The sequence below is a fragment of the Crocosphaera chwakensis CCY0110 genome (genome assembly GCF_000169335.1).
Taxonomy (GTDB): Bacteria; Cyanobacteriota; Cyanobacteriia; order Cyanobacteriales; family Microcystaceae; genus Crocosphaera; species Crocosphaera chwakensis.
Window position 1 is genome coordinate 132,843 of sequence record NZ_AAXW01000006.1, and the last position, 41,343, is coordinate 174,185.

At 35.9% G+C, this 41,343-nt stretch carries 44 protein-coding genes and 1 pseudogene (1 of these 45 cut by a window edge); 17 read left to right on the forward strand and 28 right to left on the reverse strand.

What is annotated here, in order from left to right:
- The 4 genes from CY0110_RS06000 to CY0110_RS06015 all read right to left on the reverse strand — a co-directional run.
- Window positions 1–410, reverse strand: the start of a protein-coding gene (locus CY0110_RS06000; protein ID WP_008274436.1) for a glycosyltransferase family 2 protein. 559 nt of this gene lie to the left of the window's left edge; only the first 410 of its 969 coding nucleotides appear in the window; it begins with the start codon at window positions 408–410; its stop codon lies off the left edge, out of view.
- Window positions 411–432: 22 nt separating this feature from the next.
- Window positions 433–1,653 (reverse strand): hypothetical protein, encoded by a 1,221-nt coding sequence (locus CY0110_RS06005; RefSeq protein ID WP_008274437.1) that lies wholly within the window; start codon window positions 1,651–1,653, stop codon window positions 433–435.
- 14 nt (window positions 1,654–1,667) lie between these two features.
- Window positions 1,668–3,179, reverse strand: a complete 1,512-nt coding sequence (locus CY0110_RS06010; RefSeq protein ID WP_008274438.1) for an MBOAT family O-acyltransferase — start codon at window positions 3,177–3,179, stop codon at window positions 1,668–1,670.
- A 94-nt stretch (window positions 3,180–3,273) separates the two neighbouring features.
- Window positions 3,274–3,975 carry a hypothetical protein gene (locus CY0110_RS06015; RefSeq protein WP_008274439.1) on the reverse strand — a complete coding sequence of 234 codons (702 nt, stop codon included), beginning with the start codon at window positions 3,973–3,975 and terminating at the stop codon, window positions 3,274–3,276.
- 139 nt (window positions 3,976–4,114) lie between these two features.
- Between CY0110_RS06015 and CY0110_RS06020 the strand changes: the two genes are divergently transcribed.
- Window positions 4,115–4,390, forward strand: coding sequence for a hypothetical protein (locus CY0110_RS06020; protein ID WP_008274440.1), 276 nt, complete (start codon window positions 4,115–4,117; stop codon window positions 4,388–4,390).
- 188 nt (window positions 4,391–4,578) lie between these two features.
- A pseudogene (locus CY0110_RS30795) lies at window positions 4,579–4,680 on the forward strand (tyrosine-type recombinase/integrase); the annotation flags it as partial.
- A 33-nt stretch (window positions 4,681–4,713) separates the two neighbouring features.
- Here CY0110_RS30795 and CY0110_RS06025 read toward each other — a convergent pair.
- From CY0110_RS06025 to CY0110_RS06045, 5 genes are all read right to left on the reverse strand, one after another.
- Window positions 4,714–5,016 carry an immunity 53 family protein gene (locus tag CY0110_RS06025; protein WP_008274441.1) on the reverse strand — a complete coding sequence of 101 codons (303 nt, stop codon included), beginning with the start codon at window positions 5,014–5,016 and terminating at the stop codon, window positions 4,714–4,716.
- 113 nt (window positions 5,017–5,129) lie between these two features.
- Complete coding sequence (locus tag CY0110_RS06030) at window positions 5,130–6,539, reverse strand: B12-binding domain-containing radical SAM protein (protein ID WP_008274443.1); 1,410 nt, start codon at window positions 6,537–6,539, stop codon at window positions 5,130–5,132.
- A 206-nt stretch (window positions 6,540–6,745) separates the two neighbouring features.
- The gene (gene accD / locus CY0110_RS06035) at window positions 6,746–7,693 is read right to left on the reverse strand and encodes an acetyl-CoA carboxylase, carboxyltransferase subunit beta (RefSeq protein ID WP_008274444.1); all 948 of its coding nucleotides are present in this window, start codon (window positions 7,691–7,693) and stop codon (window positions 6,746–6,748) included.
- Between the two features lie 32 nt (window positions 7,694–7,725).
- The gene (locus CY0110_RS06040) at window positions 7,726–7,953 is read right to left on the reverse strand and encodes a hypothetical protein (RefSeq protein ID WP_035798644.1); all 228 of its coding nucleotides are present in this window, start codon (window positions 7,951–7,953) and stop codon (window positions 7,726–7,728) included.
- A gap of 206 nt (window positions 7,954–8,159) precedes the next feature.
- Window positions 8,160–8,378: a hypothetical protein gene (locus CY0110_RS06045; RefSeq protein WP_008274446.1), complete on the reverse strand. Its 219-nt coding sequence runs from the start codon at window positions 8,376–8,378 to the stop codon at window positions 8,160–8,162.
- A gap of 196 nt (window positions 8,379–8,574) precedes the next feature.
- Between CY0110_RS06045 and CY0110_RS06050 the strand changes: the two genes are divergently transcribed.
- Window positions 8,575–10,503, forward strand: a complete 1,929-nt coding sequence (locus CY0110_RS06050) for a hypothetical protein (protein ID WP_008274447.1) — start codon at window positions 8,575–8,577, stop codon at window positions 10,501–10,503.
- 18 nt (window positions 10,504–10,521) lie between these two features.
- Window positions 10,522–11,295 carry a DUF1350 family protein gene (locus CY0110_RS06055; RefSeq protein ID WP_008274448.1) on the forward strand — a complete coding sequence of 258 codons (774 nt, stop codon included), beginning with the start codon at window positions 10,522–10,524 and terminating at the stop codon, window positions 11,293–11,295.
- Here CY0110_RS06055 and CY0110_RS06060 read toward each other — a convergent pair.
- Window positions 11,292–11,618, reverse strand: coding sequence for a cupin domain-containing protein (locus tag CY0110_RS06060; RefSeq protein WP_008274449.1), 327 nt, complete (start codon window positions 11,616–11,618; stop codon window positions 11,292–11,294). The genes CY0110_RS06055 and CY0110_RS06060 overlap by 4 nt on opposite strands.
- Window positions 11,619–11,719: 101 nt before the next feature.
- On the opposite strand from CY0110_RS06060, the gene glmU reads away from it, so the two are divergent.
- Together glmU and CY0110_RS06070 are read left to right on the forward strand one after the other, a co-directional pair.
- Window positions 11,720–13,084, forward strand: a complete 1,365-nt coding sequence (gene glmU, locus CY0110_RS06065) for a bifunctional UDP-N-acetylglucosamine diphosphorylase/glucosamine-1-phosphate N-acetyltransferase GlmU (protein WP_035798647.1) — start codon at window positions 11,720–11,722, stop codon at window positions 13,082–13,084.
- Window positions 13,085–13,090: 6 nt separating this feature from the next.
- On the forward strand, window positions 13,091–13,888 hold the full coding sequence (locus CY0110_RS06070; RefSeq protein ID WP_008274451.1) for an Rpn family recombination-promoting nuclease/putative transposase: 798 nt from the start codon (window positions 13,091–13,093) through the stop codon (window positions 13,886–13,888).
- A gap of 89 nt (window positions 13,889–13,977) precedes the next feature.
- Here the strand turns inward: CY0110_RS06070 and CY0110_RS06075 are convergent, their stop codons facing one another.
- From CY0110_RS06075 to CY0110_RS06095, 5 genes are all read right to left on the reverse strand, one after another.
- A complete protein-coding gene (locus CY0110_RS06075; protein WP_008274452.1) occupies window positions 13,978–14,193 on the reverse strand; it encodes a hypothetical protein in 216 nt (71 codons plus the stop codon).
- Between the two features lie 1,183 nt (window positions 14,194–15,376).
- On the reverse strand, window positions 15,377–15,745 hold the full coding sequence (locus tag CY0110_RS06080; protein WP_008274453.1) for a coiled-coil domain-containing protein: 369 nt from the start codon (window positions 15,743–15,745) through the stop codon (window positions 15,377–15,379).
- A gap of 193 nt (window positions 15,746–15,938) precedes the next feature.
- Window positions 15,939–16,847 (reverse strand): ParB/RepB/Spo0J family partition protein, encoded by a 909-nt coding sequence (locus tag CY0110_RS06085; protein WP_008274454.1) that lies wholly within the window; start codon window positions 16,845–16,847, stop codon window positions 15,939–15,941.
- Window positions 16,848–17,105: 258 nt separating this feature from the next.
- A complete protein-coding gene (locus CY0110_RS06090; RefSeq protein ID WP_008274455.1) occupies window positions 17,106–18,425 on the reverse strand; it encodes a sensor histidine kinase in 1,320 nt (439 codons plus the stop codon).
- A gap of 49 nt (window positions 18,426–18,474) precedes the next feature.
- Window positions 18,475–19,764, reverse strand: a complete 1,290-nt coding sequence (locus CY0110_RS06095) for a hypothetical protein (protein ID WP_008274456.1) — start codon at window positions 19,762–19,764, stop codon at window positions 18,475–18,477.
- A 411-nt stretch (window positions 19,765–20,175) separates the two neighbouring features.
- On the opposite strand from CY0110_RS06095, the gene CY0110_RS06105 reads away from it, so the two are divergent.
- The 3 genes from CY0110_RS06105 to CY0110_RS06115 all read left to right on the forward strand — a co-directional run bounded on the left by CY0110_RS06105 (window position 20,176) and on the right by CY0110_RS06115 (window position 24,469).
- On the forward strand, window positions 20,176–21,531 hold the full coding sequence (locus tag CY0110_RS06105; RefSeq protein WP_008274458.1) for a UDP-N-acetylmuramoyl-tripeptide--D-alanyl-D-alanine ligase: 1,356 nt from the start codon (window positions 20,176–20,178) through the stop codon (window positions 21,529–21,531).
- A 12-nt stretch (window positions 21,532–21,543) separates the two neighbouring features.
- Window positions 21,544–22,512, forward strand: coding sequence for a 3'(2'),5'-bisphosphate nucleotidase (locus CY0110_RS06110; protein ID WP_008274459.1), 969 nt, complete (start codon window positions 21,544–21,546; stop codon window positions 22,510–22,512).
- Between the two features lie 307 nt (window positions 22,513–22,819).
- On the forward strand, window positions 22,820–24,469 hold the full coding sequence (locus CY0110_RS06115) for a DUF3352 domain-containing protein (protein ID WP_008274460.1): 1,650 nt from the start codon (window positions 22,820–22,822) through the stop codon (window positions 24,467–24,469).
- A 26-nt stretch (window positions 24,470–24,495) separates the two neighbouring features.
- On the opposite strand, the gene CY0110_RS06120 is transcribed toward CY0110_RS06115, so the two are convergent.
- A complete protein-coding gene (locus CY0110_RS06120) occupies window positions 24,496–25,086 on the reverse strand; it encodes a rhomboid family intramembrane serine protease (RefSeq protein WP_008274461.1) in 591 nt (196 codons plus the stop codon).
- Window positions 25,087–25,173: 87 nt separating this feature from the next.
- On the opposite strand from CY0110_RS06120, the gene folB reads away from it, so the two are divergent.
- From folB to CY0110_RS06135, 3 genes are all read left to right on the forward strand, one after another.
- A complete protein-coding gene (gene folB, locus CY0110_RS06125; RefSeq protein WP_008274462.1) occupies window positions 25,174–25,533 on the forward strand; it encodes a dihydroneopterin aldolase in 360 nt (119 codons plus the stop codon).
- Window positions 25,534–25,925: 392 nt separating this feature from the next.
- Window positions 25,926–26,120, forward strand: coding sequence for a hypothetical protein (locus CY0110_RS06130; RefSeq protein WP_008274463.1), 195 nt, complete (start codon window positions 25,926–25,928; stop codon window positions 26,118–26,120).
- A 26-nt stretch (window positions 26,121–26,146) separates the two neighbouring features.
- A complete protein-coding gene (locus CY0110_RS06135; RefSeq protein WP_008274464.1) occupies window positions 26,147–26,752 on the forward strand; it encodes a DUF3318 domain-containing protein in 606 nt (201 codons plus the stop codon).
- Here the strand turns inward: CY0110_RS06135 and CY0110_RS06140 are convergent.
- Window positions 26,745–28,226, reverse strand: a complete 1,482-nt coding sequence (locus CY0110_RS06140) for an aminotransferase class I/II-fold pyridoxal phosphate-dependent enzyme (protein WP_008274465.1) — start codon at window positions 28,224–28,226, stop codon at window positions 26,745–26,747. The genes CY0110_RS06135 and CY0110_RS06140 overlap by 8 nt on opposite strands.
- A gap of 274 nt (window positions 28,227–28,500) precedes the next feature.
- On the opposite strand from CY0110_RS06140, the gene CY0110_RS06145 reads away from it, so the two are divergent.
- Window positions 28,501–29,247 carry a response regulator transcription factor gene (locus CY0110_RS06145; RefSeq protein WP_035798651.1) on the forward strand — a complete coding sequence of 249 codons (747 nt, stop codon included), beginning with the start codon at window positions 28,501–28,503 and terminating at the stop codon, window positions 29,245–29,247.
- Between the two features lie 22 nt (window positions 29,248–29,269).
- Here CY0110_RS06145 and CY0110_RS06150 read toward each other — a convergent pair whose 3' ends face one another.
- From CY0110_RS06150 to CY0110_RS06165, 5 genes are all read right to left on the reverse strand, one after another.
- Window positions 29,270–30,682 carry an MFS transporter gene (locus tag CY0110_RS06150; protein WP_008274467.1) on the reverse strand — a complete coding sequence of 471 codons (1,413 nt, stop codon included), beginning with the start codon at window positions 30,680–30,682 and terminating at the stop codon, window positions 29,270–29,272.
- A gap of 332 nt (window positions 30,683–31,014) precedes the next feature.
- Window positions 31,015–31,551, reverse strand: a complete 537-nt coding sequence (locus tag CY0110_RS06155) for a transposase (protein ID WP_008274468.1) — start codon at window positions 31,549–31,551, stop codon at window positions 31,015–31,017.
- Between the two features lie 61 nt (window positions 31,552–31,612).
- Complete coding sequence (locus tag CY0110_RS31340; RefSeq protein WP_008274469.1) at window positions 31,613–31,747, reverse strand: hypothetical protein; 135 nt, start codon at window positions 31,745–31,747, stop codon at window positions 31,613–31,615.
- A 50-nt stretch (window positions 31,748–31,797) separates the two neighbouring features.
- Window positions 31,798–32,043, reverse strand: a complete 246-nt coding sequence (locus tag CY0110_RS06160; protein ID WP_008274470.1) for a Calx-beta domain-containing protein — start codon at window positions 32,041–32,043, stop codon at window positions 31,798–31,800.
- 157 nt (window positions 32,044–32,200) lie between these two features.
- Window positions 32,201–32,605 (reverse strand): DUF4114 domain-containing protein, encoded by a 405-nt coding sequence (locus tag CY0110_RS06165; RefSeq protein WP_157464541.1) that lies wholly within the window; start codon window positions 32,603–32,605, stop codon window positions 32,201–32,203.
- Window positions 32,606–33,032: 427 nt separating this feature from the next.
- On the opposite strand from CY0110_RS06165, the gene CY0110_RS06170 reads away from it, so the two are divergent.
- Together CY0110_RS06170 and CY0110_RS06175 are read left to right on the forward strand one after the other, a co-directional pair.
- Complete coding sequence (locus CY0110_RS06170; RefSeq protein ID WP_008274472.1) at window positions 33,033–33,878, forward strand: prohibitin family protein; 846 nt, start codon at window positions 33,033–33,035, stop codon at window positions 33,876–33,878.
- A gap of 101 nt (window positions 33,879–33,979) precedes the next feature.
- On the forward strand, window positions 33,980–34,639 hold the full coding sequence (locus tag CY0110_RS06175; RefSeq protein ID WP_008274473.1) for an energy-coupling factor ABC transporter ATP-binding protein: 660 nt from the start codon (window positions 33,980–33,982) through the stop codon (window positions 34,637–34,639).
- A 40-nt stretch (window positions 34,640–34,679) separates the two neighbouring features.
- Here CY0110_RS06175 and CY0110_RS06180 read toward each other — a convergent pair whose 3' ends face one another.
- From CY0110_RS06180 to CY0110_RS06190, 3 genes are all read right to left on the reverse strand, one after another.
- Window positions 34,680–35,033: a hypothetical protein gene (locus tag CY0110_RS06180; protein ID WP_008274474.1), complete on the reverse strand. Its 354-nt coding sequence runs from the start codon at window positions 35,031–35,033 to the stop codon at window positions 34,680–34,682.
- Between the two features lie 262 nt (window positions 35,034–35,295).
- Entirely contained in the window at window positions 35,296–36,645 is a 1,350-nt protein-coding gene (locus tag CY0110_RS06185) for a CmpA/NrtA family ABC transporter substrate-binding protein (RefSeq protein WP_008274475.1), read from the reverse strand.
- An 8-nt stretch (window positions 36,646–36,653) separates the two neighbouring features.
- A complete protein-coding gene (locus CY0110_RS06190) occupies window positions 36,654–37,031 on the reverse strand; it encodes a hypothetical protein (RefSeq protein WP_008274476.1) in 378 nt (125 codons plus the stop codon).
- Between the two features lie 83 nt (window positions 37,032–37,114).
- Between CY0110_RS06190 and CY0110_RS06195 the strand changes: the two genes are divergently transcribed.
- On the forward strand, window positions 37,115–37,330 hold the full coding sequence (locus CY0110_RS06195) for a hypothetical protein (protein WP_008274477.1): 216 nt from the start codon (window positions 37,115–37,117) through the stop codon (window positions 37,328–37,330).
- Between the two features lie 97 nt (window positions 37,331–37,427).
- Here the strand turns inward: CY0110_RS06195 and CY0110_RS06200 are convergent, their stop codons facing one another.
- Window positions 37,428–37,826 carry a hypothetical protein gene (locus tag CY0110_RS06200; protein WP_008274478.1) on the reverse strand — a complete coding sequence of 133 codons (399 nt, stop codon included), beginning with the start codon at window positions 37,824–37,826 and terminating at the stop codon, window positions 37,428–37,430.
- A gap of 87 nt (window positions 37,827–37,913) precedes the next feature.
- Window positions 37,914–38,977 (reverse strand): ISKra4-like element ISCysp26 family transposase gene (locus CY0110_RS06205; RefSeq protein WP_085961789.1). Its coding sequence is split into 2 segments (ribosomal slippage): window positions 37,914–38,821 and window positions 38,821–38,977, totalling 1,065 coding nucleotides; the frame shifts between segments, so codons are not numbered across the junction.
- 120 nt (window positions 38,978–39,097) lie between these two features.
- On the opposite strand from CY0110_RS06205, the gene CY0110_RS06215 reads away from it, so the two are divergent.
- Window positions 39,098–39,340 (forward strand): type II toxin-antitoxin system RelE family toxin, encoded by a 243-nt coding sequence (locus tag CY0110_RS06215; protein ID WP_035798657.1) that lies wholly within the window; start codon window positions 39,098–39,100, stop codon window positions 39,338–39,340.
- A 42-nt stretch (window positions 39,341–39,382) separates the two neighbouring features.
- Here CY0110_RS06215 and CY0110_RS06220 read toward each other — a convergent pair.
- Window positions 39,383–41,343, reverse strand: a 1,961-nt coding sequence (locus tag CY0110_RS06220) for an SbcC/MukB-like Walker B domain-containing protein (RefSeq protein WP_035798659.1), incomplete at its 5' end; no start/stop codon positions are given.

Sequence of the window (41,343 nt, forward strand, 5' to 3'; positions counted from 1 at the left end):
CGATAAGCTTGTTTATCATGGGCTGCAGAACGACGGGCCCCAACAACCATATCTAGATTATTATTTAACAGTTTATCAACTAGATGGCCGATAACATCAACTTCATAGGTATTATCCCCATCCACTAAAATATAAATATCTGCGTCAATATCAGCAAACATTCGTCGCACCACATTACCTTTTCCCGGTTGCGGTTCGTAGCGAACAATAGCCCCTGCATTTTTGGCTTGATCAAAAGTATCATCAGTCGAACGGTTATCATAAACATAAATATCAGCTTGGGGAAGTTTCGCACGAAATTGTTTAACTACCTGAGCGATAGTTAAGCCTTCATTACGACAAGGAACTAACACCGCCAAACGATAATTTGTACGATTGATAGTTGAAGATGCAGGTTGATGGTCTAACATTTTATATAAAAAAATCTTATGTTTATTTTGACTTTTGTTGTGGTTTAAAGTTCCGTTTTAAGGTTTCGACTAACTCAACTTCATTAGGACGAATTTTAGCCCATTTTCCTCGGTCAGAACGAATCTTAATTAAATGTTTATCTATATTTTCTGGAGTCATTAAAACGCCGAAATCTTGGGGAACTTGGTCAACATTATGGGATAAAATGCGATTTAACACAAAATCACCAACTTTAGGACTGTAGTGAGAGTTATCGACATAATTACTCATAACTTCTTGGATGGGTTCAGTTGTTATGGAATTATAGCCAGAAAAATCCCAAACAGGGGTAACTTCTACCATTTTTCGTTTCCATTGTTCGTAGGTATCCCATCTATCGGTAACTCGTAAGGCTTCCCATTGGGTTGCATGAGCCGGAGAAATAAAGACAATTAATTTAATATTATGCTGACGGCAAAATTCAACGATTTTCTTGAAATCATTTAAGCGATCGCTCGATAGTTTATATTGAGAATGAAAACTAAAATATTGTTCAATGGTATTTCTAAATCTCCAAGGAGCATTACCATCATTGGGATTATGATAAGGGTAAGGAAAAAAACCATTATCTCCATAGGTTAAGGCTTTCTGATTTTCTGTTTCTGTTAAATTTTCTGTGATGGTGTTTTTACTCGCAATGATAGCATCTTGAGAAAACAAAGTATTAATTAAGTCAGTGGGGATAATATGGGTTTTACTTAAACGTTTTTCTACAAAAGAATCTTGCAGTTTATAGAAATCATTAAACATATAATGATCAAGTCCTACAATCACTGTTTTTAAGTTAGGCTGATTAACATAGGTATGCTCTAGATACTGTAAAATTTCATAGGTATTAGACCCATCAATCCCTAAATTATAAGTGGTCATTTCTTTAGGTAAAGCTGGATGATTTGGGTTTAATCCTTGTTTAACTCTTGAAGAACCAATCAAAATTATTTCGGGTTTAATGTTAATAACATCAATGGTTTTATACAGGCGATCTTGTTCTATTTTTTCTGGTTTCCTTAAATTTAACTCAACAGGATTATGATGACGAAAAATATCATAGGGATCAACTAAAAAATTACCGAAACTAATTCCCGTAATTCCTAATAATAGAGTACCCAAAAATAAGTAATTAAAAGAAACAGCTTTCTGCACAGTATTAGTCGGTTTTGATTGTTTTTTATGAAAGATTATTTCTCGATTAAAGTTAAGCATAATTTAAACTCACATTAAAATTGAAAATAAAGGAATTCAGAAACACGATTTAAAGATAATAAACAATAGGTTGCTAACAAACCTAATAAAAATGCACCGAAAGGATTAAACTTAATTTTTTCAGCAATTTCTTGACTATTTGGTAATTTTAACGCTCCTAATGTTAATACAAATAAAACCACAAAACTTAAGAACTTACTATTATAAAAACTAGGTAAATAAGTGAAATTATCCCAAGAATTAAGTTGAAATCCAAACATCGTTAAAAAACCTAATTTACCTCGAATGGTTCCTGGTAAAACAATGCCTTTCATCCCTATCATAGCTTGAGTCATTTCCATTGCATCCGATAAACTTTGAGCGCGAAACATTACCCAACCCAAAATAACAGCTAAAAAAGTTATCATCCAACCCAACCATGAAGGAAGAGAAATATTTAATTTTCGCCAACCATGATTAATGGATAAATATAAGCCATGTAACCCTCCCCAAATAACAAAAGTCCATCCTGCGCCGTGCCATAATCCTCCTAATAACATAGTCATAATTAGATTAGCATATCGTCGAATTTCACCGCGACGACTTCCCCCCAAGGGAATATATAAATAGTCTCTTAAAAAGTTAGATAAGGTAATGTGCCAACGTCTCCAAAAATCACTAATTGATGTCGCTTTATAAGGAGAATTAAAGTTAATCGGTAGGACAATATTAAACATATAACCTAAACCAATGGCCATATCAGAATAACCTGAAAAATCAAAATATAATTGTAAGGTGTAACTAATCGCACCTACCCAAGCATCCAGAAAAGTTAAAGAACTTGTATTATTAAATATGGTAGTTACCCAAGGAGATAAAGTATCAGCAATGATAACTTTTTTAGAGAGTCCAAGGGTAAAAAAGATTAATCCTAATGAGAGCGTGTTAGAAGAGAAAACCTTATTTTTGAGCGACCGAAGTTGTGGAATTAACTCATCGTGACGAAGAATCGGTCCTGCAATTAATTGGGGAAAGAAGAGAATAAATAAACCATAGGTCGGTAAATTATAATTTTCTTTTTTTAATTCTCCTCGATAAGCATCAACTAAATAAGCAATTTGAGTAAACGTATAAAACGAAATTCCTAAAGGAAGAATCAACCCTTCTATTCTAAAGTTAGTAGAAAATAGATGATTGATAGAATTAAGAAAAAAATTGACATATTTATAGTAAGCGATAACACTTAAGTTTAAAATAGTTCCTATAATCAAGAAACACTTTGCCCGTTTACTAAATTGTTTTGAGTTAGATATTTCTGTTCCTACACTATAATTAATTACAACAGAAAGAATAATCAAAAAAATGTATTGAATGGTTTGTCCTTGTCCAGCAGGAGAAAAAATATTCCAGTAAGAATAGAAAAATAAGGAACTCAGCAAAAGCCAAACTGTAGCACCTCTAGTTAAACGAAACTTACTTAACCCCCAAAAACCCAATAAGGTTAAAGGCAAAAACCCTAAAATAAAGATTGTCGAATTAAATAACATCTAGGTAGACTTCTTTCAAAATAACTATCAATTAATTCAAAACCCTATCATAAAAAATCTATAATTAGTTAACTCTAATAGTTTAAAAGTCAGTTTAACGTCTGCGTCGTCGAACTATAGGGGAGTTTCCTCTTTTTGGGGTACGATAACCCGAATATCCCCCTAACTCTTCGCTAATTTGTTTAAAGATATCACGACGTAGATAAGGATACTCTCCTATCCATAAATTGTGTTGAGGAAAATAAACATCTGTAATCTTGTCAATACGGCTTAACTCTGGGGTTTTGGACAAAATTAACATTTCTGCTATTTGTCCTGGTTTAATGACCCGATAAAGACGGTTTATAGGGGCTTTTGTGATGGCGGTGAACCCGTCTTCGTCTCCCACTTCGATATTAATTTGTCGCTCTCTATTTTCAATTACCACCAACTCACCCCATTTATTCACCGTTTGTTCTTCTCCGACTAATTCTTCGGTGATAAACACATCTAATACTTGTCCTTGCCAAAACCCACAATAAGGATAGCGACGGTATTTCCCATTACGAACACTGGCCCATAAAACAGGACCCCACAGCCAATATAATCCGGCAATGATATCAAAAATCAGTTTAATGGTTTCGCCACCAGAACCGGCTAATTTTCCTAACAACCAGGTGACGACTAAAGCTATTAATGAAATAAATAAACGCTGTAATAAATCTCGCCATTTACCCCAATAAAAAGAATATTGGTTTCCTGTGGCAATGGGGGGGATAATTTCTTCTAATGCGTCACGAGTTAAGGGGACTAACATACTTTAAAGGTTAAATCAGCTTATAAACCTAATTACCATCAAAGCACAAATTTAGTAATCAACGTCTAACGGCATCTAATATGATAGGTGTGTTCTACACTAAGATTACGATCAAAATAGTTACACAAAAGGTAGTCCCATGACTCCAAACTTAATGGTTAATCCCTCATCCCTAATGACCAATGGGGTAGAAATGAAGGAATTTGGGAATATTTATTTGTTCAAATTTACTGACCAGCTACAGTCTCGTTTTGAAGAACTCTTGTCCAAAAAAAAGACAGATGACCTATCTTTAGAGGAGGAAGCAGAATATAGAGGTATTTCTGACTTACAACGAATCTTTACCCTAATTAATGCTCAAATTGCTACTAAAAGCCAATGGTGTACCTCCCAACTAGAAGACTTGAATGGTTAGACCATTTTCTTTGGACTTCAGATGGGATAAGGATTCTAGGGAAAACTACTATAGGGAGGGGAACTTGTAACCGCTTGGACCTTAACGATGAACGGCGTGATGAGCCTTCTATTCAAACTGCCCGTAGGTTTTGGGTGTTAGCAGGGTGGCATCCCCCATCCTCAGATCCGCGTCAGACTAGGGATTAGAAGTTGGTGGGTCATAGTTATCTGGTGAAGACGGCGAAGTATGATAGAAGGGGTGAGGAGACGAAACGACGGGCGGTTCAGTGTTTGAAAATAAACAGATAACTCAATATTATCTTACCTTAAGTAGCTATAATCTCACTCTCTTACTGAGATAGCCCAAGCTTTAAAAGTATCTAATATGTCTACTAAGTTAAGCACACCTCCTCCTCCTTGAAACTTATTATTTTCTACTTTGCAAAAAAACCAATTTTCTTCTGAACGCTCTATTTCAATCATTTCAAAAGAAAAGTCTTCAAGCTCAGTTTCTGAAATGTCTATAGAAACCCACCAACCTGGATTATCAACAGTTTCTATTTTAATACCGTAACTATGTTCCCATTCGCTATCACATTGGGAACGATACCAATTTAAAAGCCAAATAAAAGAGTTATCTATCATGACTATTTTGGAATTTCATTAGGTTGTGCTGAACGTACCCCACCAGGTATATTTTGTCCTTGATCTTGTAGCGACTGTTGGGTAAAGGCAACGAAACCCAACAACATTAATAACTATACTTTATTAAACCTTGGTATTATTTCATTTTCAGGTAAACTTTTATTAGAATTAAACCCCATCAAAACCTGTTCTAAAGCAGGAATTAAATGATTAACTTGTTTGAGACGAATTAACATATCCCAGATAGGTTCACATTTTTTCCATGCACCCGCATAAACTAAATGCCGTAGGCGACTATTCCAGTCAGACTTAACCCAGGCTCCTTGAAAAATTGACCCCCAACGATAAAAATCTTGATAAGCTTGCCAATAGCCTGATTCTAACGCTTCAGGGCTTATTTTTGCAGGACGATAGACAACGTGACGAGTATCATACAAGTCCCAATTATCAGTAATAAGGCGATTTTCTGCCACCATTCGATCATAAAGCGGTGTACCTGGATAGGGGGTCAAAATATGAAAAGTTGCGGTTTCTAACCCTTGAGAAATTGCCCAATCTACTGTACGTTGAAATACTGTTTCATCATCATTATCCATACCAAAAACAAAACTAGAATTAACCATAACATTATGGTCATGAAGTCGTTTAATAGCTAAAGAATAATCTCGATTAAGATTATGATATTTGTGTTGTTCTTTAAGGTTATTAAAATCTAAGGTTTCAAAGCCAACAAACAAACTTCTTAAACCAGATTCTACCGCTTTTTCTAATAATCCTGGTTTTAAAATGGATTCAACTGTAGCAGCAGCTTGCCAAACTCTACCCATCCCTTTCATTCCTTCAAATAAAGCTGAGGAAAACACTTCATTACCGAATAAATGGTCATCCAAGAAATATAAATGTTTCCCTGGTAAACGCTCAATTTCTGCTAAAGCATCATCCACTTTTTGAGTGTAAAAAGACTTACCAGGACGATAAAAAGCATCTTTATAACAAAAATCACAATGATGGGGACAACCACGAGAAACAACTATAGAATTAGGCACTAAATATAAATTCCGCTTAATTAAATCTCGACGAACTGGGGGAACATCCTCTAAAGAACGCTGTTTTGATTGATAAATTTTTTGAGGATTTCCTGTTTTAAAATCTTGCAAAAATAATGGCCAAGTATCTTCTCCTGGACCAAGAAAAATAGTATCAGCATGATGAGCAGCTTCTTGGGGTAAAGCAGTAACGTGCAACCCTCCTAAGACTACATAAGACCCTTTTTGACGATAATAATCCGCTAATTGATAAGCACGATAAGCTGATGTAATATAGACTTGAATGATTACTAAATCGGGGTCATCATTTAAGTTTAATGTTTCAACGTGTTCGTCTTGTAAATCAATCTCATCCGACTCATCAAAAAAAGCAGCAATAGAAGCCAAACCAAGAGGGGGAAATAAATGATATTTTATTGGTCGCCAGAAAGGACTTAACGCTTCGGTCAAAGCAGGTAAAATCATTTTCACTTTCATAACTTTCTGACTCCTAATGATGCGATATTTTTATATTAGGAGATAGAAAAACTATAAAGCAATAACTGTTAACTATCTTTGGATAATTTATAATAATATGACAAACCTTTACTTATCGATAAGATTCAGGAATAGTAGAAAATTAATTATCGAGGTCAACGATTGTTGACCCTTACGACTAGATAAGGTTAGTTAAATGGGAATATTTATTCTTCTTTTCCATCCATTTTTAACATAACCTCTTCTTGATGATGATGCTTTTCACGGACATTTAGAGGCGGTAATACAGGAAAAAACGGCTGATGAATACTGATTAATTGAGCAAGGGTTTTTTTCAGTTGAGTACGGGAAACAATGGCATCAACAAAGCCATGTTTTAATAAATATTCTGAGGTTTGAAAGCCATCGGGTAATTTTTCTCTTAAGGTTTGTTCAATGACTCGTCGTCCAGCAAAACCAATGGTAGCCTTAGGTTCAGCAATAATTAAATCTCCTAACATAGCAAAACTAGCAGTGACTCCCCCAGTGGTGGGATGAGTTAAAACAGGAATATAGAGTAATTTGGCTTTGCGATGATGTTCTAAAGCCCCAGAAATTTTAGCCATCTGCATTAAGCTTAACATTCCCTCTTGCATCCGCGCTCCGCCAGAAGCACAGACGATGACCACTGGAAAGCGTTCTTGTGTAGCGTGTTCAATGAGACGACAGAGTTTTTCACCAACAACAGATCCCATACTACCCCCCATAAAGCGGAAATCCATCACACCTAGGGCTAAAGGAAGACCATCAATTAATCCAGTTCCTGTTTGTACTGCATCAACTAACCCAGTTTTGTCTTGAGTGTCTTTGATACGATCGCTGTAAGGTTTGCGATCGCAGAATTTTAGAGGATCAGTAGGGGTAAGATGGTCGTTGAGGGGTTTCCAGGTATTTTTGTCCATTAATTGGGCAATCCTTTCGGAACTTTCCACCCGAAAATGATGGCCACATTCGGTACAAACCAGTTGATTAGCTTGTAAGTCCTTCGTATAGGTTAACGCTGTACAAGCTTCGCACTTAGTCCATAACCCGTCAGCAATTTCCCGTTCTTTCTGTTGTTGTTGAATGGGGGGTTCTGACTTTTCTTGTTTGGCAAACCAATCAAATATAGACATAGATAGAATATAAATTTAATAATTATTCTATTTTACTCGTCTTCGGGAGGACTTAATAATAAAAGGGCTGTCCATTGGTCTGGGGAACACACCTGTAAAGCTGCTTGAGACCCTTGACCACAATAAATTCCCAGGCCAATATCAAGGACACGACTAGGAATATCATGGGCAGCTAAGAGTTGCTGCATTAATTCAGCTTCCCACCGCGCTTTTGTTGTTTTAATAGTAATCCAGGATATGGTATTTATCTTATCAGCCATAATCAACGATTAAAAAATTACACTATTTGACTTGACAACTCAGGGCAAAACTTCCCTGTTTCTTTTTTACCTTTTTATCTTAAGGCTGACAGAAAAAACAATCCATCCAACATATTAAATTGCCAAGATCCAGTAATCATTCAACATACTTTAGACTGATACGGGTAACCCCATGCAGGAATCAAGAAAACAAAACAGAGCAATTTTTAACTAATCTCTTCAATAGAGCGTTCTAACATTGATTCTTTTTTAGTTTCTTCGTGTTTACGTTCTTGGGCTAAGGACTCCCTAGCTTTTTCATCAATATTTTCTTCATGATGAGTTTGCTCTACTTCCGCAGCCCGATTAACCATTGTTTGATGGCGTTGTTCATTCTTGAGATGTTGTTGAGCCATCAATTCCCGTGCTTTTTCGTCACTATTCATAATTGAATTTCTCCACGGCTGACATTACTTATATTTTATCATCACCGATCACAAACCTAAAACTTTGCGTTACATTATCATTAAACCCAGTTGTGCCTAAATATCTTCAAGTAAAGATTAGGCATAATCCCTTAAGCAAGGCATAATAGAATGGGTTGAGGAGGAGGAATCGGGACTTATTAAAGTCTCTATCATTATGGAACAATCGACAAATCAAGGGACTACCGCGAATCACCAAGCTTTATTAGAGCGCATTGCCCTGCGAACTGGTCAGATACCTTGGCAATTATGGGCAATTGTATTGATTATCGTCTCTGGAACCATCGGTTTTACCGCAACGTCCATGTTGTTAAGGTTGCCAAAATCCCCTCAATGTGTGCGTATTTTTTGGCCGGTTGCCTCAGCCTCAATGCGTATCTATTGCGCCCAAATCGAAGCAGAACAAGGAACCGTCGATAGTTTCCTACGGGCTATTAAATTAGTTGAAGCTCTACCCGATGATCATCCCCTACGGCACGAGATTAACCGTAACGTCGAAGAATGGGCGGTGGCTATTCTCGATATTGCCGAAAAAGAATTCCAACAGGGTAAATTAGAAGCAGCGATTAAAACAGCCCGTCGCGTCCCTGATAACGTTCAAGTGTACGAAGTGGTGGAAGAACGGATCGAAAAGTGGCGCAGTATTTGGCGAGAAGGAGAAGAAATTTTTGCCCAAGTTGAAGAAGAGTTACGGGAGTCTAACTGGAATCTGGCGTTTAGAGAAGCAGTCAAACTCTTGAGTGTTCCCAATAAATACTGGGCAACCACCCGATACGATGATACTGTCCAGAAAATTCAATTAGCCCAAGAAGAAAGCAGTCGCTTGGATAAGGCTTATGCTGTGTTACGTCGCGGAGGGATCGATAACTGGTTAACAGCGATCGCCGATGCTGAAAAAATTTCTCCCGAAAGTTACGCTTATCGAGAAGCTCAAAACCTCATCGCTGATGCTAAAGAAAAAATTCTTGACTATGTTGATGATCTCATTGATGAGCGTCGTTGGTCAGCCCTGTCTGATGTAGTTAATCAACTTCCAGATAGTTTAGCCTTATCTGAAGAAATTGCAGACTGGAGAACCATGGCCAGTGCCGGCTTAGATGCTCAAACCGGAACCGTCGAAAACATAGAAATTGCGATTTTAGCCCTAGAAGAAATTGACGAAAATCGCCCTCTTTATCAAGAAGCTCAAGATTTAATTAGTCGTTTTGAGTTAGAAAAACAAGATGTCATTCATCTACAAGAAGCCCGTGATCTAGCGACAGGGGGTAGTGTAGATGATTTGAATGCGGCGATCGCTGCTGCTGAACAGGTTCCCTCTAGTAACCCCCGTTATCAAGAAGCTAGAGAAGAAATTAGTCAATGGACTAACACCATTCAACTGCGCGAAGATCAACCGATTTTGGATAATGCCCGCAGTGTAGCAGCTAGTGGTAATATTTCTGATTTAAGAGAAGCGATCGCTCAAGCTCAAAGGATCGGGTCTGGCCGAGCTTTATCCAATGAAGCTCAACAAGAAATTAATCAATGGCGTGGGAGTATCCAACGTCAAGAAGATCAACCCATTTTGAATCAGGCCATGGCCTTAGCAGCCGGGAACGACTATCAAGCAGCCATTAATACCGCTCAGCAAATTGGTTCAGGCCGAGTTCTCTATTCAGAAGCTCAAAGTAATATTAACCAATGGCAACGGGAAATTCGGGCTGATCGAAATTTACAAGAAGCATATTTAATTGCCCAACCCCAAACCCCTCAAGCTTTAATTTCAGCGATCGCTGTAGTTCGTAAAATTCCTTCTTCAACGGATGTAGGATCTCAAGCAAAACAAGCCCTTGATCGCTGGAGTTTTCAGTTGCTCTCTATGGCTCAAAAATTAGCTAATCGTTCTTTATTACCAGAAGCCGTAAAATTAGCTAAAATGGTTCCTGGGGACAGTGCTGCTTATAGTTCGGCTCAAGCACAAATCACGGTTTGGAATAAGCTAATACAACCACCAAAACCAGAAATTCCTCCTTCATTGGCTCCACAAAACGAATTTGTACCCATTCTTGACACTGAAACTTCTGAGAGTGAACCTGAAAGAAGATAAAATTAAGTTGATTAGATTATGGAATGGCAAGAAATCTCAGGAAGTTCCGTTTTAGTTCCTCGATACCCCATCGCGATTATTCATTTTTTAGGGGGTGCTTTTGTGGGAACTGCACCTAATGTTACTTATCGTTGGCTACTCGAAGAACTGGCTAAGGAAGGCTATGCTATCATCGCGACTCCTTTTGTGAATACCTTTGATCATTTAGCGATCGCTCGCAGTGTTCTTAACCGTTTCGAGAACATTTTAGACCGCTTACAAACGAATACATCTCTGGGACAAGGTTATTTACCTATTTATGGCATTGGTCATAGTATGGGGTGTAAACTCCATTTACTAATTGGTAGCCTTTTTTCGGTTGAAAGAGCGGGTAATATCCTCATTTCTTTTAATAATTATCCTGTTAAGAAAGCAATCCCTTTTTTAGAACAAATTGATGTCGAAAAATACTTAAGTTTAGAGTTTACTCCTTCTCCTGATGAAACTAAAATTATTATCGCAAAAGATTATCAAATTAGACGCAATTTGTTAGTAAAATTTACTAACGATAACATTGATGAAACACTGGTTTTAAGTCCTATTTTAGACGATAAATATCCTAATTTAATCGCCTTACAAAATTTATCAGGTAATCATTTAACGCCATTATCTCAAGAAATTAAGTGGCAAATGGGCGAGATTTTTACTCCTTTTGATGCTGTAGGACAATGGGTAAAGCAAACGCTTTCACGTGATTTGTATCGCCTTAAATATGAAATTTTACGATGGTTAAACCCTGGCAAACTTATTTAATGATCGGTGAAATTGCCATGAATCGCTAACCAAATACAAAGAGGATTAATACTGGTAAATGTCACCCGATGTTTTTGATGAGCATTAATCAATAAATAATCTCCCGCTTTGAGATCAATTGAAGAATTATCTGAATATAATAAAGTTGCTTTTCCTTGTAGTAAAATCACCCACTCATCTTGGTCTTGATCATACCAAGTTCCTTCAGGAGTCGTTTGTCCTGTAGAAATAATGCGCTCAATTTTGACATTTTTACTATTGATAATCGTCTCAAAAATTTCTCGATTTCCCAAATTATTACTTAACTGAAAAATATTGTCCATAACTCACAAATCTGCCAATTATTAATTATTAATTCTCAAACCCCTATCCAAAAAACACAGGACACGATATACTCCTTTCGAGACTGTTGATGGATAGAAACATGGTAGCCGTAGCAATTCTTGCAGCAGGAAAAGGAACACGGATGAAATCTGATTTACCTAAAGTATTACACACTTTAGGGGGGCGATCGCTAGTACAAAGGGTACTTGATAGTTGTGATCTTATTGCCCCATCTCGAAAATTGATTATCATTGGCTATGAAGGGGAACAAGTCAAACAGTCTTTTGAAAATCCCTCATCCCTAGAATTCGTAGAACAAAAGGAACAATTAGGGACAGGCCATGCAATACAGCAATTATTACCGCATTTACAAGGTTTTGATGGAGATTTACTCGTTTTAAACGGCGATGCGCCCTTATTACGCCCTGAAACGTTAGAAAAATTATTGCAGATTCATCAAACAAATAATAACGCAGCCACTCTATTAACCGCTAATTTACCCAACCCTAAAGGGTACGGACGAGTTTTCTGTGATGGGAACAACCATGTTAGTCAAATTGTAGAAGATCGCGACTGTAATGCTGCACAAAAGAAAAACCATCGGGTTAACGGGGGAATTTATTGTTTTAACTGGCCAAAGTTAGCGCAAGTTTTACCTAAACTTTCTACTAATAATGATCAACAAGAATATTATTTAACCGAGGTTGTTGATTATCTGAACCCTGTTATGGCCGTTGATGTGGAAGATTATTATGAGATTAATGGGATAAATGATCGCTATCAACTGTCGGAAGCTAATGATATTTTACAAGATCGCATCAAAAAGCGTTGGATGAATGCAGGAGTGACGATGATCGATCCTGACAGCATTACTATCGATGATACTGTTATCTTAGAACCTGATGTTATTCTCGAACCTCAAACCCATTTACGAGGGAAAACCCTTATTGGTGCAAAAAGTCGTATCGGTCCGGGTAGTCTCATCGAAAATAGTACCATCGGTGAACAAGTAACGGTACTGTATTCAGTAATTACTGACTCAGAAGTTGCTGATAACTGTCGGGTTGGTCCTTACACTCATCTACGGGGAGAGGCGAAAATTGAAGCATCTTGTCGTATTGGTAATTTTGTAGAGATTAAAAAGACTCAGGTGGGAAATAAGAGCAATGTTGCTCATTTATCCTATCTTGGAGATGCTCAACTTGGCCAACAGGTGAATGTCGGTGCAGGAACCATTACTGCTAATTATGATGGTTATCAGAAACATCAGACGATTATTGGCGATCGCACTAAAACGGGAGCAAATAGTGTATTTGTTGCACCGGTGACGTTGGGTGAAGAGGTAACAGTGGCCGCTGGATCGGTTGTAACAAACGATGTTCCCGATCATGCTTTAGTTATTGCTAGACAACGACAACGTATTATTGAAGATTGGAAGGCGAAAATAGCTCAAAAACAAAAATAATAAGCGATGAAAACAGATACTATTTTTTATCGTCTTTTTCAATCTTTTCCCAGCATATTCTTTGAATTAATTGGACATCCTGTTGATGAAGCGGATCACTATCGTTTTGACTCAGTGGAGATAAAACAATTATCGTTTCGTATTGATGGCGTATTCCTTCCTAAAAATGCTGATCCTGACAGTCCCATTTATTTTTGTGAGGTACAATTTCAAAAAGATGAACAATTTTATGGACGTTTCTTTGCTGAAATCTTCCTTTATCTTAGTAAAACAGAGTTAACCAATGATTGGCGAGGGATTATTATTTATCCCAACCCTCAAGTAGAAACCAATAATATTCAACGTTATCAAGATTTACTCAATTCAAGCAAAGTAACCCGTGTTTATTTGGATCAATTAGAAAATTTTGAACAAACATCAATCGGTTTAGCAACGGTACAATTAATTACTTTACCCACAGCACAAACCATTGATACCACCCAAAAATTGATTGAAAGAGTCAAAGAAGAATTAACCCCTGACCAAAACCGTCAAGAACTTTTACAATTAATAGAGACAATCCTAGTGTATAAATTACCCCGTTTGAGTCGTAGGGAGGTAGAAGCAATGTTTAGCATAGATGAATTAAAGCAAACCCAATATTTTCAGGATGTGCGACAGGAAGCGCGTGAAGAAGGGAAACTTGACAAAGCATTAGAAACTGTCCCCCGTCTTTTAGCATTAGGCTTAACTGTAGAACAAATTGCTGAAGCTTTACAGTTAGACGTTAAACAAGTAAAAAAAATACAAAATAATCAACAATGATCAGTCGTAATAATAATGATGGTGGGCAATAATAGAAAATATCTTGATTAAGCTATCAATCATCCTTTTTTGCCCACTCTACGCTTTTTCTACAACCGAGTAATTAACATTCCTGTTAAGGTTGCAAACGAACTTTGAGCAAGATTAGTGACGAGATCAGGGGTTGGTTTATCTTGGATACTTAAGACGATTGAACCAACCACACAGACAATTAACGTTAACGAGAGAACTTTAGCAATATTCACGCTTAAAGAATGCTGATTATTGTCTGGTTTGTCGTGTTTATTAGATTTTTTCAAGAACATGATACATTTTTGAATTCAATAAGAGGGTGCATTTAGCCTGGCAGCTTGAAACTCACCCATATTGATCAGGATAACTTATAAAAACGTTTTTTTGCAATATCGAAAATCAAAAATTATATGATAATCAACCAATTGACAATCAATGATATTGCAGAGGTAAGTCATTTGCCTTCTAGTAATAAGTTGTTAGTGTAGCAGTAGTAAATCCTTAGTAGTTTTGTAGAAGTTGTTGGTGTAGTAGTAGTAAGTCTTTAGTAGTTTTGTAGAAGTTGTTGGTGTAGTAGTAGTAAGTCTTTAGTAGTTTTGTAGAAGTTGTTGGTGTAGCAGTAGTAAGTCCTTAGTTTTGTAGAAGTTGTTGGTGTAGTAGTAGTAAGTCTTTAGTAGTTTTGTAGAAGTTGTTGGTGTAGCAGTAGTAAGTCCTTAGTTTTGTAGAAGTTGTTGGTGTAGTAGTAGTAAGTCTTTAGTAGTTTTGTAGAAGTTGTTGGTGTAGAAGGTTATTATTCTCCACATAGAGTAAAGGTAGAAAGACACAATGACGTAAATATAAAACATCATAGTCTTGAATGAATTCGTTGACTTTCCCGAACAAACTATCAAATTAAAACTTCTTTGTTGTAGAGGTTCGAGTATGAGTATAGGTTCGAGTATAAGTATAGGTAGAGGTATGAGTATGAGTATAAGTATAGGTAGAGGTATGAGTATGAGTATAAGTAGAGGTATGAGTATGAGTATGAGTAGAGGTTCGAGTATAAGTATGAGTAGAGGTTCGAGTATAAGTATGAGTTAATGTAAGCGTTAGTGTTATTTTTTTATTTCTGGTGCTTCAAACGATCATATTTACGTATTTCAGTATTTAAGTGTATAAGCTTGACGGATAACGTTATCCGTCAACGAGAAAGAAGAATAACGTAGGAGTCAACTTAACGGTAAATCGTTATTTTCTAATTGTCATTGCGAGGGGGTGAAGGAATACTATAGCTTGATTTTTAGTCATTATTCCCCCGAAGCAATCCCGAATAACATCCAGCAGAAACATAGAGATTGCTTCGGAGACAGAAAATAAGTCTCACACTAATGTTCAGCAAAGATTTTGCCTCCTCGCAATGACAGTTAATGTTTAGTTAAAATAACGGCCATTGACCCCTACAAGCAATAAAAATATTCATCTAAATTCGGTGATGGATTAATGAGGCAGTAAATTGGGAAAAAATAACTTGATAAAGCCTGAAACAAAAGCCAAGATAAAACCAACGGCAACAGAACGATTGAGAAATTCTTGAGAATCTAAGCGTTTATTGATTCCTTTAAGTTCTGTTTTTACTTCTGTTAGTTCCACTTCAACCGTATTAAGTTTTTCCAGTTTAGTATTTATTTCTTGAATTTCTTGTTTGATTTCTTGCTTAACATCTTTAATTTCTTGTCTAATATCTTTAACATCTTGCCGAACGTCCTTAATTTCTTGTTTAATCTCTTTTTGATTGGTATCTATTTTATCCTCAATACGTTTGAGAATTTCTTGTAGGGAATAAGGAACTGTGATAGGTTCATTCATGGGTTAAACTGGTAATAGTATTTGTTTGATTTAGTCTCTTGGTCTTCTCCGAGAGACTATTTTTATTGTATCCTGGCTTTCAACCTTATCCTACCAGAAAGCAGATCCTATAATAATCACCTTGACGGATAACGTTATCCGTCAACAAGATAAAAATCTTCACCTAATATCTGCCATTTTAGACCAAGATAAATTATTCTAAAATATCTCTAAGTTGCATCAATAAAGTTTCCAGTTGAGCTTTTTTACTTTCATCCTTCCAAGCATCAGATTTAATTTTTGTCATTGCTTTAAACTCTGAATATAAATCCCTAGAAGTATTAACCCTGGTTACTGTTTGGGTTTCTTCTAAAATCTCTTGCATTTTTTCCTTAATTTGCCTCAAAGTTAACTGCTCAGTGATAGCTAACTCCATCAAATTTCTACGGTCAATTTCATTATCTAGTTTAGCGATCGCCTTAGCTTTTGTATAATCTAATTCTCCTTGTCTCAATACTTGTAAGACATCATCAGGTAAATTTAACAACGGTAGACGATTAGTGCGAAAACTCTCTCGATTCAAGCGTCCTATTTTCACAAACAGATCATCAATCATCTCTATTTGACGTTTAACGTTATCCGTCAAAGGTTGATTCCGTCTTTGAGCATTGGCTGCTTTATTAAGAACTTGAATAACTTCTTGATTAGAAGATATTTCCAAAGTTTGACGAATTAACTCTAACATTCCTTCTGTTTCATCAATAGCATTAAGGTCATCCCGTTGCATATTCTCCAACAAAGCCAACTCAAACGCTTGTTGTTCATCAATATCCTTAACAATGACAGGAATTTGTGTTTTTTGAGCATTTTTCGCTGCACGGTAACGACGTTCCCCGGCTACCAACTCATAGAGATGATCATTAAGCGGTCGAACAATTAAAGGTTCTAAGATCCCATATTCTTCAATCGATGCTGTCAACTCGTCTAATTTTTCTTGATTAAAAGAGCGTCGCGGTTGCCGTTGGGGGAGTTGAATTTGTTCAATATCAAGCCATTGACCAATCGGTGCAATCGGTTGTTTATCCATCTTTTTAGAAGAGTCTCGCTTCTGAGATTGGTCCATAAAATTCACTCATATAGATTAATCATTCATCTCAATTTTAAACGATTGTCTATAATGCTTTGCCCTAATCTTTGCTATATTGATAGTAGGGAGATAAAATAAATCCCAAGATACATTTTCCAACCCAATCATAGGGGGTTAGCAGAATAGCCTGGCAGCTTCGTTAAGCTTACCCTAGATTGGGTTTTATAATCCTTTCAAATAAATTGAAAACAGAGTAATGTGAGCATCTTGCTCACTACGACAAGTATATAATCCCTAAATCGGTAAAACGACTGTAAAGATCGTTCCTTTATCTAACTCGCTTTCTACTTTAATGTGTCCATGATGATTGTCTACAATAGCTTTAGCGATCGCCAATCCTAACCCCGAACCCCCTGCACTTTTACGAGAAGGATCAACTTGATAAAACCGATCAAATAAATGACTTAACGCTGTCTCAGGAACCCCTTTTCCGGTATCTTTGACTTTAACCTGTAACTGATATAAGCGATCGCGTTTAATTCTTTGTAATTCTACCTCCACCGAAGCGACTTGATTGTTCTTTTCTGAAACAGTTTCCTCAGAAAAACTATGTTCTAATCCATTACTAATTAAATTAGTAAATAAACGAGCGAGTTGATCCCAATCTCCCAATAAACTAAAATTATCCTCATCATTGTTATCAGGTTCTACAATACGTAATGACAAAAAAATATTCTTTTGTTGGGCCAAGATTCTTTGTTCTTCTATCACTTCAATTAATAAAGCATCTAAAGGAATTTTTTGCTGTCTAGCTTGTAACACTCCACTATCAGATCGAGCCAAAAATAATAAATCATTGACCAAGTTTCCCAAACGTTTAGTCAATCTTTCGACTACTTTTAACTGTCTTTGTTGCACTTGTGGATCAGTATTTCCATAGGTTAAAGCCATTTGTACATTGGTTTGAATCGTAGCAATGGGGTTTCTTAACTCATGGGAAGCATCCGCCGTAAATTGCTTTAAACTTTGATAAGAATCTCGGATCGGTTGAATGGCCAAACCCGATAAAAACCAACCAATAAAACCAACAATAATAATCGTAATTGACGTTCCTAAAGCCAAATCAAAACTCAATTGACGAATGGGTTTTGTTACCTCAAACCAGGGATGACTAACCCTTAAATACCCTAAAATATAACGCTCTAAATTGATTTTTGCTGTTACTTGTCTAAGAATGCGATCCCCATTAAGATGCACCGTCTCTGCTCGTCGGTTAAGATGAAGAGGGATCACAGGAGGTTCACTAAACGTTGACCAAACTAACTCCCCTTGAGGGTTAAACCATTCAATATCAATATGATCATCTTCCACTGCTTCTGCATTATCCCTAAAACTAGCCTCGACATTGACCTGATAACGCCCCTGAGACACAGAAACCGACTCAATGACCAAAGAACGGTTAACCACCTCGACAACGTGCTTTAAGGTATCATCAACTCGTTCGACTAAGGTACTACGAACATAAAAAAAGACTCCTGTCGCAAACAGAAGGAGTAGAATAGCTGTGACCGAAGTGTACCACAGAGCTAAACGACGGCGTGTCGCTTGAAACATAGAAATATAGACTTGAAACCCAACTGAAGACTATGAAATCTTTTTAAACTTATCTCATTTTAACTTGTTTTAAACAAGATAAATCTACCTTGCCAAAATGAACGCTAAAGGCTAATTGTAAATTTTCTAAGGATTTAACTAACCAGGGAACACCTTCTTTAGTAAAAGATTCGTAGTGATTAAATAAGATAGAAAAACGCTTTTCTAAATAGGGTTTAACCTTACTAGAAACTAAAACAACCTTCAATAGTAAACCCATCGTTCGAGTGACTCCCATATTAGAAATCATATCTACAAAAACGTAGTGATCAGGTTTCTTTCCATTTTCAACCACAAGGAAATTCATTAATTGACTTGCAGTTCTCAGCATCAAGAATTCACTAGGTTTTTGATGATTACATTCAGGTAGGGTATTTTGAAGTAATTGATAGAGATTTTTATTAAATTGTCCTTTGGAATATTTAGGATCTAAAGAGGTAAGAATATACTCATAGAGGTCATCTTTGTAACGTCCAAAGGTTTGGGTATGAACAGTATGGCTCAAAAAGTTTTGCGATAAACTCTTATAGGTATAACTCCCATCAACAGTGCCGACATAATGCTTTAATGCTTGATTTAATTCTTTATCTTTAAGAAGAGTAGGATTTTTTACCGGACGAATGATGCGGCCTTTTTCCGGAACCGCTAATTCAGGAGAACGGGAGATTTGCGCTAATCTCACTTTATAGGTCACATAACGAGATAAATTCACCTCGAAACGTTTTTCCGTTTGATTTTTAATTTTTCTAACGGTTTGTTGATGTTCTTTGCTACTTTCATCTCCCAAAAGACAATGATTGTATAAATAGGGATAACGGTGTATCAAGTTACCCACTGTGTTAGATTTATCGGGGGTTAGTTTATTGCTAATTACCCGTGCTAATCGTTGAAGCTTAAGATATTGATCAGACTGGGTGAAATTTTTGACTAGATATCTAACCCGATTGGCAGTGCCATGATAACCGCTACGAGGAGGAGCCAGATTCTCTAATAGACTAACTAACTCAGGAATAGCACTATGGGACTGAACATCCATTTGCCAATGGTTGATAAGAATATGGCAACAACGGTTGAAGAAGTAGTTAAATTGATATTCACCATTCTTCCTTTTGGCGATTTGTTCTAACGCTGTATAAAGTTGGGGATCACGAAATCCTCGCGCTTCGATAAATAAGCGACGGAAATCTTCAACTAACTGACCAGGTGTGTCAGTGCGTATGTGCTGTAATAAGTAGTCATAGAAGAGTTGCTCTTCTTGAGATCCTTGTTGTCTTGAGTAAGTTTGGGATAGGTTATTCATGGCCGTCAGCCCATTCCAATTGATTAATTCAACCCGGGGCTGTAAAATTCCGTTTAGGTTTTAGGTAAATTTATCGCCCGCTTTTGGTTTAATGATAAAAGTTGATCAAGCATTTTTAGCTGTTTGGTTTTTGGCAATGATTTTTATTCTATTGCTTAACTATAATAACAATCTTAGAAAAAATTTTGAAAGTTTTTATCTTTCTTATTTTTTTCTTGACTGTTCAGCTAAAGCTATTTTGATGAAGTTTACAGCTAAACATACTTTAGTTAATGTTCTTTGTTGTGTAAAGACATTTCTTAAAGTAACGGAAAAAAACACCTTGTGTATGTGATCTTGATCACTAAAATCGATTTTCTTGTATTCAGTAATTTTTCTATATTTTTCTCAGTAGTCATCCTAATAAGCAATATGATTCTAAGTGAAATCCCAAATATTTTGTCCAAAAATTTAAAATACTTGTCTAAACCTTTATCAAATCAATTGATAAACAAAATTAATACAGATACTCGTTTTATAGACAAAAATGATATTTTTATTGCTTTAAAAGGAGAAAAATTTGATGGTCACTCGTTTATTGAAAATGCAATTGCGAAGGGTGCCATTGGTGTAATTGTTGACCATGAAGTCTCTGTAATTTCTAGTAAGAGAATTACGCAAATTATTGTTAAAGATACATTAATTGCATATCAAGAAATTGCAAATTGGTGGCGGAATAAGCTTACAATTCCTATCATTGGCATCACAGGGTCTGTGGGCAAAACCACCACGAAAGAATTAATCGCTGCAGTATTAGGGGTTTACGGAAAGGTTCATAAAACTCAAGCTAACTACAATAACGAAATCGGTGTACCGAAAACCCTATTATCATTAACAACCAATCATGATTACGCTGTCATTGAAATGGCCATGCGAGCAAGAGGAGAAATTGCCCTATTAAGTCAAATTGCTCGTCCTACCATTGGCATCATTACAAACGTCGGAACGGCACATATTGGACGACTGGGGTCACGAGAGGCGATCGCTGAGGCAAAATGTGAATTATTGGCCGAAATGCCTAAAGATAGTATTGCTATACTCAATCATGATGATCAACGGCTCATGGAAACAGCAGCAAGAATATGGCAGGGTAAAACTATTACCTATGGATTAGAAGGGGGCGATATTACAGGAGAATTGCTCGATAATCAAATATTAAGAGTCGAAGGGATAGATTTTCCTCTACCCTTGCCCGGTCGTCACAATGCTTTGAATTATTTAGCTGCTTTGGCAGTGACGAAACAATTAAACTTAGACTGGAATCTGTTGACCCAGGGAGTAACCGTTGACCTTCCCAAAGGGCGATCGCAACAATATTCTTTAAGTAACAATATCGTTCTTTTAGACGAAACTTATAACGCTGGTTTAGAGTCCATGAAAGCAGCTTTACAACTGCTTAAAGATACTCCAGGTAAGCGACATTTAGCTGTTCTAGGCACCATGAAAGAACTAGGAGAAGCATCAGCCCAGTTACATCAGGAAGTGGGCGCAATGGCTGAAAAATTGGGCATTGACGGTCTTTATATATTAGTGGATGATCCAGAAGCCCAAGCCATTACTCAAGGAGTTAAAACCATTGAAACCGAATGTTTTCCTACCCATGAACACTTAATAGAACGGTTAACCCAAGTTATTCAACCTGGCGATCGCATTTTATTCAAAGCGTCTAATTCTGTTGGCTTAAATCGTGTCGTCGAAGCAGTCCGTGATTTAATAGATAAGAAATGATTTGGCTAAAAAATGAGTTATCAACAAGAAAAAGAATTAGCCTTGAGGATAGTCGCAGAAGCAGCTAAACTTTGTCAACGAGTCCAAAAAACTGAAGGGGGAAAAGCGGTTAAAAAGGCTGATACCAGTCCCGTAACTGTGGCAGATTTTGGGGCGCAAGCTATCTTATGTCAAGGGTTAATTAAGGAATTTCCTGATGATCCTGTTATTGGTGAAGAAGATGCAACACTTCTACAAAAACCCCAGTTAGAAGGAGTCCGCCAGCAAATTATTGAACAGGTACAGCAAAGTATTCCCAGTGCAACCTCCGACAATGTTATTGATTGGATCAACTGGGGGAACGGAAAAGTGGCACCCCGTTACTGGACTTTAGACCCCATTGATGGCACAAAAGGATTTATTCGAGGCGATCAATATGCTGTGGCCTTGGCGTTAGTGGAAGCAGGAGAGGTGAAATTAGGGGTGTTAGCTTGTCCTGCTTTTCCAAGAGAAAATGGTAATAAAGGAGTTATTTTCTTGGCTATTCGCGGTCAAGGTGCCGTAGAAATTCCCTTAGAAGGGGGAACTGCTACACCGATAAAAGTTGATTCTTCATCTAATTTTGAACAATTATATCGGATCGAAAGTGTCGAATCGGTTCATAGCGATCGCAAAGTACAAACTGCGATCGATCAGCGTTTGGGGTTAACTTACGCAGCGAAACAGATGGATTCTTTGGCCAAATATGGGGCGATCGCCAGAGGAGATGCTCATCTTTATACTAGGGTTCCTTTACCTCAATTTAAAGGCAAAAAAGAAAATATTTGGGATCATGCAGCCGGAGTTATTTTGGTAGAAGAAGCCGGTGGTAAGGTAACAGATTTAGACGGTAAGCCTTTAGATTTTTCCGTAGGGGCAAAATTAAGCAATAATCATGGTGTTTTAGCTACTAATGGGGTAATTCATTCCCAAGTTTTAACGGCAATTCAACAAGAAAAATAATCAGTAAGGTAGTAATTTTACTTTTTTAAAATTAAGAATTATTACAAAAGAGCTTGATTAAGTAATTTTTAATTTAAGTACCTTTCTTGTTTTTTAAAAGCAAAGAAAATATGAGGAAAATGAAAAAGAACAAATAAAAATAAATAATCTATTAATTTTACTTAAATTTGCATTATATTTATAATTTCAAAAAATAAATTCAATAAGAAATTTATAGTTCATTAAAGTTGATTAATTAGCTTAGAATGGTATTTTAAAGTAACTCAGAGATTGATTATAATAAAGATAATGATTATGGATAAATGTTATGTCAACTAATAATAAATCTGGTTTAGGTTGTCTTCCTATTCTTGGATTGACAGCTATTATAGCAGCAGGGAGTGCAGGTACTTATTATTATTTTCAAGGAGAATTACCATTCTTTCCTACTCAAAAGACAACCCCTTTAGTAGCAGCAGAAGTAATTCCTGAATCAGCGTTTGCCAGTGCTTATTTATCTATTAATAAGAATACATTTCAACAGTTATCTCAGTATGGAAACGCTCAAGCAAAACAAGAGATGCAAACCCGTCTTGAGCAATGGAATGACAAAACCCTTGCTAAGAAAAATATTTCTTTTGAAAAGGATATTCAACCTTGGGTAGATGGAGTTAGCATCGCTTTTATTACCCCTAGAGAAACATCGACAATTCCTGAAGATGTACAAAATTTAATTGTTATTGGAGTTAAGAATAAAATAAAAGCAAAGCAATTCTTTGATAAATTAAAAGGAAAAGAAAACTTAACGATAGAAACGAAAGAATATCAAAAGATTAAAATTCAAAATATACAAGATTCTGCTGGTCAAAATTATAGCTTTGCTCTTTTAGATAATCGTTTAGTTATCGCTGAGCAAGATTATATAGTTGAAACGGCAATTGATAGTTTTCAAGGTGCTTCTTCTTATGCTGATAAACCCGAAGTAAAAGAATTATTAAAACAATCTCTATCTATTAAAAATCCCGTTGTGAGTATTTATATCCCTGATTATGAGATAACGATAAAACAATTTTTAGAAAATACCGATCAACCTATTCCAGAAACGAGCTTAAAACAGTTAGATGAAGTTGAATCGATTTTAATTGGAATAGGTGCAGAAAAACAGGGGTTACACTTACAAGCGATCGCTAATCTTAATCCGAATAAAGTTGATACAATTCCTAATATAGTACCTAATAAAATTTTATCAGAGTTTCCCGGAAAAACATTTCTATTAGCTAATGGTCAAGGAATCGATCAAGGGTGGAATCAATTAGTAGAAACTGCTCAAGAAGACGAAGAAGTTAATAGTTTTGTTAGAGAAATTCGTAACGGATTTCGTGAGATTAATTTAGATGCAGATCAAGAAATTTTCAACTGGATGGATGGGGAATTTGGATTAGGAATTATTGAATTAGAAAGAGGAGGAATTGCGAATTTAGGAGTGGGAGGAATGGTACTGTTAGAAACGAGCGATCGCTCAACAGCAAGTAATGCTCTGAATAAGTTAACTCAATTCGCTAGAAGTAATTATAATTTGCAGATACAAGAAACAAGCACGGATGGAATTGATGTAGTTGAATGGATGTTTCCCTTACAAGGGGTTATCTTATCTTATGGATGGTTAGATAACCAGAATGTAATGGTAACATTGGGAACCTCTTTTGAAATAATACAAGGTTCCAAACAACAAGAAACTTTACTAAAAAATCCCAATTTTCAAGAAATAAAATCTCTTTTACCTTCTAAGAACTTAGGTTATTTTTACGTTGATTTTTCCCAAATTTACGAACAATTGAATCAATTTCCTGGTGAGACAATACCTCCAGAAAGTAAACCTATTTTAGCGTCTATGAAAGGTCTAGGAATGACTATTAGTTTTCCTGATAATTCTACCAGTCAAATTGATGCAGTTTTGTCCATTCCATCCCAAGAATAAACTAAGTTTCTTTTTTGCTGTTTTGACTAACGATAATATCGTTTTTCACTAGCGATTAATTTAGCTGCTAAAATCCCACCTAAAAAGCCAAATAAGTGACCTTGCCAAGAAATTCCTTGTGCTGTGGGTAACACTCCTAAGACTAATCCCCCATAAAGAAAAGCAACTAAAACAGACAGAAAAACAGAGATAAAATTACGCTGAAAATAACCCCGTAATAATAAGAATCCTAAGTAACCAAAAATTAAAATACTGGCACCAATATGGATAGAACTTGGTGCAGCAAATAACCATACCCCTAAACCACCTACTATCATCGTTAAAATAGTAACAATCCAGAAATCGCTAGTTTCTTGTAACATAACTAACCATCCTAACACCAGAAAAGGGATAGTATTACTGATTAAATGGGGTAAATCTCCATGCAAAAAAGGAGCAAAAAGAATTCCTCGTAAACCAATTAAACTATGGGGTTGAATTCCATATTGATTTAGTCTACCTTTTAAAAAGAAAACGTCAATCAGTTCAGTTATCCAGAAAATACTGACAAAACTTCCTAAAATAGTAATCTGGGTTTTGACTTCACGGGAAAGATTATTATTCGGTGAGTGACTCATAAGATTTATAGTAGAATTATCCTATTCACAATCATAACGATTGAACCTATATTTTGTCTAAACATTTCGATTCAAACAATAACTGAAATGGACTTTATTGAAGTGACTGGCATTCGTTGTTACGGTTATACAGGTTATTTACCTGAAGAACAAGTCTTAGGACAATGGTTTGAAGTAGACTTAATCTTAGGGGTAGAATTAAAAAATGCTGGTATCAGTGATAATCTTGAGGATACCTCAGACTATCGACAAGCGATCGCTATTGTTAAAGATTATATTCAAACAACAAAAGTGGCTCTTATTGAAAAGCTAACAGAAATGATTGCCCAAGAGATTTTAACTTTACCTAAAATTAATCAAGTTAGGATAAGATTAACTAAATTAGCACCGCCTATTCCCGATTTTGGCGGTCAAATTACTATTGATATTACTCGTACAAATTATTAGTTACATCTTACTGATTTTTTAGTGTTAAAAAAGATTAATCAATGGTATTGATTAGATTAATGTTGGGAGAAATGAGTGTATTTACTAATTAAAAATATTGTTAAGATCGATATTTGATAAAACGTAACGGTAACAAGTTTAGGAACTGTTAAGAGCTACGATGGAGTAAAACTAAGGATTTTAGCTATTTTTAAAAGTCGTTTTTCTTACCAATCCCAGAAAATACGGACTATCAGTAAATTTTAGCAAAATATTCCGTGTTTGTCACCAAGCATAATCGATAGCTAATCTGTCACATTAATAGTAGAAAGGTTATCTAACGATGATAACTAATAATTCTTAAACAGCACTTAATGGTTTTGCTTTAAAAATTACTTAGGGATTTTAAAACAATGAAATCACAAATAAATTTATGGCGTTTTAAACATATCGGAATTGCTATTTGGACTTATCTTAATCAACCTTTATTTGATGCCCAAAAACCGATGATTTGGGAAACAAAACGTTTTTGGTATTTATACAAAATCCAACTTTTAGAAAATTGTTTTCAAAAAGACGGTACCTCCCAAACCCATTATACTCAATAATAGAGTAAGCGTTTAGGCTATTTTTTATGAGTATTGATGCTGAGATTAGTCGTCTATTAGATATTATGCCCGCTTCTGGGAGAATGTTAACCAAGATTGTTAGCAAACCTCAACAGTCGAAAGTTATTGACGCACCCTTTGCGTCCCCTTGGAATCGAGAAAGCCGTCCTATTTATATTAACTTTGATTTATGGCGACGGCTACCAAGAGGACAACGAGATTTATTAATATTAAGGTCTACCAATCGTTTAATTAATATTCGTTGGTTTAAGCCTGATGTTAATCAATTAATTGTCTTAGCTGGAACCATCGGATTAATAGTTGAAACTGGTCAAGGTGATGCCATAGGAATATTAATTGCTGGTGGTTTAACAGCAATTTCAGCCAGACAAATTTGGCGAGATAATCAAAGTGTTCAACGAGAATTGGATACCGATGAAGCTGCTATCAAAGTTGCTTTGAGAAGAGGTTATTCTGAGGTAGAAGCTGCCCAAAATCTTCTCGAAGCGATAGAAAATGCTGCACAATTAGAAGGTCGTTCTATTTTAGGTTTTACTGAATTGATTCGCACTCAACATCTTAAATCTTTAGCTAATCTTTCTAATATTGATGTACCTGAAAAAATTAATTAATAACTACGTTCATACTTTTTAATTTGCTATCAGTACAACCAGAAATCATACCTCCTAACTCTTGTATTTTTATTAGATAGGCTATGGCTTCACTGGTAATAATTTCTCCTGGCATTAAAATAGGAATTCCTGGGGGATAAGGACAAATTAATTCCCCGCTAATTTTCCCAATACTTTGCTCAATTTTGACGGTTTGTTTAGGAGCAAAAAAAGCATCTCTAGGAGATAATTTTAAAGGAGATGGGTTAAGGAGATGAGGCGATGAAGAAAATAACCAATTAGAAGATGAACAAAAATAATTATTCAGGGTTTTAAAAGCATCAATTAACTTGTTAATATCTTCTTTAGTATTACCAATAGAAATAATAAAAGCTAAATGGGATAACATTGGTAACTCAGCAGTAACCTCTAATTTTTCTCGAAAAATATCATCAACTTCTAAACCAGTTATCCCCAAACCAGTAACATTAACCGTTAAGCGAGTAATATCTAAATCATGAAATCCTGGACGCTTTTCTGTTAATTCTAAAACGGATAAATTGTCAATTTTATTGATCTTTTCAACAGCTAATTTTGATAATTCGATGGTTTGAGTTAATAATCTTTCTCCGTGTAACGCGATTTGTTGTCTCGCTCCATCCAAAGACGCTAATAATAAATAACTGGGACTGGTGGACTCCACTAATTGTAAAGCTTGACTAATACTTTGGGTATTAATGCGATCGCCCTGTATGTGCAACATGGACGCTTGAGTCATCGCCGATAGTACCTTATGAGTTGATTGTACGCTTAAATCCGCTCCCATAGACAAAGCTGAAGGGGGTAAAGCCTGATGAAACCTAAAATGCGCCCCATGTGCTTCATCCACCAGTAACGGAATGTTATAACGATGGGTAATAGCTGCGAAGGTTTGAATGTCTCCACAAACGCCGTGATAGGTAGGATAAACCAAGAAAACAGCTTTAACGTTAGAATTTTCCCTTAAAGCTGCTTCTAAAGCGGATGGGGTGATGCTCAGGGGAAGATCCCAGCTAGCATCATATTCAGGATTAAGAAAAATGGGAACCGCTCCAGAAATAATTAAACCCATAATGACAGATTGATGGGCGTTACGGGGTACAATAATCTTGTCTCCAGGTCTACAAGTTGCCACAATCGCAGCAATAACCCCACAAGTTGACCCATTTACCAGAAACCAACTGCGATCAGCCCCAAATGCTTCCGATGCTAAGAGTTGAGCTTGTTTAATAGCCTCATCAGGGGCAAACAAATTCCCCAATTCTGGCAATTCTGGTAAGTCAGCTTGAAACACCGTCTTTCCTAACAAAGACAGTAAGCGATCGCTTACTCCTTGGCCTCGTTTATGGCCAGGAACATAAAAAGCAGCATCGGGCTTGTTTTTTAAGGTGATTAAAGCATCGATAAGTGGCGTTGTCTGTTGGCGATAAAAAAAAGAGTCTGATGATATTGTCATTGACTACGATTAATAAAGGCAATGGGTAACGGTTGGTTGATTAAAATAGGAAGTTTATTCCTAACTCAAACCTGCAATACTAATCAAGTGGGAGACTTGAATCCTCTTTGATTGTAGTGCAAACCATTGCCTATTAGTCATGGAGTATATTTAAGAGATCCTTTTACTCATACTGGGATAAAAATATCATAAAATTTTCTTTTAAATAGCTTATTGTGGGTAACCCCTCATTGATTAAGTTCCTATCTATTATATTCTCGAACCAGCTTTGATTATGACTGTTAATATACCTTACTTAGAAACATCTATGGTACTCAATTCTCCTCAACCTAAAATTTTAATCGTTGATGATGATCCTGCTATTTGCCAATTGATTTCTCGATTTTTTAGCTACAATAACTATTATATTGAGTCTGCTGCTGATGCAAAAACAGCCAGGGAACTTTTTCAAAAACTTAGTCCAGATTTAGCTATTTTAGATGTAAATTTACCAGACGAAAGTGGGTTTAGTCTCTGTAAAGAAATTCGTCAAACTGGAACCCTTGTGCTGATGTTAACCTGTATGACGGATACTAATTGTGTTTTAGAAGGGTTTGAACAAGGGGCTGATGATTATTTGACCAAACCCTTTAATCTTGAAATTTTAAAAGCGAAGATTGCTGCTTTATTAAAACGCCGTCATGGTGGAGAAATCAATCTTCGTACCCCTAATAACTCTGTTATCATTGACCAATTAACCATTGATCCTAACCGATGTGAAGTTACCCTTAATCATGAAGTGTTACCTTTTACCTCTTTAGAATTTGAGTTACTGTACTTTTTGGCCACTCATTCTAACCGTGTTTGGGAAAGAAGTGATTTAATTTCTGCGGTTTGGGGGGATAATTATGAAATCGGGGCTGAAAGAAAAGTCGATGTGCATATTGGTCAAATTCGTAAAAAAATAAATGATCTTCAAGGCCAACGCATCAAAACAATTCGTGGCAAAGGTTATATGTTTGAACATTCAAAAAGCGATTGATCTTAAATCATAAAAAAGATTGTTAAACATGGGATTTATTGACAGATTCTAAGGAGAGTCCTTTGGTTTCAATACCGAAGAAATAAGTGATAATCGCAGCCAACAGACAACACAAAGCTAAAATTATCATCATCATTGAAACGCCGATACTTTGTTGGAGTAACGGTAGAGTAAACGTGCCTAAAACCGCCCCTGATTTAGCGATCGCTGCTGCCAACCCGGCACCACTAGCACGCAAAGAAGTAGGAAACACTTCCCCTGAAATCAGAAATGTAGTTGAATTCGGCCCCATATTCATCAACAGATTAAAAATAAAAAATCCTAATAAGATTAACAGTAAGTTAGGACTCGCCGTTTGAGTCGGATCACCAGCAATAGCTAAGATAGATAAACCGATTGCCATACCGATAAATCCTATTATTTGTAAAGGAATACGTCCTAAACGATCAACCAGAAGAACCGCTAAGATAAAACCAAGAATTAAAAATACATCGACGACTGCTGAACCCGTGGCCGACTTTAATTCGCGGTTCAAGAAATTGCTTTCATTGCCAAAGGCCAGAACAGCAATAATACTAGGGGTAAACACTCCAATTCCATAGGTTGCGATATCTTGTAAAAACCAAGGAACAGAGGCAAAAACTGTGTTACGCCAATATTCCCGTGAAAATAACGATCCGTAATTTAAACTTGTGTCTTTTTGTTCTGGTTCTGTTTCTGGTGTAATGAGGATCGTTTCATTTAACAATTCTGAAGCAGCTTCAGACGCAGCTTCATAGTCTCCTTTAGCGATGTAATAACGAGGACTTTCTAGTAAAAATTGAAACCTAAGAATAGCCACAAGAATGGCAAAAGCTAGACCAACCGCCAACATCCAACGCCAAGCGTACTGTATGGCCGGTAAAATAGAATCAGGATAAAAATATTCAAACAAAGCTATGATAATGATTCCTGTAATAGCTCCTAATAGTGAGCCAATAGCCTGAAACGTAAAAGCACCGATAACCATCCGTCCTCGCAATCGAGAAGGCATATTTTCCGTAATATAAGCCACACTGATAGGATAATCGGCTCCAATACCTACTCCCACCATAAAACGGAAAATAATTAAAGACCAAGCATTCCAGGATAACGCTGTTCCTGCACTGGCTAAAATAAAAATCGCCAAATCCACTACCAGCATTTTTTGACGACCAATTTTGTCCGTAAGAGGTCCTAGGGTTAAAGAGCCGAGTAACGCTCCAGCAATGGCAGCAACAGCAACCGCTCCTGTTTCAAGAGAAGTTAACTGAAAATCTTGTTTAAGAAAAGGTAAAGCAATACCAATTACAAAGAAGTCAAAGCCATCTAGAGCGATTAAACCTGCTGCTAAGAGCCATAATAACCACATTGAAGCGGTTAACGGAGAATTATCAAGTTTTTCTTCAAACGTCATGATTGTGTATTAAACCATTCATATCGAACGGTACTTATTAAGATTAGAACATAAACAAATCGTCAAATCTTATTTTAATGGCTTCTCGATGACTGAAAAGCGATCGCTTTTTTACAACGGATTATCGGGCTGAGATTTATACTCAATTTGGTTTAGACTGGATTGCTAATAACAATATGGTGTCTGTGTTGAAATGCCATTTTCCTCAGCTTTCTCCTGTGTTATATAGGATCAATAATGCCTTTAACTGACATCTTGCATCAGTACAAGAAAACTTAATAATTATCAGAAGGTAATCAATTGTGAATAACCTGGCGTGGGGACAGAAAAAGCTATAAGCTAGATTTTATAAAGGATATAGCCCGTTGCCCTTGTCCATAATAGGCACATTTTCCAGGGCTTAATTGCATCAATGCCTGGGATTCAACAGCCAACAAATCACAAGAGTCAACCCAATCTTTTCCATGAATACCGATATAAAAGTTACTGTGTCTCCGCTGCATTTTCTGATTTTTTCTGACTCTCCCTACATATTTAGCTAATCCTTTATGTTTAATGATTTTTCCAGAAAATGTTGCCATTGAATAAGCTAAAGTAATTAAGATAATTAAAGAACTAAGGCGATGTCCAGTTAATTTAGTTCTCTCTAAATCATAACCACCTTTCTTAAAGTCCCGAAACATTTCCTCAATTTCAAATCTCTTTTTATAAGCATCAATTGTCTCATCAAGACTCTTTAAGTTGGTGATAATAAACCAAGCTTCTTTTGTATCTACTCCTCGATATCTTCTCTTCCATTTTCCTACTATCTTACTTCCTGCCAGACCTCTCGTTTTAGTGACTTTTACTCCTTGATAAAATAAAGACATTTTACAAAAGAGCGTCTTTCTTTTTACCACGTCTGACTCAAACCGTCATCTGGTCAAACTTTCAAGCCGTGTCCCCACGCCAGGTGGTATCACTATTTTCTTCTAAAACATTAACTAAATTATCAAAAATAATATAAGGAGGTTGATTATCTCCCGATTCATTTTCTGTCTCATCGGTTGTCTGATCATCATCCAAGATAACTCCTTCTACAATACCGTTAGTAACAACAGCATTAACGGGACTTTCTAAGCGTAAACTAAACCGTTCATTCTCTTCTTCGAGGCGATCCGATCGCCAATAATATTAACAGCGATGGTTTTTTCAGTTTCTCCTGGGGCAAAATCTAACGTTCCTGTAACTGCATCAAAATCAAATCCGGCGATCGCAGATCCATCTAGAGTTATATAATTGACCGATACAGGAGACTCTGATGGGTTAGATAGGATAACATCAAACGTCAGAGATTGTCTTGCTTCATCCCCTTCTGTCAAACTTCCTCCATTGACAGTAATCTCAGGTAAAATGCTATCCTCTTGACTCTCAATACTACTCGGTTAAGCTCAAAACCCTAGCTGAGACTGCAAGGGAGCGGGGAGCAGGGAGAGGGATTTTCAGGTTTCTCCCCCGCCCCCTGCTCCTCTACTTGCTTTAAAGAAAAGTCAAAATCCTTAACCGAGCAGTATTGTCTTGACTCTCATTTCCCTCATCTTCCTCAACCACAGTATTAGGGGTTATACCACCAAAGTTAAAAGGAACCACTAAATCATCGTAATCAAGATCCCCACCCCCTGGGGTATCTTCCCAAACAATCTCATTAGGAGAGTTGTGATAATTGTGATGTAATCCGTCTGGGTTGGCTTGAGCGTAAGAGACAAAAGCGACTGGTAAACCCCCATCCATGCGGTTATCGGGATTATTCATTAACCAGTCTTGGCTAGTTCCTCCAGAAATTAAGTACCAGTCTATATAGAACCCTGACGGTACGTTATACGTCCCTGATGAACCTATCATTGTTTGGTATCGGCCTTCGCTGAAAGCTGCTTGTAATAGCAATTTCCTAAAGTCCGACTACAGATAAAGCCTCAAGAATAAAATCATATCCTGTAATAGAAGCGATATCTTTTTGACTAAAACCAGCCAATATATTTGCTAGAATTCTTCGTAAGAAATCTAATGAATTTAAGATTTTCTTTATACCCAATTGTCATTTCTGTATAGTCTCTAATTCATCAGTAAACTTCAGGATCTTTTCAGTTCAAGAGGGAATTCATGGCAGTGGAATTACTTAGTAAAAGTCATGTCTAATCAAGACTTTTATGTTTAATTGAACCACGAATTGACTAAATTTTGCTGATTTTAGTTAATTTAGAGTATTTTTCATAGCTGATGATTAACCTTTATTGTAATAGTGCAATCAGTCAATCTAAAGCACCCAATAACCGCTAAGATCGAAACTAGGTAACATTAAGGAGAAATATTTGTGACTCGCCAATCAACCCCAAGCTTGCAACCCTTAATAGGTGGGATTATTGCTGCATTATTAGTCGTTATTAGTTTCAATTCATTTGTTGTGATTAACCCTGGACAAGCAGGGGTATTGAGTATTTTAGGCAAGGCTCAAGATGGAGCATTATTAGAAGGAATACATTTTAAACCCCCATTAGTGTCTGCTGTAGATGTTTATGATGTTACCGTCCAAAAGTTTGAAGTTCCAGCACAAAGTGCAACCAAAGATTTGCAAGATTTAAGCGCAAGTTTTGCTATTAATTTTCGACTTGATCCTGTCCAAGTTGTGACCATTCGACGCACCCAAGGAACCTTACAAAATATTGTTTCTAAAATTGTTGCTCCCCAAACTCAAGAATCATTTAAAATTGCTGCTGCTAAACGCACTGTAGAACAGGCCATTACCCAAAGAAGTGAACTCAAAGAAGACTTTGACAATGCCCTCAATTCTCGCTTAGAAAAGTACGGCATTATTGTCTTAGATACCAGTGTCATTGATCTTAACTTCTCTCCTGAATTTGCCAAAGCAGTAGAAGATAAACAGATTGCAGAACAAAAAGCACAACGGGCTGTTTATATTGCTCAAGAAGCTGAACAAGAGGCACAAGCAGACATTAACCGCGCCAAAGGTAAAGCTGAAGCACAACGGTTATTAGCAGAAACCTTAAAAGCTCAAGGAGGTGAATTGGTGCTACAAAAAGAAGCTATTGAAGCTTGGAAAGAAGGTGGCGCACAAATGCCCAAAGTGCTAGTCATGGGAGGAGATAGTAACAGTAGTGTTCCTTTTCTCTTTAATTTCGGAGACTTGGCGACTCAGTGATCAGTTAAACGATGAAAGTGTAGGATGGGCAATGGTGACAACAGCTTAAAATAGTTATATATAAACTCTGTTAGACATTGCCCACCTCATATTTATTTAATATGACGAATTTTGCCATTAATGTTGATAATGTTAGCTTCAGTTGGCATGAAAATGCCCAAGTGCTAAAGTCTTGCTCATTGGCCGTCCCTGAAGGGGAGTTTTGGATGCTTTTGGGGGCTAATGGCAGTGGTAAGTCTACACTGTTGAGACTGTTGACGAATCTTTTAACCCCCCAAAGTGGAATTATTACCATGACTCCTCCGGTTGGCTTTGTCTTCCAAAACCCCGATCGTCAGTTAGTGATGCCAACAGTTGGGGCCGATATTGCTTTCGGGTTAGTGGAGGAAAAATTACCCCCTATAGAAGTGCGTTATCGTGTCAGGGAAGCGTTAACTGCCGTCAATCTATTAGAATTAGAACGAAGACCCATTTATGCTCTTAGTGGGGGTCAAAAGCAACGTATTGCTATTGCAGGAGCGATCGCTCGTCATTGTTCGGTATTATTATTAGATGAACCCACCGCCTTACTTGATCCTGATACTCAAATTGAATTAGTGGAACAAGTGCAAAAATTAGTCAAGAGTCGAGGGATTACCGCTTTATGGGTGACGCACCGTTTGGAAGAGTTAAATTACTGTGATGGGGCGTTTTTATTGGAAGGGGGGAAGGTTGTGCAACAAGGTGATCCCCAATTGATTAAAAAGAAAATTTCTCATTAGTATTTTTAATCATTGTGCGATTGCTTTCAACCAGTAACTGTTAACTTTTTGCTTGTTGACTATGATACAGAAACAGTAAGAGCAACCCTATCGGAGCAATAAATAGAGCCAGACCCCAACATAATAACATAGTCAAAAATTTGATAACTAAGATCAGAAAATGATTAATGATTAAGCCTTCATTTCCTGATAGATAATTAACACCACTTCGGTAAGCAAAGCGTGAATAAGGATAAAGAAAAGTATTGAAAAAAGAGAAAGCAAAGAGTTCGATAGAATATACTTCTACAGAAAAAATGAATAAAATTGTTAGAAATAGACTAAAAATTAAATGGCGAAAATAATAGTCTAAAGAAAGACCACCGAAGGTTTTTCTTAAGATGGGATCAATCATTTTTATATTAACTCAGTAGCTTTTTAATTGGTTATAACAAACTTATTGGTGAAAGGTTATATTCTTAATAGTTTTTTTCTTTTGTATTTTATATTTAATTACACTTACCTATTGAACAAGATATTACAGCTTTAAATTGTTATTCAATATATAGGAGCATAACATGACATCAGAAGAAAGAGGTCGTGTTATTTAAGTAGTGAAAATCTATCTAAGTTGATAGTATTTCCTCATTATCATGAATTGCTCCTGTCTACTAACACTAAACAAACCCAAAAATCTGAGGACCGTTAGCACGAATCGGAAATTGATTCAAATAAGCCACCGGGTTACTCGGATCAAACGATCGCCCGTCAATAAAAGCGGTGCTAGTTTCTTTTTTCATATTATCACTGGGTAAGGGAATATTTAATGCTTCGGCCACTTCTTCATAGATAGTAATGGGATAAATTTTATCTAATAATTGATCAGCGTTTTTAGGATAGTCATAAATCTCTAAATCGTGCCAACGAATCATCTGAGTTAACATCCATACTGCATGGGAACGCCAAGGATAATTCGCGTGATCATTTTCCCCCCAATATTCCGCTTTTCGATGATGAAAAATAGTATAATCTGGTATGAATCGCTGATAATTTTCATCGGTTTCACTACTATAAGAATAGTTACCAATTAATGTCGATTCAATTAAACTCGTATCAAGGTTTAAATAATTAGGTTGTCCTAAAATAGCAGCAACTTCTGTCTGATTATCCAAGCGATCGCAATATTGACAAGCTTCGATTACAGCAGCCATTAATGCTCTTGTTGTGTTCGGATGTTTTCTCGCCCAACCGTCCATCGTAGCTAATATTTTATTAGGATGGCCATGCCAAATATCCCGACTCACATAAGTAACAAAACCAGCTTTTTCTAATACCGTTTGTTGATTCCAAGGAGAAGACGCACTATAACCATCAATCATCCCTGCTTGTAATTTATAGATCATTTGAGAAGCTGGAAACTCCACTAATTCTACTTCTGTTTTCGGCATTAAACCGATGGCAGATAACCAATAACGAGTAAGATAAGCGTCAGTGGAAAAAGCAGAATCTACCGCCAAAGTAACAGGGGTTTCACGGTTGCGCCAGTAGCGTCTAATATTCTCTTCAAAGTCAGTAAAATTAAAATAATCCACCGATGGCCGTATTCCTGCATCCCAAGCTTTTTGGTTTATAGTAATAGCACTACTATTAAGATTAAGGGTCATTAAAGAAATTAAAGGATCTTCATCTTTTCCTAATTGTGCCAACATCGGGAAAGCATAGGGCAGTTGCCCTGCGTCCATTTGCCAGCCTAATAACTCTTTTTTAACCCCTTCCCACGTCTCAAGTCGTTTTAGAGTGACAGACAAGCCATAACGCTCAAAAAAACCCTTTTCCTGAGCAATAATTAAGGGGGCTGCATCTCCATTTGCCACATATCCGAGAATTAAGTTAGACTTTTCTAATGTGCCAAAATCTACGTTGTTTTTTTCTTGATTAAAGGGAAAAATATCAGTATTACTACAAGCTGCAATCCCTAAACTTGCTAACCCTAACCCACTGTATTTAATAAAATTGCGACGTTTCATAAATAATTCTATATGTTTAAATTAATAAAAGGACTAACATCATGCGCCGAACATCCTGCTAAAGCTGCTAAATTAATCGGTTTTTGTCCAAGACTAGATGGTACATAAGTGTAAGCTAAATCAACCCCTTGATTATTGATGGACACTTGCCAATAATTTTGATAATCGACCGTTCCTACAGAAATAGATTGAATTGTAACAGGTTCAGGTGTTGTTTCGCCACAGGGTTCACAAAAAAGATAAATCAATTGATTTAATTTAAGAAAAGTTGCTGCTTTTAAGGCTTGTTCTTTATCTATATAAGAACATTGATCAGCATAAGCCATTTGAGTTGAAAATGAAATGATTGTAATGCCTAAAAGTATAATTTTAAAAAATTTTAACATAATTAACTCACTAGATTGATTATTTTTTTCAGTCGGTATAATAATAATAACTCTTTGCTATAATAAATCAAACGAATTTCTTTATGCTAATTATGTTAGAGCTAAATAATCTTAATCTTCATATTCAATATATTACCAATGACCTTGGGGAGACAACTGCTGTTATTTTACCCATTACTGAATTTGAAGAACTTTTAGAAGATTTAGAAGATTTAAAAACTATTACTGATAGAAAAGATGAAGAAACTATTTCTCATGAAGCAGTAATTGTTGAACTTAAGGAAGATAGCATCTTATAAAATCGTTTGGAAAAAATCAGCACAAAAAGAGGGAGCATCCCATTTTTGTAGAAACAAAGCATTATTCGCGGAAACTATTCGCGAAATAAATTTCTAGTTATCTACTTTTATGTTCTTCATCATAAGCGATATCAACTACACAGCTTTTCAGAGAAATCAAGGTAGACTCTAATTCGGTGATGATAGTCCGTCTGAGGACTCCCATGACAGCATCGACATGGGCAATTGTACCAGCTTTGCCTAAATGTTGGTATTTGCTAAGAGATTGACTGTTTTTCTGCTCAAATATACGTCTATCTGCTTGTAACTTGTAATACCAATAAATTTTGTCTTTTTGCCTCACTTGATAACGAACGACCCAACAACCACTATCAGCTTGTTCTCCCTTATCCTCAAAAAACTGCAAATATGACTCTATTTCAGCAATAGCTTCGGTTAATCTCTGCATTCTATCTAATTTATCTTGCTCACTCTCGATATATTTTTTGCGTCCCATCAATATTAAACCCCATGTTGAAGTAATTCGCCATTATAATACGCGAATTAATAAGCAACTTATTTAACTTTTACAATTTTATCCGTTTTAAATAGCTAGTTGACCATTGAGATAAGCACAACGCAGTTGTAGAATATTATTAACGGTTTCATATTTCCACTGTGCGCCGGTTATTTTGACGCGGTGAGCTATTTGTTTAACCGCCGATTCTACAGCCCCGCTACCGATTGAACAAATTTTTTGCCAGCTATAATAATGGTAATTAATGATGCGAGATTTCCGTTTAATTAGATAGTTGCAAAACTGATTACTCCCCACTGGGTTCTGGTCACGTAGATAGCTAATCGCCTCTGAGGTCTGCCCCATCCATAAATAAGCCTTAATTTGTTCAAACTGGTATCTTTTCCCTTCAACTTTGTAGAGATTTTCTATTAAATGATACCAATCCAAAATCTCAATCCTATTTTCTTTATCTCCAATTTCAGCCATTATATTCCATATTCCATCATGTCCATCTCCTAAACAATAAAGTGGATTGGTTAATTCTTGGCTATTAATCCAATCGACTAAAGATTGATTATCCTGAAAAAAAGCACCGTAATAGATTCCTTGTAATCTCGCCGTTTTATAATCTTTCCAATAACTTTTTTGTCCCTTTTTTCCTCTTAACCTAATTTTTCCTCCATCAACAGATATCTCACTACAACCTTGTTTAACATCTGGTAATAAATTATCTAGTTTTTGGACTTTTCGGTGATGAGTTGAATGCCCCACTTTAAAGCCCATTAATAATAACATATCCTCTTCAGCATTTTGATAAGATTCGTTAGCACTTAACAGTAAACAACACTTTTCTAAGAGGGGACTATGACGAGTATAGGAACTAACACCCAACCGATTACATTGAGATGCAGTAATTTTTAACTGTCCCACACAACTTTTTATTTTTCGCTTTCTTCCTTTTCTCGTTTTTGTTTTTCTTTCAATAAAAAAAGGGTGATTTGAGGACTAACATTCTCTAAAACCTGCTCCCTTACAGTAATTTCAATATCTTCAAGAGTCTTTAAAGATTCTTCTTCAACATTATTATAAAGTATTTCACTGGCTCTGTTAATACAGGCTTCTAACTCAAGTCTTTCTGATGGAGTCATAACGGGATAATCTTCAATGTTTACACCCCCATTATGTCAGAATTAATTCGATTGCATAAACATTTAAACTTATTCGCGATGGTTCTTCGCGAAGTATTTGCATCGTATTAAACAGTCTAAATACAAAAATGGGATGCTCCCCAAAAAGAATTAAAAAAGCTAGAGAAAAGTGTTGTTCCTAAAATTTTGACTACTATTGAAGGTTTAAGTGATAATCCTTATCCTTCAGGTGTGAGGAAACTTGTAGGAACTGTTAATAATTATCGTATTCGCATTGATCAATATCGAGTCATTTATAAGGTTGAATCATCTTGTCTTATTATAGAAATAATCAAAGTCGGTCATCGTCAAGGTATTTATTAAGCTTGTTAATTAACCTTAATTTCTATCAATAGATTACTATCACTAACTCACTAAATTAATTTTTGATCCTTCATTAGTTTTATATACTTCTATACGATTTTGAAAGGCTTCTTTAAATTGGGGCATGTGGGTAACAGCTAAAATACAAGAAAACTCAGAAGAAATAGCATTAATAGCTGCAACTAAACGTTCACATCCTTGTGCATCTTGAGTACCAAAACCTTCATCAATAATTAACATTTGTAATGTGGTTCCTGCCCGTTGTGCTAATAATTTAGCTAATGCCAAACGAACAGAAAAATTAATCCTAAATGCTTCACCTCCTGAATAAGTTTCATAAGCACGAGTTCCTTTTGAATCAGAGATAATAATATCTAAAGTATCGATCATTTTAGAAGATTTTTTCCGAGAACTTCCGCTTTTTCCTGCTCGTTGTGTCACAAATCTAATATGAAATTGATTCCCTGTTAATCTTGATAAAATATGATTTGTTTCTGTTTCTAATTGCGGTAAAACATTTTCAATCATTAATAATTGAATACCATTTTTGCTAAAAGCTTTACTTAATTCTGTGTGAACCCGATATTGTTTACGAACTTCTTGATATTCTTGTTCTTGTTCTTCTTGTTGTTTTTTTAAGCTTTCCAGTTGAGATAACGATTGTTCTATCCTTCCTTTTTGAGCGAGTAAATTATCTAATTTTTCTCTTTGTACTTTTAATTTTTTTTCTAAAGTCTCAATCTCTTGACTATGATCTTCAATCGTTTCTAATTGATTAGATAACTGTTGTATAAATTTTTCTGTATCTTGTTGTTCTTCTTGATTATTATTCATTTTAATTTCGATATTTTTTAATTGTTCTTGTAATTGAGGATAGTCTTGTTTAACGTCTTGTAATTTTTGATAATCGACTACAGAAGATTGAGATTTACGAATATAATTAGATATTCTTTGATGATAAGAGCGATCATAGTTTAAATTGTTTAATTCTTCTTCTATTTTATTAACTTCTTGTTTTAATTCCGAATTAGTTTCTAAGTTATTTTTTTCTGTTTCTAGCTGTTCAAGTTTAGCAATAAGTTCTGGTTTTTGCTGCGCTATTTTCTTTTGATCACGAATAGCATCTTCTATTCTCGCTTGTTTAATTTCTGCCCATCTTAACCGTTCCACTTCTCCCCTTGCTAAAGCATGAGTTTGTTCATCATAGTTCAGTTTTTCTAATCTTTTATCGATAATTCTAATCTCATTTTGTATATTCATTCCATAGGTTTCTGTATTAATCAAATTATCAACATTTTCTTTATCTTTTAATAATTTTTTCAATTTAACTTTAACTTCTCCTGCTTGATCAAGTTGAGCTTCTATTCGAGAAAATTCTTGTTGTATATTACCTGAATTTTTTAACTGATTTTCTAATTCTCTATCTTCACTAATTAATGATTTAATATCTCGCTTAATCACGGATAATTCTTCTTGTAAAAACCAAATTTGTTGTTGAAGTTGTTCTTGTTGTTTATTTGTCTTCTCAATCACATGATGACGACGACTTTCGTCCAAGTTTTGCTCACATAAAGGACAAGTAGACTCTGGATTATTTAATAAGTTTATTTTCTTCTGTAGTTCTTCTATTTTTTCAGTATAATTTTTTTGATTAACTATCAATTTTTCTTGTGTTAATTTTCTTTCTTGTGATTTTTCTTTGACTCTTTTTTGATAGACTTTTTGATTGTCAATTTCTTGTATTTTATTATCTAGTTCTATAAGCAATTGTCGTCTTTTAGGTATTTTTTCTAACTCTTGATGATACTGAAGTGCTAAGGTTTCAAATTGTTCTAATTTAGCTTCCAAATTAGCTTTTATTTTTGCTAATTCCGTTTCTAGACTTTGCTTTTGTTTCAATAGAGGTGTTACTGTATGTTGTAATTTATCTAATTCCTGTAAGCGTTGTCGATGATTGTTTAATTTTTGTACAGCAACTTTAATATCTTCAGCTTGACTAATAG

Excerpts from the sequence above, each read along its gene's own strand:
- CY0110_RS06110 (WP_008274459.1), top strand. The coding sequence starts at position 21,544 with ATGAGTTATCAACAAGAAAAAGAATTAGCCTTGAGGATAGTCGCAGAA.
- glmU (WP_035798647.1), top strand. The coding sequence starts at position 11,720 with ATGGTAGCCGTAGCAATTCTTGCAGCAGGAAAAGGAACACGGATGAAA.
- accD (WP_008274444.1), bottom strand. The coding sequence starts at position 7,693 with ATGTCTATATTTGATTGGTTTGCCAAACAAGAAAAGTCAGAACCCCCC.
- CY0110_RS06080 (WP_008274453.1), bottom strand. The coding sequence starts at position 15,745 with ATGAATGAACCTATCACAGTTCCTTATTCCCTACAAGAAATTCTCAAA.
- CY0110_RS06005 (WP_008274437.1), bottom strand. The coding sequence starts at position 1,653 with ATGCTTAACTTTAATCGAGAAATAATCTTTCATAAAAAACAATCAAAA.
- CY0110_RS06055 (WP_008274448.1), top strand. The coding sequence starts at position 10,522 with ATGGAATGGCAAGAAATCTCAGGAAGTTCCGTTTTAGTTCCTCGATAC.
- CY0110_RS06130 (WP_008274463.1), top strand. The coding sequence starts at position 25,926 with ATGAAATCACAAATAAATTTATGGCGTTTTAAACATATCGGAATTGCT.
- CY0110_RS06020 (WP_008274440.1), top strand. The coding sequence starts at position 4,115 with ATGACTCCAAACTTAATGGTTAATCCCTCATCCCTAATGACCAATGGG.
- CY0110_RS06115 (WP_008274460.1), top strand. The coding sequence starts at position 22,820 with ATGTCAACTAATAATAAATCTGGTTTAGGTTGTCTTCCTATTCTTGGA.
- CY0110_RS06095 (WP_008274456.1), bottom strand. The coding sequence starts at position 19,764 with ATGAATAACCTATCCCAAACTTACTCAAGACAACAAGGATCTCAAGAA.
- CY0110_RS06195 (WP_008274477.1), top strand. The coding sequence starts at position 37,115 with ATGCTAATTATGTTAGAGCTAAATAATCTTAATCTTCATATTCAATAT.
- CY0110_RS06090 (WP_008274455.1), bottom strand. The coding sequence starts at position 18,425 with ATGTTTCAAGCGACACGCCGTCGTTTAGCTCTGTGGTACACTTCGGTC.
- CY0110_RS06185 (WP_008274475.1), bottom strand. The coding sequence starts at position 36,645 with ATGAAACGTCGCAATTTTATTAAATACAGTGGGTTAGGGTTAGCAAGT.
- CY0110_RS06040 (WP_035798644.1), bottom strand. The coding sequence starts at position 7,953 with ATGGCTGATAAGATAAATACCATATCCTGGATTACTATTAAAACAACA.
- CY0110_RS06015 (WP_008274439.1), bottom strand. The coding sequence starts at position 3,975 with ATGTTAGTCCCCTTAACTCGTGACGCATTAGAAGAAATTATCCCCCCC.
- CY0110_RS06155 (WP_008274468.1), bottom strand. The coding sequence starts at position 31,551 with ATGTCTTTATTTTATCAAGGAGTAAAAGTCACTAAAACGAGAGGTCTG.
- CY0110_RS06030 (WP_008274443.1), bottom strand. The coding sequence starts at position 6,539 with ATGAAAGTGAAAATGATTTTACCTGCTTTGACCGAAGCGTTAAGTCCT.
- CY0110_RS06060 (WP_008274449.1), bottom strand. The coding sequence starts at position 11,618 with ATGGACAATATTTTTCAGTTAAGTAATAATTTGGGAAATCGAGAAATT.
- folB (WP_008274462.1), top strand. The coding sequence starts at position 25,174 with ATGGACTTTATTGAAGTGACTGGCATTCGTTGTTACGGTTATACAGGT.
- CY0110_RS06135 (WP_008274464.1), top strand. The coding sequence starts at position 26,147 with ATGAGTATTGATGCTGAGATTAGTCGTCTATTAGATATTATGCCCGCT.
- CY0110_RS06145 (WP_035798651.1), top strand. The coding sequence starts at position 28,501 with ATGACTGTTAATATACCTTACTTAGAAACATCTATGGTACTCAATTCT.
- CY0110_RS06150 (WP_008274467.1), bottom strand. The coding sequence starts at position 30,682 with ATGACGTTTGAAGAAAAACTTGATAATTCTCCGTTAACCGCTTCAATG.
- CY0110_RS06075 (WP_008274452.1), bottom strand. The coding sequence starts at position 14,193 with ATGTTCTTGAAAAAATCTAATAAACACGACAAACCAGACAATAATCAG.
- CY0110_RS06200 (WP_008274478.1), bottom strand. The coding sequence starts at position 37,826 with ATGGGACGCAAAAAATATATCGAGAGTGAGCAAGATAAATTAGATAGA.
- CY0110_RS06070 (WP_008274451.1), top strand. The coding sequence starts at position 13,091 with ATGAAAACAGATACTATTTTTTATCGTCTTTTTCAATCTTTTCCCAGC.
- CY0110_RS06175 (WP_008274473.1), top strand. The coding sequence starts at position 33,980 with ATGACGAATTTTGCCATTAATGTTGATAATGTTAGCTTCAGTTGGCAT.
- CY0110_RS06025 (WP_008274441.1), bottom strand. The coding sequence starts at position 5,016 with ATGATAGATAACTCTTTTATTTGGCTTTTAAATTGGTATCGTTCCCAA.
- CY0110_RS06010 (WP_008274438.1), bottom strand. The coding sequence starts at position 3,179 with ATGTTATTTAATTCGACAATCTTTATTTTAGGGTTTTTGCCTTTAACC.
- CY0110_RS06105 (WP_008274458.1), top strand. The coding sequence starts at position 20,176 with ATGATTCTAAGTGAAATCCCAAATATTTTGTCCAAAAATTTAAAATAC.
- CY0110_RS06120 (WP_008274461.1), bottom strand. The coding sequence starts at position 25,086 with ATGAGTCACTCACCGAATAATAATCTTTCCCGTGAAGTCAAAACCCAG.
- CY0110_RS06140 (WP_008274465.1), bottom strand. The coding sequence starts at position 28,226 with ATGACAATATCATCAGACTCTTTTTTTTATCGCCAACAGACAACGCCA.
- CY0110_RS06190 (WP_008274476.1), bottom strand. The coding sequence starts at position 37,031 with ATGTTAAAATTTTTTAAAATTATACTTTTAGGCATTACAATCATTTCA.
- CY0110_RS06085 (WP_008274454.1), bottom strand. The coding sequence starts at position 16,847 with ATGGACCAATCTCAGAAGCGAGACTCTTCTAAAAAGATGGATAAACAA.
- CY0110_RS06180 (WP_008274474.1), bottom strand. The coding sequence starts at position 35,033 with ATGATTGATCCCATCTTAAGAAAAACCTTCGGTGGTCTTTCTTTAGAC.
- CY0110_RS06045 (WP_008274446.1), bottom strand. The coding sequence starts at position 8,378 with ATGAATAGTGACGAAAAAGCACGGGAATTGATGGCTCAACAACATCTC.
- CY0110_RS06050 (WP_008274447.1), top strand. The coding sequence starts at position 8,575 with ATGGAACAATCGACAAATCAAGGGACTACCGCGAATCACCAAGCTTTA.